Source organism: Candidatus Nitrotoga sp. BS (assembly GCF_927797785.1).
In the GTDB taxonomy this organism is placed as follows: domain Bacteria; phylum Pseudomonadota; class Gammaproteobacteria; order Burkholderiales; family Gallionellaceae; genus Nitrotoga.
Window position 1 is genome coordinate 1 of sequence record NZ_CAKMLL010000058.1, and the last position, 47,191, is coordinate 47,191.

42 protein-coding genes are annotated in these 47,191 nt (G+C 47.8%); 29 read left to right on the top strand and 13 right to left on the bottom strand.

Annotated elements, in window-relative coordinates:
* Positions 1 to 289: 289 nt before the first annotated feature.
* Genes MJ769_RS06495 through MJ769_RS06505 form a run of 3 tightly spaced genes read left to right on the top strand, consistent with a single transcriptional unit; the run spans position 290 to position 6,182 of the window.
* Positions 290 to 1,888 (top strand): efflux transporter outer membrane subunit, encoded by a 1,599-nt coding sequence (locus MJ769_RS06495; RefSeq protein ID WP_239235424.1) that lies wholly within the window; start codon positions 290 to 292, stop codon positions 1,886 to 1,888.
* Positions 1,885 to 3,060, top strand: coding sequence for an efflux RND transporter periplasmic adaptor subunit (locus MJ769_RS06500; RefSeq protein ID WP_239235426.1), 1,176 nt, complete (start codon positions 1,885 to 1,887; stop codon positions 3,058 to 3,060). Before MJ769_RS06495 ends, MJ769_RS06500 begins: the two co-directional genes overlap by 4 nt.
* 17 nt (positions 3,061 to 3,077) lie before the next feature.
* Positions 3,078 to 6,182 carry an efflux RND transporter permease subunit gene (locus MJ769_RS06505; RefSeq protein WP_239235428.1) on the top strand — a complete coding sequence of 1,035 codons (3,105 nt, stop codon included), beginning with the start codon at positions 3,078 to 3,080 and terminating at the stop codon, positions 6,180 to 6,182.
* Positions 6,183 to 6,350: 168 nt separating this feature from the next.
* On the opposite strand, the gene MJ769_RS06510 is transcribed toward MJ769_RS06505, so the two are convergent.
* From MJ769_RS06510 to glnE, 12 genes are all read right to left on the bottom strand, one after another.
* Entirely contained in the window at positions 6,351 to 6,962 is a 612-nt protein-coding gene (locus MJ769_RS06510) for a MarC family protein (RefSeq protein WP_239235430.1), read from the bottom strand.
* Positions 6,963 to 7,001: 39 nt separating this feature from the next.
* Positions 7,002 to 8,417, bottom strand: a complete 1,416-nt coding sequence (locus MJ769_RS06515) for a sodium/proline symporter (RefSeq protein WP_239235431.1) — start codon at positions 8,415 to 8,417, stop codon at positions 7,002 to 7,004.
* A 50-nt stretch (positions 8,418 to 8,467) separates the two neighbouring features.
* Positions 8,468 to 9,415 carry an ectoine hydroxylase gene (gene thpD, locus MJ769_RS06520; RefSeq protein ID WP_239235433.1) on the bottom strand — a complete coding sequence of 316 codons (948 nt, stop codon included), beginning with the start codon at positions 9,413 to 9,415 and terminating at the stop codon, positions 8,468 to 8,470.
* A 51-nt stretch (positions 9,416 to 9,466) separates the two neighbouring features.
* On the bottom strand, positions 9,467 to 9,862 hold the full coding sequence (locus tag MJ769_RS06525; protein WP_239235434.1) for an ectoine synthase: 396 nt from the start codon (positions 9,860 to 9,862) through the stop codon (positions 9,467 to 9,469).
* Positions 9,859 to 11,205, bottom strand: coding sequence for a diaminobutyrate--2-oxoglutarate transaminase (gene ectB, locus MJ769_RS06530; RefSeq protein ID WP_239235435.1), 1,347 nt, complete (start codon positions 11,203 to 11,205; stop codon positions 9,859 to 9,861). Before ectB ends, MJ769_RS06525 begins: the two co-directional genes overlap by 4 nt.
* 12 nt (positions 11,206 to 11,217) lie before the next feature.
* On the bottom strand, positions 11,218 to 11,772 hold the full coding sequence (gene ectA, locus MJ769_RS06535; protein WP_239235436.1) for a diaminobutyrate acetyltransferase: 555 nt from the start codon (positions 11,770 to 11,772) through the stop codon (positions 11,218 to 11,220).
* A gap of 250 nt (positions 11,773 to 12,022) precedes the next feature.
* Positions 12,023 to 12,475: an iron chaperone gene (locus MJ769_RS06540; protein WP_305854693.1), complete on the bottom strand. Its 453-nt coding sequence runs from the start codon at positions 12,473 to 12,475 to the stop codon at positions 12,023 to 12,025.
* Positions 12,476 to 12,609: 134 nt separating this feature from the next.
* Positions 12,610 to 12,996, bottom strand: a complete 387-nt coding sequence (locus MJ769_RS06550) for an REP-associated tyrosine transposase (RefSeq protein WP_445083078.1) — start codon at positions 12,994 to 12,996, stop codon at positions 12,610 to 12,612.
* A gap of 193 nt (positions 12,997 to 13,189) precedes the next feature.
* The gene (locus MJ769_RS06555; protein WP_239235440.1) at positions 13,190 to 13,684 is read right to left on the bottom strand and encodes a GNAT family N-acetyltransferase; all 495 of its coding nucleotides are present in this window, start codon (positions 13,682 to 13,684) and stop codon (positions 13,190 to 13,192) included.
* A complete protein-coding gene (locus MJ769_RS06560) occupies positions 13,681 to 13,953 on the bottom strand; it encodes a type II toxin-antitoxin system TacA family antitoxin (RefSeq protein WP_239235442.1) in 273 nt (90 codons plus the stop codon). Before MJ769_RS06560 ends, MJ769_RS06555 begins: the two co-directional genes overlap by 4 nt.
* Positions 13,954 to 14,247: 294 nt before the next feature.
* Complete coding sequence (locus MJ769_RS06565) at positions 14,248 to 15,318, bottom strand: hypothetical protein (protein ID WP_239235450.1); 1,071 nt, start codon at positions 15,316 to 15,318, stop codon at positions 14,248 to 14,250.
* A gap of 256 nt (positions 15,319 to 15,574) precedes the next feature.
* The gene (gene glnE / locus MJ769_RS06570; RefSeq protein WP_239235452.1) at positions 15,575 to 18,289 is read right to left on the bottom strand and encodes a bifunctional [glutamate--ammonia ligase]-adenylyl-L-tyrosine phosphorylase/[glutamate--ammonia-ligase] adenylyltransferase; all 2,715 of its coding nucleotides are present in this window, start codon (positions 18,287 to 18,289) and stop codon (positions 15,575 to 15,577) included.
* A 104-nt stretch (positions 18,290 to 18,393) separates the two neighbouring features.
* Here glnE and MJ769_RS06575 point away from each other — a divergent pair, with 104 nt between their 5' ends.
* From MJ769_RS06575 to tldD, 3 genes are all read left to right on the top strand, one after another.
* The gene (locus tag MJ769_RS06575) at positions 18,394 to 22,251 is read left to right on the top strand and encodes a YhdP family protein (RefSeq protein WP_239235454.1); all 3,858 of its coding nucleotides are present in this window, start codon (positions 18,394 to 18,396) and stop codon (positions 22,249 to 22,251) included.
* Between the two features lie 25 nt (positions 22,252 to 22,276).
* Positions 22,277 to 23,143, top strand: coding sequence for a carbon-nitrogen hydrolase family protein (locus MJ769_RS06580; RefSeq protein WP_239235511.1), 867 nt, complete (start codon positions 22,277 to 22,279; stop codon positions 23,141 to 23,143).
* A gap of 228 nt (positions 23,144 to 23,371) precedes the next feature.
* The gene (gene tldD / locus MJ769_RS06585) at positions 23,372 to 24,817 is read left to right on the top strand and encodes a metalloprotease TldD (RefSeq protein ID WP_239235456.1); all 1,446 of its coding nucleotides are present in this window, start codon (positions 23,372 to 23,374) and stop codon (positions 24,815 to 24,817) included.
* Between the two features lie 144 nt (positions 24,818 to 24,961).
* Here tldD and ilvD read toward each other — a convergent pair whose 3' ends face one another.
* Positions 24,962 to 26,644, bottom strand: a complete 1,683-nt coding sequence (ilvD, locus tag MJ769_RS06590; protein WP_239235458.1) for a dihydroxy-acid dehydratase — start codon at positions 26,642 to 26,644, stop codon at positions 24,962 to 24,964.
* Between the two features lie 340 nt (positions 26,645 to 26,984).
* Between ilvD and MJ769_RS06595 the strand changes: the two genes are divergently transcribed.
* The 23 genes from MJ769_RS06595 to dnaB all read left to right on the top strand — a co-directional run bounded on the left by MJ769_RS06595 (position 26,985) and on the right by dnaB (position 47,106).
* A complete protein-coding gene (locus MJ769_RS06595) occupies positions 26,985 to 27,470 on the top strand; it encodes a hypothetical protein (protein WP_239235460.1) in 486 nt (161 codons plus the stop codon).
* Between the two features lie 256 nt (positions 27,471 to 27,726).
* Positions 27,727 to 28,833 carry an S-(hydroxymethyl)glutathione dehydrogenase/class III alcohol dehydrogenase gene (locus tag MJ769_RS06600; protein ID WP_239235462.1) on the top strand — a complete coding sequence of 369 codons (1,107 nt, stop codon included), beginning with the start codon at positions 27,727 to 27,729 and terminating at the stop codon, positions 28,831 to 28,833.
* 12 nt (positions 28,834 to 28,845) lie between these two features.
* Complete coding sequence (fghA, locus tag MJ769_RS06605) at positions 28,846 to 29,697, top strand: S-formylglutathione hydrolase (protein ID WP_239235464.1); 852 nt, start codon at positions 28,846 to 28,848, stop codon at positions 29,695 to 29,697.
* Between the two features lie 242 nt (positions 29,698 to 29,939).
* Positions 29,940 to 30,233 (top strand): HU family DNA-binding protein, encoded by a 294-nt coding sequence (locus MJ769_RS06610; RefSeq protein ID WP_239235466.1) that lies wholly within the window; start codon positions 29,940 to 29,942, stop codon positions 30,231 to 30,233.
* A 493-nt stretch (positions 30,234 to 30,726) separates the two neighbouring features.
* Positions 30,727 to 32,520, top strand: a complete 1,794-nt coding sequence (gene lepA / locus MJ769_RS06615; protein WP_239235467.1) for a translation elongation factor 4 — start codon at positions 30,727 to 30,729, stop codon at positions 32,518 to 32,520.
* A 19-nt stretch (positions 32,521 to 32,539) separates the two neighbouring features.
* On the top strand, positions 32,540 to 33,343 hold the full coding sequence (gene lepB / locus MJ769_RS06620) for a signal peptidase I (RefSeq protein ID WP_239235469.1): 804 nt from the start codon (positions 32,540 to 32,542) through the stop codon (positions 33,341 to 33,343).
* Between the two features lie 21 nt (positions 33,344 to 33,364).
* Positions 33,365 to 33,742, top strand: a complete 378-nt coding sequence (locus tag MJ769_RS06625; protein ID WP_239235471.1) for a DUF4845 domain-containing protein — start codon at positions 33,365 to 33,367, stop codon at positions 33,740 to 33,742.
* Positions 33,742 to 34,416, top strand: a complete 675-nt coding sequence (gene rnc / locus MJ769_RS06630) for a ribonuclease III (protein ID WP_239235477.1) — start codon at positions 33,742 to 33,744, stop codon at positions 34,414 to 34,416. The genes MJ769_RS06625 and rnc overlap by 1 nt, the downstream gene beginning before the upstream one ends.
* Positions 34,413 to 35,306 (top strand): GTPase Era, encoded by an 894-nt coding sequence (gene era, locus MJ769_RS06635; protein ID WP_239235479.1) that lies wholly within the window; start codon positions 34,413 to 34,415, stop codon positions 35,304 to 35,306. Before rnc ends, era begins: the two co-directional genes overlap by 4 nt.
* A gap of 156 nt (positions 35,307 to 35,462) precedes the next feature.
* A complete protein-coding gene (gene recO, locus MJ769_RS06640) occupies positions 35,463 to 36,197 on the top strand; it encodes a DNA repair protein RecO (RefSeq protein ID WP_239235481.1) in 735 nt (244 codons plus the stop codon).
* The gene (gene pdxJ, locus MJ769_RS06645; protein ID WP_239235483.1) at positions 36,194 to 36,919 is read left to right on the top strand and encodes a pyridoxine 5'-phosphate synthase; all 726 of its coding nucleotides are present in this window, start codon (positions 36,194 to 36,196) and stop codon (positions 36,917 to 36,919) included. Before recO ends, pdxJ begins: the two co-directional genes overlap by 4 nt.
* A gap of 20 nt (positions 36,920 to 36,939) precedes the next feature.
* Positions 36,940 to 37,323 carry a holo-ACP synthase gene (gene acpS, locus MJ769_RS06650; protein ID WP_239235484.1) on the top strand — a complete coding sequence of 128 codons (384 nt, stop codon included), beginning with the start codon at positions 36,940 to 36,942 and terminating at the stop codon, positions 37,321 to 37,323.
* A 141-nt stretch (positions 37,324 to 37,464) separates the two neighbouring features.
* The gene (gene nagZ / locus MJ769_RS06655) at positions 37,465 to 38,514 is read left to right on the top strand and encodes a beta-N-acetylhexosaminidase (RefSeq protein WP_239235486.1); all 1,050 of its coding nucleotides are present in this window, start codon (positions 37,465 to 37,467) and stop codon (positions 38,512 to 38,514) included.
* A 150-nt stretch (positions 38,515 to 38,664) separates the two neighbouring features.
* Positions 38,665 to 39,393 (top strand): LuxR family transcriptional regulator, encoded by a 729-nt coding sequence (locus MJ769_RS06660; protein ID WP_239235488.1) that lies wholly within the window; start codon positions 38,665 to 38,667, stop codon positions 39,391 to 39,393.
* Positions 39,394 to 39,685: 292 nt separating this feature from the next.
* Complete coding sequence (locus MJ769_RS06665) at positions 39,686 to 40,300, top strand: acyl-homoserine-lactone synthase (protein WP_239235490.1); 615 nt, start codon at positions 39,686 to 39,688, stop codon at positions 40,298 to 40,300.
* Positions 40,297 to 40,746 (top strand): hypothetical protein, encoded by a 450-nt coding sequence (locus MJ769_RS06670; protein WP_239235491.1) that lies wholly within the window; start codon positions 40,297 to 40,299, stop codon positions 40,744 to 40,746. Before MJ769_RS06665 ends, MJ769_RS06670 begins: the two co-directional genes overlap by 4 nt.
* A gap of 252 nt (positions 40,747 to 40,998) precedes the next feature.
* Entirely contained in the window at positions 40,999 to 42,807 is a 1,809-nt protein-coding gene (locus tag MJ769_RS06675) for a putative bifunctional diguanylate cyclase/phosphodiesterase (RefSeq protein ID WP_239235498.1), read from the top strand.
* 228 nt (positions 42,808 to 43,035) lie between these two features.
* Positions 43,036 to 43,857, top strand: a complete 822-nt coding sequence (locus MJ769_RS06680) for a class I SAM-dependent methyltransferase (RefSeq protein ID WP_239235500.1) — start codon at positions 43,036 to 43,038, stop codon at positions 43,855 to 43,857.
* Positions 43,858 to 44,136: 279 nt separating this feature from the next.
* A complete protein-coding gene (gene rpsF, locus MJ769_RS06685) occupies positions 44,137 to 44,547 on the top strand; it encodes a 30S ribosomal protein S6 (RefSeq protein ID WP_239235502.1) in 411 nt (136 codons plus the stop codon).
* Positions 44,548 to 44,850: a primosomal replication protein N gene (gene priB / locus MJ769_RS06690; RefSeq protein WP_239235503.1), complete on the top strand. Its 303-nt coding sequence runs from the start codon at positions 44,548 to 44,550 to the stop codon at positions 44,848 to 44,850. It begins immediately after the preceding gene.
* A 10-nt stretch (positions 44,851 to 44,860) separates the two neighbouring features.
* On the top strand, positions 44,861 to 45,130 hold the full coding sequence (gene rpsR, locus MJ769_RS06695; protein ID WP_239235505.1) for a 30S ribosomal protein S18: 270 nt from the start codon (positions 44,861 to 44,863) through the stop codon (positions 45,128 to 45,130).
* A gap of 10 nt (positions 45,131 to 45,140) precedes the next feature.
* Complete coding sequence (gene rplI, locus MJ769_RS06700) at positions 45,141 to 45,596, top strand: 50S ribosomal protein L9 (RefSeq protein ID WP_239235506.1); 456 nt, start codon at positions 45,141 to 45,143, stop codon at positions 45,594 to 45,596.
* A gap of 121 nt (positions 45,597 to 45,717) precedes the next feature.
* Entirely contained in the window at positions 45,718 to 47,106 is a 1,389-nt protein-coding gene (gene dnaB / locus MJ769_RS06705) for a replicative DNA helicase (RefSeq protein WP_239235508.1), read from the top strand.
* Positions 47,107 to 47,191 lie beyond the last annotated feature (85 nt).

Sequence of the window (47,191 nt, forward strand, 5' to 3'; positions counted from 1 at the left end):
ATCTCGCCCCATCATTCTGTTAGAAAAAGTTGCACTTCGTTGTTGAATCCGCGATTCATTAAGATTGACAGCCTCTTCCAGTATCAAATGGAGGGTTCAATTTGCTATGAATTTGGAAAAACGAAAAATGTACTGATGGTCTATAGTATTTGAGTTAAAATTAACGATTAAATAAATTTTGCTTGATCTGGTTTTCTTTCGGAAATGGTTAGAGTGCACAGATTATCGTTAGCCATCACATTCCACTTCGTTTATTTTAGTTCGGCCTTGGCAATTTAAGCAGCACAGAATGATTAAGCTAGCAACCAGAAAACTTTTAACGAAAAGCTCGTCTTTCTGGGTTACGTTATCGTTTTCGGCACTCTTAAATGGCTGTGCTATAGGCCCTGATTTCAAAAAACCTGAAGCTCCTCTGGCTACCGGTTATACCCCTCAATCCCTGCATCAAGGAACTGCTGTGGCAGCGGGAGAGTTGCAAAAATATAATGCAACAGCGGTTATTCCTTTTGACTGGTGGACGATGTTTCATTCACCGCAAATCAATTCATTAATTGAACGGGCTTTCAAGACTAATCCGTCGATTCAATCTGCTCAAGCAGCGTTGCGTCAGTTGCAGCAGAACGTTATTGCGCAAAAGGGATTTTTCTACCCCACCCTAGGTGCCAGTTATTCGCCATCTCGTAACAAACTTAGTGGTAACAATGGGGGAAACTCATTGGGCTTACAAGGGAATGGTCGGGACATCCAAACCGTTTCAAACCCTGCGGGACCAATATTTGTTGCACCAGTTTATTACAATTATCATATCGCGCAATTAACGGTTGGTTATGTGCCGGACGTGTTTGGTCTCAACCGGCGGCAGGTCGAGTCTCTTCAAGCCCAATTAAATGCACAGCATTTTCAATTGGAAGCGACCTACATCACCCTTGCTTCGAATGTCGTGGCAGCTGCTTTGCAGGAAGCGTCGCTACGCAGTCAAATTGCGGTGATGCAAAAAATTATAAGTTTTCACAATGAAAATCTTGAGGTTATGCGCAAACAGCTCAAGCTCGGATTTATTGCTGAGCTTGAAGTGGCGTCTCAAGAGTCAGTGAAGGCACAGGCAGAACAAGCGCTTATTCCAATGAGGAAGCAGCTTGAACAAACCCGCGATTTGATTCGTGCCCTTGCGGGAAATTTACCTAATGAAGATGTACCAGAAAAGTTTGAGCTTGCGTCGCTCCGTTTACCGCAAGAGCTTCCATTAAGCCTTCCATCACAGCTCGTTGAACAGCGTCCCGATATTAGAGCCGCACAAGAACAATTACACTCAGCCAGCGCGGAAGTTGGTGTGGCCATAGCTAGTCGGCTTCCGCAGTTTGCAATTACCGGTGCGATTGGTGGAATGGCATCAACTCCAAATTGGATGTTCCAGACAGGTGGTCCCTTTTTTTCGTTGCTCGGAAGCATCTCTCAAACGCTGTTTGATGGCGGGACATTAAAAGCTAAGGAGCGCGCCGCAAGAGAGCATTTGGTTCAGGCCAGTGCAGATTATCGAAATGTGGTGATTACTGCTTTCCAAAATGTGGCGGATACGCTGCATGCTATTCAATCAGATGCGGATTTCCTGAAAGCTGCTGAGCGTTCTGAACAAGCCCTTAAAGTAAATTCTGAAATTACCCGCAAGCAATACAAGCTGGGCTATGTAAGTTATCAAACAGTGGTGCTAGCCGAACAAAGCCACCAGCAATCATTAATTAATTTGATTCAGGCTCAAACCAATCGCTTTGGCGATGCGGCAGCGTTATACCAAGCGCTTGGGGGAGGGTGGTGGAATCGCTCCGATGCACAAGTAGGCACTAATTTAACCACGTCGCTTGCTTCATCAAATGAAACACTCGCTCCATGATCAAATTAAATAAAAAATTTTTGCTACCTATTGTTGTCATAGTCTTGGCGGCTGTTGCAGGCTATTGGGGATGGAATAAATTTAGCTCTCCCAACCTGGCTTCTAGCCCAGAAAAACCTTCCATCCCTACGACCTCTGACCAGCTGCGGTTTGCTGCGAACGCGCCACAGTTGTCATTTTTGAAAATAAAAACAGTTGAAGCATTCCCCGAGCCTTTGGTAGAGCCGCTGAACGGGCGTATTTCTTACAATGACAATAATACAGCCCGTGTTTTTTCCCCGCTTGCCGGCCGAGTCGTCAAAATACCTGTCGAAGTAGGGATGCAAATAAAAAAAGGCGATCATCTATTAGTGCTGGATTCACCTGATTTCGCTATTGCAATAGCTGATAATGCAAAGGCAAATGCAGACGTATTACGTAAACAAGAAGTTTACGAGCGTACTAAACAGTTATATCAAATTAAGGGAATTGCTCGCAAAGAGGTTGAGGCAGCCGCAGCCGACTGGCAACAAGCGCAAGCAGAATTCCTTCGCGCCAAGGCACGGTTGAAAAACCTGAATGCCGATGTGCCTACGTTGGCGGGCCAATTCATATTACGTTCGCCTATAACTGGCACTGTCAGTGAGCGGCAGGTCAATGCCGGCAGTGAGGTAAGACCGGATGCAGTCAATCCACTGTTTGTAATCACCGATCCACTTCATCTTTGGGTGCAGATTGATCTGCCCGAAAGACAGCTCGACAAAATAAACTTTGGTGATTTGGTTTCTGTTGAAGTAGATGCTTATCCTGGCGAAATTTTTCAGGGTAAAGTGACTGTCATCGGTGGCGCATTGGATCCGTTAACGCGACGTATACAAGTGCGCTGCGAGCTGGACAATCCACACCTTAAACTAAAACCGGAAATGTTTGCACGCGTCACTCCAATTGCAAGTGATAAATCTAAATTACCCCGTGTACCAAATGCATCAATAGTCACTCAAGGCTTGTTCAGCTACCTATTTGTCGAGCAGTCTCCCGGCGTATTGCAACGTCGTCGGGTTACGCTAAGCCTGCAGGGAAGTGAATATGCCTATGTCAAAGAGGGCTTGCAAGCAGGCGAGCGCGTAGTCACAAGCGGAGCCTTGTTGCTGAATTCTGAACTCGGATCAACGAGTGATGCTGCTCATAACTAAATACCGGTTCTAGTTAAATGTTAGATAAGTTAATTACCTTCGCATTGCAGCAGCGTGTGTTTGTGCTCGCTGGTACATTGGTATTGATTATTGCCGGGTGGCAGGCCATTGAAAATCTACCGATAGAGGCATTCCCTGATGTGCAGGATGTCCAGGTGCAGATTGTTACCCAAGCTTTGGGTCAAGCTCCGGAAGAGGTCGAGCGCAGCATAACCTTACCAATTGAGCGTGAAATGAGCGGCGTTCCCCGCATGACACAATTGCGTTCTGTATCTATTACCGGTTTGTCTGTAGTCACTCTTACCTTTTCAGATCGTACTGACGATTATTTTGCACGTCATCAAGTGCTGGAAAAGTTACAGAACATCAGCTTGCCTCCAGGCATACAACCTAGTCTGGCACCACTCACGAATGCAGTCGGAGAAGTTTATCGTTATGTGCTGGAAGTACCGAATGATATGCACCCGAGGGAGGTGCGCGCATTGCAGGACTGGGTACTGAGACCCGCCCTACGCCAAGTTCGAGGTGTCGCAGATGTAGTCAGTTTCGGCGGCACGGTGAAGGAGTATCAAGTTCGTATCAATCCTTTCATGTTGCGTAAATTCAATGTAACCATTGACCAAGTAGCTCAAGCGCTCAACATCAATAGCAACAATGGTGGGGGTGGTGTACTAGTGCGAGGTGATGAGGCATTAGTATTACGCAGTATTGGATTATTTAAAACGTTAGGTGACATTGCGCGTGTAGTGATTATTGCCAAAGATGGCAAGACCGTTCTGGTTGGTGATGTCGGCGAGGTGGTTATCGGTGATCGGACACGCTCAGGCATGGTGGCCTTTAATGATTACGATAATGTGGTGCAAGGTATTGTACAGATGACCAAAGGGCAAAACGCTACCAGGGTTGTGGAGGCGTTAAAACTCCGTATTGAAGAAGTGTCATCCAAATTGCCGCAAGGTGTGAAAATTGTCCCCTACTATGATAGAACTGACTTGGTACGCCACGCAGTTCACACTGTGAGCGAGAACTTGATTGTTGGCGCGCTATTAGTTATAGCCATCCTTATTTTATTTCTGCGCAACTGGTATGCGGCGCTCTCCGTCGCGGTGATTATTCCGCTGGCAATGCTGTTTGCATTTATCCTGCTTGATCAGGGTGGCGTGTCAGCCAATCTGATCTCACTCGGTGCTGTGGACTTCGGAATCATCATCGATAGTGCAGTAGTTTTGATCGAAGCGTTGATGGTCAAGCTCGCTTTAGCAAAGGCGGATGGATTGCCGCAGCATCAAACTTACGGCTGGCGCTTACATCTCATAAAGCAAACAAGTATTGAGATGGGGTCTCCCATATTATTCTCCAAGGCTATAATTATATTGGCTTTTTTGCCTATTTTTACTTTTCAGCGGGTGGAAGGAAAGATTTTTACACCCGTCGCGCTTACCCTAACTTTCGCATTGATAGGTGCAATTTTGTTGACACTGACATTATTGCCAACCTTATTGAGCTATGCAGTGAAAAGTAAAGATCTTGCCGAAAAACACAGTGACTGGATGCACAAATTGCAAGAGCACTATCGCAACTTGCTGCTGTGGGCAGGCAATCGGCGCAAAAGCATCGTAGCAGCTTCTATCGGTGCGCTTGCTATCACACTCATGGTCGTACCCTTTCTGGGTAGCGAATTTCTACCCAAGCTGGATGAAGGCAACATCTGGCTAACTATCAGCTTGCCACCCGCGACCGCATTAGATAAAACCAAGGATGTCGAACGACAGGTGCGGGCTATCATGAATTCCTATCCAGAGGTGAACAATGTCGCCACTCAAGTTGGACGCCCCGATGATGGTACTGATCCGAAAGGGCCAAATAATCTGGAAATTATGGCTGATCTCAACCCGCATGACACATGGCATTTCGTAGACAAGGAAGCATTAATTGCGGATATGACCAAAAAAATTCGCTCTATACCTGGCGTACCTACAAATTTTTCGCAAGTTATTCAAGATAACGTGGAAGAAGCGCTGTCTGGTGTAAAGGGCGAAATTTCGGTTAAGATTTTTGGTCCTGATCTGGAAATTCTTGAAGATAAATCTGAACAAGTCGCCCATATACTTAATGGTATTCGTGGGGCGGCTGACGTAGCCGCAATTAAGGTCGGCGGGCAAACTGAATTAAACATTACGCTCGATCGTAATCGAATGGTGCGTTATGGCATCAATGTCAATGATGTGAATAACATTATAAACATCGCTATGGCGGGCAGCGCAGTCAACGTTTTTTACGAAGAAAGCCGGCGTTTCGATGTGACACTGCGTCTGGATAAGAAATACCGGGACGCGGTAGATGACCTTGCTGATTTGCCGATTACATTGCCTGCTGGCGGAACTTTGCCATTGGGTTCAATTGCAGAAATTGCAGTGCGTCAGGGAGCTGCTCGTGTCGGGCGTGAAGCAGGTGGAAGATTAGTAGCAGTAAAAGCTAATTTACTCGGCCGCGACCAGGGCAGCTTTGTGGCCGAAGCAATGGAAAAAGTGAATGCACAGGTGAAGCTTCCACCTGGCTACAGCATGACTTGGGGCGGGCAATTTGAAAATCAGCAACGCGCCATCAAACGTCTCAAAATTATTGTACCGTTGTCAGTACTGATGATTTTTATACTGCTATTCTGGGCGTTTCGTTCCATGCGTAAAGCGCTACTGGTAATTTTGATGGTGCCCTTCACACTGATCGGCGGCATTGCCGGACTTGGTTTCGCCGGGTTGCACCTGTCCGTTTCGGCTGCCGTCGGATTCATTGCCGTAGCAGGCATCTCGGTGCAGAACGGCGTGATCATGGTAGAGCAATTTATGGAAGGCTTACGAAATGGCAAAGAGATATCTGAGAGCGTTCTGGAAGGTGCGGTTGCACGCCTACGCCCGATCCTGATGACCGCGCTGATGGCCGGTATCGGTCTATTACCCGCAGCTCTTTCCCACGGGATAGGCTCGGAAACACAACGCCCTTTCGCCGTGGTCATCGTTGGCGGGATTGTTTCCGCTACCCTGTTCACCTTGCTATTACTGCCGTTGCTGTTCACTGTATTTGCTGAAGAAACTAACTCTCCCCAACAAATCCCTGCTTCGTAGCTCATGGGCAGAATTCAGTACGAATGACAAGCAACACTTAATCAAAAAAGTACATACGCACGATGTTCAGGCATGTCAAAAGCAAAGCCGGATATCTGATTTAATAAATACCCGGACTTTGTTTCAATTCGATTTTGCCATGTATCCCGACTTTCAGCAGTTGCATGGTCAGAATTTTTCCGCCCATGTCCGTATCCCCTTCATAATCATTTCCACGGCGATAGTTCCAACATACAGTGCCGTAATGCGCCCGGCGATCTCAATGTATTTTTTAATGATCGGTTCATGGCGTGGCCGTACGAAGTCGTGTATTGCCTTGAGGGCGAGCATGATACCCACAGAGATGACTGTAGCAACAACGATCGTGGCACTAGCATACAGTGCTTCATGCCTCTTGCCGATGACCATGCTGGCGCTGATAGTGCCGGGGCCGATCAATACAGGCATCGCAATTGCAGCCGCAAGACCCGGTGAATCTCCTCTTAACGCAGTGATCGCCTTCGGTCCGTAAAAAACGAACTGTAACCCGATGAGGAGAAAGATTACGCCGCCGAATATCTGGAACGAGGCGAATTGCGCCTGAACTATGTTGGAGAATATGACATCGCCGAGTATCGCGAAGCTGCAAAACACCGCCGAGGCGATGAGGCTGCCATGGATCAACACCTTAGCGAATTGCCTTTGATCCAGCTTCTCGACCAGATCAACAAGGTAAATGATAACCAGAAATGGATTGAGCAAAGCCAGCATCAGCAATGAAGATTGTATAAGTTCGCTCATGTTTTTACCGTTTAATGATAGCCTTGCTCGACCGTGGAGTCATCCAGCTGTCACTGCCCGTTTTGGCAGACTGCTGAACAGGGTGGGGGATAACACAAGCAATCCCGCCAGAATTCCCGGCATCCCCTCGTAAACAGCGTTATGCCATCCGATATAACGCCACAATATCGCAGTTGCCAGTCCGGTGAATATTGCAATGATACTTGCTCTGGTGCCCGGTTTGCCACCCAGTGCCAGCACGATCAGCAACGGGGCAAATGCACTCGCAAGGCCGGACCATGCCATGATGACCAGGCTGAATACACTCTGATGGTTGAGCAATGCCCATAATAATGCGGCCAGGGTGATTGCGGCTGTCCCGGCTTTCAATATTTTTGTATTTTCAATCTTGTGGGGGAGCAGATCATGGGTTAGCGCGGAAGAGCAACTGAGTATCAGTGAATCCGCAGTTGAAATGGTAGCGGCAAAAATCCCTGCGAAAATCACGCCAACCAGGGCAGGCGGCAGTATTTGCATGGCCATCGTCGGCAGTGCCAGTTCCGCATCGAACGAACCAGGGTCAACCAAATAAATCCGGGACAACATGCCAACACTTGTAGCCATCAAATAGAACACAGTAAACCACAGGTAATACCAGAACCGCGCCGTATTCATTTTCGCAGAATCATTCAGTGCCATGAATCGGACCATGATGTGTGGCTGCCCGACAACTGAAAATCCTGCGAATCCCCAACTGACGGCAAATATCACCCCGCCGACAAAACCCGGCACCACCAGATCCTTGGGAAACCAGTCCATGAAACCCGGCACGCCGTTCATCTGCATAATGGCCGACCCCACACCACCAAGATTGGATACCGCGGTAAACAGCAATAATCCCATCGCAAGCATCATGACTACCGACTGGGCTGCATCCGTCCAGATGGATGCGCGAATGCCGCCTGAAAAACAGTACGCCATCACCAGAACCGCGCCTATAACAGCTCCCGACCATGCCGGCCAATCGAGCAGCACATAAAGCGCTTTGCCGCCGGCGACCAATTGCGCGCTGGCATAAGCCAGCATGAAGAGCAGCGATATACCGCCGATCACGCGCTGTAGCATGCGCCCCTCTCCGCCATTCCAGCGGCTCAGCACCCCCGCGAAACTTGCTTCTCCGGTTTGTTGTGTTGTCAATCTCAAACGGGAATGGATGAAAGTGGATGACAGAAAATCACCCGCGATCCATCCCAGCATCAGCCATATGGAGGCTAGTCCGGTCACATAGGTATAGCCGATCACGCCGATAAACATAAAGCCACTGTTGTTGGTGGCGACTGCCGACAAACCAACCAGTGAGGGAGCCACAGACTTGCTGGCCAGATAATAATCCTGCTTGGTGTTACGGCTGCTGAAAATCGATGCAATGCCGATCAGCAGGAACAAGCCCATAAACAATATGAAGGTCAATATCATGTGCGCTTACTAATCTGCAGCTCGGAATACATTTGGATGCCTGCAGGAAACTAGACGGCCTGCAATTCGCAGCGATAACTTTCCGAATCAGAGCGTTGCAGTTTTATTGTCTCCACATGCTCGCGGGTAGTGATGTATTCTGGCCGGGGTGATTGATCGCAAAACGGTTGCACTACCCGGTTGCTGATCGCGTTGTAGACAAAGAACGCATTGGAGCGCGGGTCTGGCGTGATGTTACTGTTGGAACCGTGCATGGTATTGCAATCAAAAATGATCACCGAGCCTGGTTTGGCCGCTGCACTTACTATCCCGTTGTGCTTGGCCAATTGCTCAAGCAGCCCATCCTCCGGTACGCCATATTCCTGTTTTTTCAGTGATGCCCTGAAGTGGTTGGCGGGCGTTTCGCCGGTACAGACTGCATAAGCTTTATGCGATCCGGGTATCAGCATCAACGAACCGTTATTATGAGTATTCTCGGTCAGTGTGATGGACATGCTCAGTGCGCGCATGGCAGGCATACCATCCTCTACATGCCATGTCTCGAAATCCGAGTGCCAAAAGAATTCCTTGCCGCGAAAACCGGGCTTGTAGTTCAGTCTGGACTGGTGGATATAAACTTCGTCATCCAGCAGACCCTGCGCGATTCCGGCAAGGCGAACGTCTGATGCCAGACGCTTGAAAACCGGGCTGATACGGTGCACGCGAAATATCGAGCGGATGTCGCCGCTTCCAGGTTCAGAGATTACCTCGTCGTTTCCGGCCAAGCTTGCATCCTTGCGCAGGCGCTCCAGCTCATCCTTGAAACATTGAACCTCCTCGCCGCTGAAAACATCGTGAAGTACCAGATAGCCATCGCGTTCATATTGCGCTACCTGTTCGGGCGACAAATACGGCAACAGCTGCTGTGGTGCTGAGGCATAAACCACCGGGTCCAGACGCGGCTCCAGGCACGGTGCACGTCCGGCGCGTGAAGGATATTTATCTACCGCTTCACTCATTTTTATATTCTCCTGTTTCAATTCGGTTCCTCTCATATATTACGGGACCGATCACTGTACCGCCTCAGCATCCAACTCATAAGCGCCCTGGGCGTTGTGGACTTCTTTACCATGCAACGGGGGGTTAAACACACAAGCCATCTTCATCTCGGTTGTGGCCAGCAATTTGTGCTTGTCATGATTGTTCAACGCATAGATCGTGCCGGGTTTGATGGGATAGACTTTTCCGTCAGCCAGGTCTTTGATCTCGCCTTCGCCGCTAATACAATAAACCGACTCCAGATGATTTTGATAGTGCATGTCCAAGTCGGCGCCGGCAAAGATCGTGGTGATATGAAAAGAGAAACCCATCGCATCGCTTTTAAGGAGCAAACGCGTGCTCTCCCAGCCATTGCTAACCACGCGCCGATTACTTTGCTCCGCTTCCTCCAATGTCCTGACTATCATTTCATCTCCATTTCTTTTTTTATGTGCCCCAGCCTATTCCGCGCGCGCAACGCCGACTGAAAAAAATCTTTCTCGCGCGGTATTCTCCTGAAATGATTGCATGATTCGTTGATGCTCTCCTCAATCATGTCGAGTCCCTTGCCGAGTGCCTCATCAGAGATCGTCAATGGACACAGCAACTTGATCACCTGGTCTTCGGCACCGCTGGTCTCTATCATCAGCCCCTTTTTGAAGGCACGTAGCGAAATGTCGCTGGCCAATTCTCCGCTCACGCAGTTGATTCCCTGGAACATCCCCCGACCTTTGGCATTGAAATTCCCGTCGCCATATTGCGCCACAAAATGATTGAGACGCTCCGTTATCACTCGCCCTTTTGACTCGATACTTTTGGAAAACGTGCTGTCCGACCAATAGTGGTTGATCGCCGCAGTTGCAGTAATGAAGGCATGATTGTTGCCCCGGAATGTGCCGTTGTGTTCGCCTGGCTTCCACAGATCAAGTTTTGATTTCATCAGCACTACCGCCATTGGCAATCCGTACCCGCTCAGTGATTTGGACATGGTGACGATATCCGGCTGAATGCCGATCGGCTCGAAGCTGAAGAACGTGCCGGTTCTGCCGCAACCTGCCTGGATATCATCGATGATCAACAGGACTTCATGGCGCTGGCAAACTTCTTGCAAGGATCTCAGCCAACCGAAACTCGCCACATTAATCCCGCCTTCGCCTTGCACCGTCTCAACGATGGCCGCAGCCGGTTTATCCACACCGCTGCTGGCGTCGGACAGCACCTTGTCCAGATACTCGGTGGTATCGAAACCTTCGCCCAGGTAGCCGTCATAGGGTATGCGCGTGACGCCGCCCATATTAATCCCGGCCGCACCGCGATGGTGTGAATTCCCGGTCGCCGCCAATGCACCCAGCGTGACACCGTGAAATCCGTTGGTGAAAGCAATGATGTTGTGGCGTCCCGTGATATTACGCGCCAATTTCATCGCGGCCTCGACGGCATTCGTTCCGGTCGGCCCGGTGAACTGCACCTGGTAATCCAGCCCCCTGGGTCTGAGTATCTTGGCCTGAAACGTTTCCAGAAACTGTTGCTTGGCCACGGTATGCAGGTCCAGCCCATGGGTGATTCCGTCCGCCTCGATGTAATCCAGCAGTGCCTGTTTGAACAGCGGATTATTGTGCCCGTAATTCAGCGTCCCCGCACCGACGAGGAAATCCAGAAACTCTGTTCCATCGCTGTCATACAAATACTCGCCGCGTGCGCGGTTGAACACTCTGGGGAAAGCCCGTGCATAGCTGCGCACTTCCGATTCCAACTCGTCAAAAATCTTCATTCTGTTTTCTCCTTAATCTTGAATATGTGAGCCACTTGCTGCTGCAAACGGGCCGATCCGAAACAGGTATTCTGTTTCGTGCGCGCCTGCAAAATGCAACGCCTGCTCGAACATGACTGAGCGAACCATGTCTGCGTTTTGCTCAGTCGCAAATCCCGTAAACAATTTCAATGAAGCGTCGTTTCCGGGGGTGATTGATGTCTCGATGTAGCAGATACCTTGCGTTGCCGTCCGTTTCAGCAAATTGCGCAGCATCGTGCGTGCCAGACCCTGTCCGCGCGCCGAGGGGTGCACCGCCACTTGCCAGACGAACAAAGTGTCAGGCCGATCCGGGATGCAATAGCCGGTTACGCTGCCGACCAGATCGCCGTTTCTGATGGCGGCTATGGAAGTATTCTGGAAATGACTGCACTGCAACAGGTTGCAGTATGTGGAATTGGGATCGAGTGGGGGACAGTCATGCACCAGCCGGTGCAGCGCCATACCATCGGTCGGCGCAAGGGGACGAAATTCAAATGGGATGGGTTCGTGAACCGCTAAATTTTCTCTATCTGTTTGATTGGCCAAAAAATAATGCGGTATGGAAAGACAACATGTCCTCCAACACCTTTGTGGGTCGGGTTAATAAATTCTTTTTTACCTTAACACATTGAAAAGCATGTGGCCAGTAGTTATCTGAAGATTAAAGAATGGGGAACTCAACCGCACAAGTTGAAATAAACTTCTTTCCACATCCCCTCACCAATCCCATTTTTATCGTCATAACCATGCTTCAAATCGCAAGGAGATACCGTCTTGTAATCATTCATTGCGCACTTTACTGGGATGCAAGCGCTGCGATGACCCTTCCGATGAGAGCCAAAGGTAGCTCTTCGCTGTGCGGGAAAGACAGGTTGCCCTTGGGGCCTCGATAGGCTTCAGTCTCTGAGATTAGCGCGAAATCGTCTGTCACTGGGGGATAGATACCGATGTGCGTCTTGAAAGCGGCGAAGTAGATGAAGGTGTTTTGCTTCTTGAACGCCGGCATGTTGTAGCTGATAGTCCTTGTTGCTCCAGGAATCTGTGATTCGACCACCTTTTGAATGAGTTCAAGTCGTCTGCGTGCTTCAGCTGTCTGACTGATGAAGTACTCCTCGTGCGATAGAAATGGCATGTCGGTTTCTCCTGGGCGCTGCGAGCCATGTAGTGCCCATGTGAATTCTAAGTCGATTACATTCATTTCAACCCGGTTAAACACGGGCATGTGCAACGTGCGGTTGATTGGCCTCATTCAACATTTCATCGCTATGTGCGCATGAATGGGCTGTTGCGATGGAGAATGGTGTGCTGGGGTATGATAGACGCTGCCTGGGCGGTCACAAAGACGTGCCCACCCTACTTGACTTCATCACCTATTTGAACACTCTAATTCGATGCTGCCATTCCCGGGTCAATGAAGCCATGCAATGTTGAATGAGGCCAATCAACAGGGTGAGTGACCCGCCCATGTTTTACAGGATTGTAATGAATGTAATCGACGTGCCGCACAAGATCAATCTCATCCCGGATTTGATGTTCCCAATACCGCCGCTGCCAGATGCCAAGCTCACGCTTGGTTTGGTGGCTGGCACGAATATGCTCGCTTTTTGTCAGCCACCTGGAAAATCCGGCCTTGATGAGCGACCAGCGAAGTGGATAGTCGGCATCGTCCGGCGGCAAGCGCCATATCGCATGCAGGTGTTCGGGTAACACATCCATCGCCAGAATAGCAAATGGATGCGCGTCTTTCACCATTTTCATGGCTGCGCACAAGTCATCAATATGTCAGACCAACAAATCAGAGCGCCGTTCAGCCAAGTTAACTGTGAAGAAGTATGTACCTCCCGCTGCATTGGCTCGTCGGTAACGCATCTTTTTATCTACCTTCTGTGATGTTGGGCTTCATTTCTTTCAGCCCAGCCTACCGAGCTCGCGCGTCAAGCCAAGAAGTGCTGAATTCATTTGTTCATGACTTGCCGATATTCAATCTCAACATCAGCGTCATCGGTTGCAACGGCGATGACTGAAAACCGTAGTGTTCGTAGAACTTCTTGGCGCGGTCGTGAAGTGCATTTACCAGCAGAGCTCGAACACCGGCATTCTGAGAAACTACAAGCGCCCGGTTGACGGCGTCTTGCAATAGGGATGCGCCAAGCTTAATGCCTTGGGCATGGCGGTCAACCGCGAGCCGAGCCAGAACCATCACCGGAACGGGATTGGGCATGATCCGACGTACAGAACTGGTTGCAATCTGGTGCGAGACAGCACCTGCAGCCATGGCATAGTACCCGTAAACACGACTATCCTGATCCGCCACTACAAACGTGCGGCTGGCTCCACTTACTTGGTTGACTATTGCGCGGCGCTTGAGCCACTCGTCGAGAACGCCCTCACTGCACTCAAATTGATCCAGAATGTGGATGGTCGCGAGTGGCTGAGGTGCGTTGAGTTGTAAACTCATGCCTTGATTGCGGCCCAGGGAGCTGTCACCGTCATAAGGCGCTCAAGTCCTGGATTTGGGCTAGGCGGGGCGTCGAGCATTGCCGTGAACTGCTGAAACTTGTCGGTATTCAGGCTGAAAAAAACCTGGTCAAGTATTACCGCCTGGGCGGCTGAGCAGGCAGCCTCGAGCATAAAGTCCGAACGATTCTTGCCTAGCAGAGTTGCAGCGTGATCAATTAAATCTCGTTGCTCGGGCAATGCCCGTAGGTTGATGGCGGCGTCGCGCATGGACTTTTCCTCTCAATGTATTGACAATAGCTATACGAATAATGACTATGCGTGTATCTATTGTCAATACATTGATTGAAACATTCCAGATTTGATGTTCTAGATACCGTCGCCGCAAGATGCTGCGCTCACGTTTGCTTGGCGGCTGGCACGAATATGCTAAACAGGCCACAGATTAGGACAGTAGGAAATTAAAAACCGGCGCGGAAAATTTCAGCACCGGCGTTTTAAAAATGTTGGGCTTCGCAAGCTTAGCACCAGCCTACGGTAGCCCAGCTTACCGTGTTTCGTTCTCTAGCTTAGATTTAGCGATAGTCGTCGCGTATACTCGCTAATGAGTTTCGAGCAAGTCAAATCGTTCCGTATTTGTATGAATTGTGCTTTATCACTGAAACCGTCTTTGATTTGATCGGAATTACTCTGTGATAGGCCAAAAGCAGTTGCGAATACGGATGTTGTTCTAGACGTTAGGCCAGAAAATAACAAATCTAAATTCAGCCGATGAAAAGCAAATCCGAGAAAGAGTAACCGTTCGGCGTTAGCAACGGTGGCTCTTATAGATTCGATGTCACTCACTGAAGGATCCGTGCCCTCAGTAAACGTCCTGAGTAACTTGGAGATTGTGATCAATTGGTGAGTATTTGGTGTAGCTCCATATTCAATTTTTTCCTTCTTGGATTGAGTCATCCAAGGAAGTGCGCCAACACTACCATAGGGGTGATGTACTTCTAAAAGTGCAACAATGCTCGCAGCTTCGTCCTTTGATATGCCATAGTATTGTTGGAGCCAGAAGTACAAACAATGTTCGAAGCAACGGTCGTAATTAAAACTAACGACGGCAACCTTTTGAAGTCGCTCAGGTAGATTCTCTTTCTGACAATTCTCTGTGAGTAGTTGGAAAAATGCGTTAAACCACGTGTTTTGGATGCCGCCGAAATTAAGTTTATTATTGATATTGCTAGGATTGATGAATAGCTTGCTTCGAGCCTCCTCCTCTAATATGCATCGTGTGATCGCCAATTTGCCACAAAACGCAACTAACTCATCATTTCGATGAGAGTCGATGAAGTTGTCAATTGATATGGCCATAGGCATTGCGTCTCGAATCAGGCACGAAGCTTTGATGAGCGACTGCTTGTTCGCTGGATACACATCAGGACCAGTATTGGCAACTTGAAAGGCTCGCATAATTTCATCGTCACCACTGTTTTCTGGTCTGCCAACATCATCAAACTTAAAATCTAGCTTTTTTGCGATTTGATGCTTTAGATCAGCGCCAACTGGAAGACCGACTTCATTACTAGCGCCGGCACCAAGTACAAGTAAAAGGGATTTGTTTAGCATAGGAAGCTCTTTGAAAATCATGTGGTAGATTGCTAATCATGAACCGCAACACCCAACATGTTAGATCATACAATGACCGTCGGCTTATGAGAGACCTCAGGGTTGGATTCGATTTAATTACCCCATTTATTCCTTATTCCATTCCTATGGTTCATAGAAGCATCTTACGAATAGATTACGATAACGTACGAGCTTGGTCGTGAGTGTCGCTATTTCTAAAATCTAATTTGGAGCTGAATTGTTGCCATGTTTGGTCTTTATCACGCGAGTGCCACTTTTATTCCTGACATCGTGGCCCCAATAATTCTTCCCATAGCGTAATTACCGATGCAGTGTCAATTTCATTCCTGTCAATGCGGCAGGGTGATTGGTTATTCAGACGCATCTTGTGTTGCATTGCGCGCAGGGTGCGGTAGCAATTGCTTGCCGCTTCCGCTAATTCCACTTTTATTAATCCTAGTTTACTGGCGAGCATTAGCAGTGCCAAATTGCCACTGTTAGCAGTTAATTTGGGCTCGGTGTGAGCATGTGCCAGTACTAAAAATTGCACTATGAATTCGATATCCACCATGCCGCCGGGATCATGTTTGATATCGAACAAGTCGCCGTCATTGGGATGAGAGTCCAGCATTTTCTGACGCATTGCCACAATCTCTTGACGCAGCTCATTGAGGTCACGCGATTTGCACAACACGTTATTGCGTATGGTTTCAAATTGTTTGCCTACATGTGGATTTCCGGTACAGAAGCGCGCTCGTGTCAGCGCTTGATGCTCCCACACCCAGGCGTGCTGCTGCTGGTATTCAGCGAATGCGGGAATGGAGCTAACCATCAGGCCACTGGCGCCATTCGGGCGCAGGCGCAAATCTATTTCATACAAACGACCCGCTGAGGTATAGCTGCTTAACAGGGTGTTGATGCGTTGAGCCAGTCGGGCATAAATTTCTGCTACGTCGGGATGCTGATCATCGTATAAAAAAATCAGGTCGAGATCGGCAGCATAGCCGAGTTCGCGACCACCCAGTTTGCCATAGGCGATAATGGCAAATTGCGCTTGCTCTTGATGCCTTTTGCGCGCATCACGCCAGCACAGTTGCAACACATGGCGCAAAATCAGGTCGGCCAGGTTGCTGAGATGATCGCTAAGCGTTTCTAACGGCAGCAGCCCTTGCAAATCCATTGCCAATAAATGGAATGTTTGGCCATGCTGGAACTGGCGAAGCACATCCATCTGGCGTTCTGTATCCGTATTGCATTGATCAAGTTGCGTCAGTAGTTCTGCGTCAAGAGCATTCCAATCGGGTGCACGGTAGATTTCACGTGCATCGAGCAATTCATCCAGCAAAATGGGATGTTTAATCAGGTATTCGCACGCCCACTCGCTGGCGCTGGCGAGTCCGATTAAACGTGGTAAAACCACGGGATATTCGGCCAGAAAGGCCAGATAGGAGGCGCGCCGACTAATACTTTCCAACAGATTCAGTATGCGTGGCAGGGTTTGGTCACGGTTGTTCGGCTCTGCACATAGTGTGATGAACTGCGGAATCAGTTTGTCTATACGTTGGCGGCTTGTGTCCGGCAGTTGACGGTAACGGCCACTGTCACGGATATGCAACAGCCGTTCAGCCAAGGTTGTTGTGTCTGTATATCCTAATTTGACAAGGTCATTTTGCAACTCTTCCGTATTTAAATTTTCGTTCCAAAGCGCACTTGCTACTGTGCTGTCTTCTTGCGTGTTGAAAATCAGAGCGAATTGTCCGCTTACCAACGAGCGGTGGTGCTTTAATTGTTTCAACATGGCACCGTAATCCGGGTAACCCATACCTTCGGCTATTACTGCCTGTTCTTCACTGTTCTTCGGTAAATCATGAGTCTGCTGGTCATCCAGATATTGCAGGCGATGCTCCAGATTACGTAAAAATACATAAGCTTCACTCAACTCTTTTACGGTGCCTGGTGGAAGTTGGCCGTTTTCGCTTAGAAGTTGCAACACTTGTAAAGTGGGACGGATGCGCAGGCTGTCATCGCGCCCACCCCGTATCAATTGAAAAACTTGAGCTATGAATTCGATTTCGCGGATGCCGCCTGATCCCAGTTTGATATTATCAATTCGATCGCGGCGCTGAACTTCCTGGCTAATTTGTGCATGCAGTTTGCGCATGGATTCGAATGCGCCGAAATCGAGATATTTGCGGAATATGAATGGCTGTACGAGCTGCATGAGTTCTTGCGTAGCGGGATAATCTGCCGGAGAGATTACGCGAGCTTTAATCCAGGCATATCGTTCCCATTCTCGACCTTGTTCTACCAGATATTCCTCTACCGCTGCAAAACTCATCACCAGTGGTCCGCTGTCACCATATGGCCGTAAACGCATGTCCACGCGGAATACATAGCCATCCTGGGTTAGTTCGCTAATCAGGTTAATGAGGCGACGACCCAGGCGGGAAAAAAAATCGTGGTTACTGATATTGCGAGAGCCATTGCTGTTTCCGTCTTCCGGGTAGACAAAAATAAGATCAATATCAGAGGAAACATTGAGCTCCATGCCGCCCAGCTTGCCCATGCCTACAACCAGCAATTGCTGCGGCGTGCCGCACAGTTCACCTATCGGCTGGCCATACTGCTGCTCCAGTGTTTCCATAATGAAGTGTTGCGCACGCTGTACGGTCAGTTCTGCTAGTGCTGACATGCAGGTCGTAACTTCTTTTAGATTGGCCAGTCCGCCCAAATCGCGCGCTAATAGCTTGAGCATGACGCGCTTGCGTAAGCAGCGCAGCGCGCATGACAGCGAATCTTCGTCTGTGACTGGCATGGTGGCTAGCCATGCCGTCATTTCATCCATATTGCAGGGTTGAGCATAGTTCGCGCGCAGCCACGGCAGTAATTCGACTTCGCTGTCGAGCAGGCGCTGTGCGTATCGACTGCAGCGCCGGACGCGCTGTAAAGTAATGTCGAAATTATCGGAGATGGGTGTGATGACGGTATTCATAGAGGGGGCTTAAGGTTAAACTGTTTATACTTAATTGTTCATTATAAATCTGCTATGCGTGCCTCGGTTTATTTGTTTACATGGTTATGTGGTAATCCCCTTATATGTTGAGAGCTTGTGCGTGGTTTTGTTGGCGCTGCTGTAGTCAATTAACGCGATTCGCGCTGTTTGGTGCAGTGTTGTTGTTGTTTATTGGCGGGGGATTGATGTTGGCATTGCGGTACTGGATATTGCCTGATATCCAACGCTATCACGAGAATATTAGCGCTATGGTCAGTCACGCTGTCGGTCAGACAGTGACTATTGGCAAGATTGAGGCAGACTGGCAGGGCATGCGCCCGCATTTGTTGTTTACCGATGTACTAATTCTGGATAAACAGGGAAAAACTTTGCTTGCATTGCAGCAAGTGGACAATGTGGTGTCGTGGATGACCGCTCTGACGGGGCAGTTACGTCTATATAGCCTGGAGATTAACCAGCCGGACTTGCTGATTCAGCGGGACGCGCAGGGCGCGTTGCATATTGCTGGCATGGCGATGTCGAGTAATATTCCTGGACAGCCTGCGGATCACGGCCTGTCGGATTGGTTACTGCACCAAAAATATATTGTAGTTCGTAACGCGCGCATTACTTGGCAGGATGAGCAGCGCGCTGCGCCCCCGTTGATATTAAATCAAGTAAACATGCTCATTAAGAACAGTGGGCATCGTCACATGTTTTCGCTGTTAGCGAAACCGCCAGCGGAATTGTCAGCGCAACTGGATCTGCGCGGTGATTTTGTCGGTGCCAGCTTTGATAACTTCAATGCTTGGCGCGGAGAGGTGTATACCGAGCTTGATTATGTTGATGTTGCTGCCTGGAATACATGGTTGCCGTTGCCCATTTCTCCCAAACGAGGCAGAGGTGCGCTACGTGGTTGGTTGGGTGTAGACAAGGGGAAGATCAGTCAGTTTACTGCTGATCTGGCGCTGGCTGGTATACAGACACAATTGGCCGATGATTTGCCGCCACTCAATATGATTAAGCTGCGTGGTCGTGTTGAATGGCATGACGTAGCTCGGGGTTTTGAGATCTCTACGCGAAAATTATCATTGCAAATGAATGATGGTCTTGTGATACAGCCAATTGATTTGTATATTAATTTTTCAGATTCTACAAGTAAGAAAGCTGCTGTCGGTGAGGTGCGTGTCAATACGCTGGATATGAACAGCTTCACCAGATTGATGCATTTTCTGCCGTTGACGTCTAGCCTGAAGCAGCAGCTTGCTAAATTTTCGCCACAAGGACGGATAGCAGATGTACAAACAAAATGGCAGGGTAATTTTGACAAGTTATTAAATTACGAGATTAAAGCGCGTTTCGACGGACTATCAATACTGCGTGCGGGCAATATTCCAGGATTTACTCGACTGAGCGGCCAAGTGAACGGTAACGATGTCAACGGCACGCTGTCTCTCAATACGCGCAATTCGACGGTGGATGCGCCACTGATCATGCCGGAACCTTTGGCCTTTGATTCGCTCGTAGCACAGTTGAGTTGGCAAAAACATGACCATGGCATGGAAGTCAATTTTAAAAAGGTTTCCGTTGCGAATGCCGACCTAGCCGGGAATTTTTTTGGTAGCTATCAGTCACTACCTCAAAGCCCTGGCTTGATTGACTTGACAGTTCATTTGACGCGCGCCGCAGTGCGTCATACAGCTCGCTATATTCCATTGGTTGCGTTGAATAGCGAAGCCCATGATTGGGTACGCAATGCGCTGGTCGACGGTCAGGCAGATAGTTTTAATCTGCGCCTGAAGGGTAATTTAAATGATTTTCCATTTGATGGGAATCGTAATGGTTTGTTCCAGATCCGGGCGCGTGCAACTGGGGTGGTGGTGGAATACGCGAAAGAATGGCCTCGTGTGGAAAATGCCGTTGCGGAATTGGTGATGCAGGGCAAACGGCTTGAGGTGACTGCTCCGACTGCTATGACTGTGGGTGGGTCTCTGGAAAATATTAGCGTGGTTCTACCGGATATAGTAAGCCCTGACTTACTATTGCAAGTGAGCGGTGAGTCAGTGGGGAATACGCAGTATGGTCTGAATTTTATAAAGCTAAGTCCGGTGCGTGGGTATATCGATGGACTCACCGACAACATTACGTCGAGTGGTAATGGCAATCTGAAGCTACATGTAGATATTCCATTGCGCGGTAGTAAGTCAGCAAGAGTTTCCGGTCGTTATCATTTTCTCGATAATGAAGTGAGCTTAGGTAAGAGTTTGCCAGTATTACATAAAGTTAGTGGTGATCTGTTGTTCAGTGAATCATCGATACGCACGCAGGGCGTCATTATGCAAGTGCTTGGAGGACCTGCTACCCTGACAGTGCAGAGCTTTAAAGGCGGCGCTATAAATGCCAAGGTGGCTGGTCGCGCAAATATTGACGTCCTACGTGGGGTAGCGCCGAATTCGTTGCTGAATCATCTGCATGGTAGCAGCGATTGGAAGTCAGAAATTTCAGTGATGAATAAACAGATCCGTATGCAACTTTCATCCAATTTGATCGGGCTGACATCTGACCTGCCTGCACCATTTGCAAAGCGCGCTAACGAGACTATTCCGCTGCGCTTAGATATGAATAGCTTGACTGCGGATCAGGACGTGTTATCGATGCAATATGGCAAGCTCTTCAGCGCGAAATTTTTGCGTAGGGACGACGAGGGGGGTGAGCGGCTCGTGAAGCGCGGCACGGTAGACTTTGGCAATACGGGTAAATGGGTGGAACAAGATGGCGTGTGGCTAGTCGGCGCGGTGCCGCAGATATCGTTGGAAGGTTGGGGAGCATTGGCTAGCGCATCGGATGGATCGACACCGGTCAGTATCGCAGGTGCCGACTTGCTGATCCAGAAAGTCAGTGGATATGGTTATATGGCAAATGATCTTCGTATCAATGCACGTAATGTTAATGGTACGGTGGTTGCCCTACTAGCAGCCAAGTCAATTAATGGTGAAGTGAGCTGGCATCCGCAAGGTAACGGCAAATTTGTTGCTCGCTTGAGAAATGTGTCTCTCGAGTTGGATCGAGATGAAAGTGGAAAAAAGAAAAATGCTGTAGCTCAATCTAATTTTTTAAAAAAAAATATTGCTAGCATAAATCATCCTGCGCTCGATTTGGCCGTGGATAGCATCACACTAAATGGCAAGAATCTGGGCAAGCTTGATTTACTTGCGCAACAACACGAGCGCGACTGGCTATTGGAGCGCTTAATTATCACGAATCCAGATGGTGAGTTGACTGCGGATGGAAAATGGCAGATGACCCCTAGTGGAGAGCAGGCTCAAGTCAACCTCAAGCTGGAAATCAGTGATTCAGGGAAAATGCTTGGTCGTTTCGGTTACCCAAATAGTGTGAAGGATGGCAGCGGAAAACTGGAAGGGACGTTTTCCTGGCCCGGTGCGCCAGCCGAATTCAGCTATGCCACGCTGGATGGTACGCTCAAGCTGAACACTGACAAAGGACAGTTCCTGAAAATCGATCCGGGCGTGGGTAAGTTGCTCAGTATTTTGAGCTTGCAAGCTCTGCCTCAACGCATTGCGCTGGATTTTACGGATGTGTTCAGTGCAGGTTTTAAGTTTGATCATATCAAAGGAGTGGCACAAGTCAGGAAAGGGGTTTTGTTTACCGATGATTTTAAAATTGAAGGTTCGGCCGCCAAAGTGACGATGAGAGGGCAGGTGGATCTAAACCACGAAACGCAAAACTTACGAGTGCGCGTTCTGCCTACTGTTGGGAACACTGCAGCCTTACTGAGCGCGTTTGCCGGTGGTCCGGTAGTGGGTATTGGAGTCTTCATTGCCAGCAAGATATTGCGCGAACCACTCGATAAGTTGGCGTCGTTTGAATACAATGTTACGGGTGCATGGGCTAACCCAAATGTAGAAAAGGTGGGTGTGAACAAGTCTGTTACGCCACCGTAGACGTAACACTATGAAAGATTTAAAGATGCAAAATAGTAATGCCACCCAACGATATGCCAAGGCTCAAGATCAAGTTAAGACTTTCAAGGTTGCTGCCGTACAGATGGCTTCGGGGCCAAACGTCTCGGCTAACCTGGGCGAGGCACGCCGCCTGATCGAAAAAGCTGTGGATCAGGGTGCACGCTTGGTTGTATTGCCGGAATACTTTCCCATCATGGGACTAAAGGATACGGATAAATTGGCAGTGCGCGAGCAACCGGGTAGCGGCATGATCCAGACTTTTCTGAGTAAGATTGCGCGCGAGCTTAAAATATGGCTGGTTGGCGGTTCCATTCCTCTGGTGGCGGATGAGCCAGACAAAATGCGTAATGCCTGCCTGGTGTATGACGATAATGGAGAGCAGGTAGCGCGCTATGACAAAATTCATTTGTTTAATCTCGAACTCGGCAACGAACATTACGACGAGGGTCGGACTATTGAGCCAGGTAAGCAGGTAGTGGTGGTGGATAGTCCGTTCGGCCGCCTTGGTTTGGCGGTTTGTTACGATTTGCGTTTTCCTGAGTTGTTTCGCGCTATGCACAATGTAAATATTATTGTGCTACCTTCCGCCTTTACTGAGACCACTGGGAAAATGCATTGGGAGGTGTTGGTGCGCGCGCGTGCTATCGAAAATCTGGCTTATATAGTGGCCGCAGGGCAGGGCGGTTACCACATCAATGGTCGCGAAACACACGGCAATAGCATGATTGTTGATCCGTGGGGTAAAGTGCTGGATCGATTGCCACGCGGTTCAGGCGTCGTGGTTGCGGAAATTAATCCATCCTATCTCGCTAGCTTGCGCGCGAGCTTGCCAGCGCTATCACACCGTACGATTACCTCATCTCTTAGGTGAACGACAGGCCAGTGAGATCACTGACTCCTCTATGGGGCAGTGAGGAACGGTTTTACGCACAGCTTGTCTCATCGAAACGTTATGCTAATAAAGGGGGGTTCCCCTTATGTGTATCCCTACATGACTCAGGATAAAAAAGTCCGAGTAATTTTTTACAGCTTTAAATACGCACCTCATGAATGAGCTTGATTTTTTGTAACGATCTTTTAAATTTCTATAGGTTTGACAATGCAAAATAACGATACTGTATTTGCCCTTGCCCAGCAGTCACTACTGGTACCGCATGCGCTTGAATCTCGCCATCTGGAGCAAACGTTTTCCAAAATGCTGGCGAACAAAGTGGATTACGCTGACCTGTACTTTCAGTACAGTCGTGCCGAAAGCTGGTCGCTTGAAGAAGGTATAGTCAAGTCTGGCAGCTTTGGTATAGATCAAGGTGTAGGCGTGCGGGCGGTGAGCGGTGAAAAGACTGCTTTCGCGTATTCCGATGACATCAGTTTGGCCGCCTTGGAAAGTGCAGCACTGGCGACGCGCGCGATTGCCCGGCAGGGCGGGACGCAAACTGTGCCGCTGTTACGCGCGAATAGCAACAAACATTTCTATCTACCACATGACCCTATCGCCAGTTTGAAAGATGCTGACAAGGTTGCGATGCTGGAACGCCTGGAGCGTCATGCGCGCGCCTTGGATCCGCGTGTTACCCAAGTAATAGCCGGGCTGGCAGGCGAATATGAGGTGGTGTTGGTGGCGCGTAGCGATGGCTTGATGAATGCTGACATTCGCCCACTGGTGCGTCTTTCGGTGCAAGTTATTGTAGAAAGCAACGGTAAGCGAGAGCAGGGTGCATCTGGAGGAGGCGGACGTTACGATTATGCCTATTTTACGGACGAAGTTTTATACGATTATGCCGCCAAAGCGGTACATCAGGCAGTTATTAATCTGGATGCCAAGCCAGCCCCGGCGGGAAATATGACCGTTGTACTTGGTTCCGGCTGGCCTGGTATTCTGCTCCATGAAGCTGTAGGGCACGGTCTGGAAGGCGATTTTAACCGTAAAGGCAGCTCCACTTTTGCCGGCCGCATCGGTGAACGGGTAGCAGCCAAGGGTGTGACGGTAGTGGACGATGGTACGATTGCTAACAGGCGCGGTTCGCTACAAATGGATGATGAAGGCAACCCTACGCAGAGCACGGTTTTGATCGAGGACGGTATTCTCATGGGCTATTTGCAGGACACTTTGAATGCGCGCCTGATGGGCGTGCCAACTACCGGTAATGCTAGGCGCGAATCTTTTGCGCATCTGCCGATGCCGCGCATGACCAACACTTATATGCTGAATGGCGATAAAGACCCACAGGATATTATTGCTTCAGTCAAACGTGGGCTGTATGCCGTGAACTTTGGCGGGGGGCAAGTGGATATTACCAGCGGAAAGTTTGTGTTTTCCACCGCTGAGGCATACATGATTGAAGACGGTAAGATTACCTATCCAGTGAAAGGTGCAACTTTGATCGGCAATGGCCCTGAGGCATTAACCCGTGTTTCCATGGTAGGCAATGACATGGCGCTTGATCCTGGTGTTGGTGTTTGTGGCAAAGAGGGTCAGAGCGTGCCGGTAGGCGTAGGTCAGCCAACAGTAAGAATAGATGGGCTGACAGTGGGCGGTACTGCGTAAGAGGTAAAAGCAGTGTGATGTGCGGTGTATATAAATCGCTTCCCACATCACGCCACATTTTTTCTTGATTACACTTTCGAAGATCGGCACTCTTCACAAAAATACTTCATCTGTTGAGCAAAAGTTGAATTTGTATTCGCATATTTATGCGTCTGCATCTGTCACTGCACCTAAACTTGCGCTGGACACCAGTCGTGCATATTTTGCCAATACACCGCGTTTATAGTGTGGTGCCGGTGGCTGCCACAGGTCACGTCGCCGCGCAAGTTCTTGGTCGTTTACGTTTAGCTGTATCAGGCGGGCTTCAGCATCAATGGTAATAGAATCTCCTTCTTCTACTAGTGCTATGGTACCGCCCACTGCTGCTTCGGGCGCAACGTGCCCAACTACAAAACCGTATGTGCCACCTGAAAAGCGGCCGTCGGTAATCAGCGCGACGCTTTCGCCCATTCCGGCGCCCACCAATGCTGCAGTGGGTGATAGCATTTCACGCATTCCTGGTCCTCCTTTTGGACCTTCGTAACGAATGACGAGTACTTCCCCGGGATTAATCTTTTCTGCAAGAATCGCTTCCATGCAAGCTTCCTCTGAATCGAACACGCGCGCAGGGCCAGTGATTTTAGGGTTTTTAATGCCACTTATTTTGGCCACTGAACCCTCCGTCGCCAGATTGCCTTTAAGAATTGCTAAATGTCCTTGCGAATAAATTGGGTTACTCCAAGCGCGAATCACGTCTTGGTTAGAACGTGGTTTTTCAGGAACGTCTTTCAGTACCTCCGCAATAGTTTCGCCGGTGATAGTCATGCAGTCGCCGTGCAACAAGCCATGTACCAAGAGCATCTTCATTATTTGCGGAATGCCACCGGCTTTGTGAAGATCGGTTACCACGTAGCGTCCAGATGGTTTCATATCGGCGAAAACAGGGACGCGTTTTCGGATCGTTTCAAAATCATCAATGCTTAAGTCAACACCCATCGCATGTGCGATAGCCAGCAAATGCAAGACCGCATTAGTTGTTCCACCTACCGCCATAACTACGGAAATTGCGTTCTCGAAAGCTTTTTTCGTTAAAATTTGAGATGGTAGTATTTGCTTCTGGATGGCTTGTACCAAAACTTCTGCTGACCGTGCCGTACTGTCCGATTTCTCCGCGTCTTCTGCCGCCATGGTGGACGAATATGGCAGGCTCATGCCCATCGCTTCAAATGTTGAGGACATGGTGTTAGCGGTAAACATTCCACCACACGAACCCACTCCGGGGCAGGCTTTGCGCTCGACGGCTAGAAGCTCTGCGGCATCGATTCGATGTGCGATAAATTGTCCTACTGCCTCAAAGCTGCTGACAATGGTCAAATCACGCCCGTTGAGGTGACCCGGTTTGATGGTGCCACCATAAACGAAAATAGCTGGAATATTCAAACGTGCGAAGGCGATCATGGCGCCCGGCATATTTTTATCACAACCACCGATGGCGAGTATGCCGTCCATGCTTTGACCACGGCAGACCGTCTCGATTGAATCAGCAATCACCTCACGGCTGACCAACGAGCATTTCATCCCTTCGGTCCCCATCGAAATGCCGTCAGATATCGTGATAGTCCCAAATACTTGCGGCATTGCACCAGCGGCGTGAGCCGCTTGCTCAGCCCTTGTTGCTAGAATACCCAACCCCGCATTGCAAGGAGTAATTGTGCTATACGCATTGGCGATGCCTACAATAGGTTTGTTGAAATCATCATCGCCAAAACCTACGGCGCGCAACATGGCGCGGTTAGGTGAACGCTGCACCCCTTGTGTGATGGCTTTACTATTGGTGTTGCTAGGCATGATGCTTCCTTTTAATTAATTAAGTTAATGCTTGTTCTGCGCTGAGCACTTGGTGTTGTTATTGAGGTCAAGAAGTGCATTTATCTTGTGGCGCAGCCAATGACTAATGTTAGCAGAAATCAAACTACATCATAGGCAGCAAGTAGCGCTGATGCAGTTCTTAAACTATCACTCTGAATTAATTCTACGGGATTCTGAGTGTATATATTAGTCTCGAATTATATTTTTAACCCCCCAGATTACGCTTGACTTGCTTACTATTATAAAACCAGATTGGTCATAGTAGGTTTGGAAATAGCGGCGCATAATCTCCACTTGTTAATGCAAATTGGAGAATTAAATGATCAACAACCTCACAAGTATAAAAGCTGGCCTTGCGTTAGTAATGCTTTGTTTGCTCTTCGGTATTGGTCTTGGCGTAACCTTCGGAGTCAACGAGGCTTTTTTCGAAACGTATGTAGCTCAAGGGATTGCTGCGCACCCAGAACTTCATGATGCGAACAGCCCTAAAAAGATTTGGCGCTATGCCCAACGAGCACATTTTCACGCGACAGGAATAGCCGCTTTCTCTATTGGTTTATTGCTGCTTGTTGCAGCGTCTAGTCTCAAGCAACAACTCAAGAAGATCGTCGCTTTACTCATAGGCCTTGGCGGCTGTTATCCGCTCGCTTGGTTTACAATGTTCGTCGTTGCACCATCTATAGGAACAGGCGCGGCACATACTCACCCGGTGACAGAAATGCTTACCTATGTTGGAGTTGGTGGATTACTGCTTGGTTTAGTACTTTTGATAGCCAATCTTTTTCTTGGATTGTTCAGTGAATGAAGCGATACATAACAGTTTATTTCAAGGATGAAAACGAGTTGCCCCTGAGTATTAATGGTAGATGTCAGTAGTGTCCGGCAATTTAGTTAACTATATTCAATTGGTTGCTGTTTTGAGGTGTAGTCATTCCAACTCCATATTTTTTAATAAGTGATTGATCATTGTTTACCCAAAAATTTCAGGTTTAGGCTGGCTGAAAATTTGCTAATTGTTAGAGCGCAGTTAATACTGCACAGCTATATTATGGAGCTCACTGATGAAAACAAAAGCTGCAGTTGCATGGAAGGCTGGTGCGCCGCTGACGATAGAAGAAGTTGACTTGGCAGGGCCAAGGGAGGGTGAAGTGCTGGTCGAGATCAAAGCGACCGGGATTTGTCACACCGATTATTACACGCTGTCTGGTTCCGATCCGGAAGGTATTTTTCCCTCGATCCTGGGGCATGAGGGCGCGGGCATCGTAGTAGATGTCGGTTCGGGCGTTTCCTCTCTTAAGAAATACGACCATGTCATTCCGCTATATACCCCTGAATGTCGTCAATGCAAATACTGCCTGTCGCGCAAGACCAATCTTTGTCAAGCCATCCGCTCGACTCAGGGGCGCGGCTTGATGCCGGATGCTACTTCACGTTTCTCGATCGACGGCAAGCCCATCTATCACTATATGGGAACTTCAACTTTCTCCAACTACATCATAGTTCCTGAAATCGCTTTGGCCAAAATTCGTGAGGATGCGCCATTTGACAAAGCATGTTACATCGGCTGTGGTGTGACGACTGGTGTTGGTGCCGTAGTTTTTTCAGCTAAAGTCGAAGCCGGCGCGAATGTAGTAGTGTTCGGACTGGGTGGCATTGGTTTGAACGTAATTCAAGGCGCAAAGATGGTGGGTGCCAACAAGATTATCGGAGTTGACATCAATCCCGATCGAATCGAGATGGCGCGCAAGTTCGGCATGACCGATTTCGTGAATCCGAAAGAAGTTGGAGATGTTGTTGATTACGTAATCCAACTGACCGACGGTGGTGCTGATTACTCCTTTGAATGCATTGGTAATGTCACTACCATGCGGCAGGCACTTGAGTGTTGCCATAAAGGCTGGGGTCAGTCGTTCATCATTGGCGTTGCCGCAGCTGGACAGGAAATCAGCACTCGCCCATTTCAGTTGGTCACCGGTCGCGAATGGAAAGGATCCGCTTTTGGCGGGGCACGCGGCCGTACCGATGTTCCTAAAATTGTTGACTGGTACATGGAAGGTAAATTGAATATCGATGATTTAATTACCCATACATTGCCGCTGGAGCGCATCAACGAGGGTTTTGATTTGATGAAAAGCGGCGAATCGATTCGTTCCGTCGTTCTGTATTGAACGGACTGCGTCATGCTTGAACTGACCAGTGAAAACGCATGTTTCGGAGGAGTGCAGAAATCCTATACACATCATTCCGAAGAAATTGGCTTGCCGATGCGGTTTTCGGTATTTCTGCCGCCACAGGCGCAGGAAGGCAATGTTCCCGCCCTGTTCTGCCTGGCCGGCCTGACCTGTACGGAAGAAACATTCATGATCAAGGCAGGTGCTCAGCGTATTGCTGCGCAGCAGGGGCTGATGCTGATTGCGCCTGATACCAGCCCACGCGATGCCAAACTTCCAGGCGAAGCAGATAGCTGGGATTTCGGGGTCGGCGCAGGTTTTTATCTTGATGCAACTGAAGCACCATGGAACAAGCATTACCGTATGTACAGCTACGTGCTGGAGCTATATGACTTGATTGTGCGGAAATTCCCAGTGCTGCCTTACGGTATTGGCATTACCGGACATTCAATGGGTGGGCATGGGGCGCTTGTCCTGGCGTTGCGCAACCCTGCTCTTTTTAAAACAGTATCAGCATTTGCACCGATCTGCGCACCGAGTCAATGTCCTTGGGGCGTAAAGGCATTTTCTGCGTATCTGGGCAGCGAGAAGGAGAGCTGGCAGCAATATGATGCCAGTGCACTCATGGAGCAAAGGCACGCGCCATTTCCAAGCGGGATACTGATTGACCAGGGTTTGAGCGATAAATTTCTTCTGGATCAACTGTTTCCGCAAGCGTTCGAAGCGGCCTGCAAAAAAGCGCAACAGCCCTTGGAGCTACGCAGGCATGCCGACTACGACCATGGGTATTACTTTATTTCAACATTCGTCGAAGAGCATATTCGATTTCACCATCGAAATTTAGGTGGGATCGCTCGGTAGAGATAATTGAATATTAGGTCAGTGTTTGCAGATTTATTCATGTGGTTTCACACAATGTCTGAAGTCGGCGGTAGCATTGTTCTCATGTGACAGTGCGCATTTACATTAGAGCAAAGCTGTCCATGAACCAAGATTGAGGATTAAAATTTTTTAAGTATATCTATTAATTTGTGACGCTATGATTGCCATTGACACAATGGCTTGATACAGTACAGTGTTTTTCAACTAAAGGGAGTTACACTATGAATAAAGCGGAGCTGATCGATGTAGTAGCTAAATCCACAAAAAATACAAAGGTAAATGTTGAGGAGATACTGAATGCTTTGATGGCTGCTATACAAGCATCATTGGTAAAAAACGATAATGTACAGTTGATTGGCTTTGGTACCTTTGCAGTCGAACAGCGTGCTGCTCGGATAGGTCGGAACCCGGCTACTGGAAAAGAGTTGAAAATACCTGCCAAAAAAGTTGCGAAATTTAAAGTAGGCAGCAAGTTGAAAGACGCAGTTGCTGGCGCAAAAGCTAAGAAGAAATAATCAATGCAATTAAGCGTGTCCCTCACTAAATCGGGGGTGGGGGCACGTCGTTTCATCATTTCTGAATAAATACTCATGCCTCAGTTTTCGATATTATGCTCTAAACCCTGAAGTTCACGCTTCCCATCTTCACTATTTTTAGTCATCTGCTTAATGCTATTTTCAGAAATGCTGCGTGATTACGCTGAAATGTAATTAGCTAGTGTTTACCGCTGGATGACGTATCTACAAGGTATAATTACGCCCTGAATGTTAATTACGAGCATGGTCTTGCTATGCTCGTAATTTGTTATATTAACGTTGATATTGCCTATTATAATAAATATTATATTATATTCAATATGTTATAATTATAATACCGAAGTAAGGCAGCCTGTTAGTTAAACTTATTGCAAGATGCAAGAGATATGCGCAGATAAGTTAAAAGTTTTAATAAACGTACGCATGTTGTAGCACATGAAACATAATATTTAGATAATCTGAGATTGTAAAAATGCAACATATTCGTAATTTTTCCATTATCGCCCACATTGACCATGGCAAGTCTACTTTAGCCGACCGCATTATTCAGTTGTGCGGAGGACTTTCAGATCGCGAAATGGAAGCGCAGGTGCTCGATTCCATGGACTTGGAACGTGAGCGCGGTATCACCATCAAAGCTCAGACAGCTGCGTTGCAATATAAAGCTCGTGATGGCCAGATATATAATCTCAACTTGATTGATACGCCGGGACACGTGGATTTTTCTTACGAGGTCTCACGCTCATTGTCTGCCTGCGAAGGTGCGTTGCTAGTCGTAGATGCATCTCAGGGGGTGGAAGCGCAGACAGTAGCGAACTGCTATACCGCTCTCGATCTGGGGGTAGAAGTAGTGCCGGTGTTGAACAAAATTGACTTGCCGTCTGCCAACCCGGAAAACGCTATTGAAGAAATTGAGGAAGTAATCGGTATCGACGCGCACGATGCAGTACGCTGTTCGGCCAAAACAGGCGAGGGCATACAGGACGTACTGGAAGCTTTGCTTGTTAAAGTGCCGCCGCCTACAGGTGACCCGACTGCGCCGTTGTGTGCTCTGATTATAGATGCATGGTTCGATAATTATGTTGGTGTAGTGATGCTAGTTCGGGTTTTTAACGGTACTTTAAAACCCAAGGACAAAATTTTATTGATGGCTACTGGTTCGCAGCATTTGGCTGAGCATATCGGTGTATTTACGCCTAAATCACAGCCTCGTGATGTATTGTCTGCCGGTCAGGTCGGTTTTGTCATTGCGGGTATCAAGGAGCTGACGGCAGCCAAGGTTGGTGACACCATCACGTCGGCAAACAGGCCCACAACCACAGCCTTGCCAGGTTTCAAGGAAGTGCAGCCACAAGTATTTGCTGGATTATTTCCAGTAGAGTCAAATCAATATGATGCTCTAAGAAATTCGCTGGAAAAGCTCAGACTAAATGACGCTTCCTTGCAGTATGAACCGGAGGTTTCGCAGGCATTGGGGTTTGGTTTTCGCTGTGGATTCCTGGGATTGCTGCATATGGAAATTGTGCAGGAACGACTGGAGCGCGAGTTTGATATGGATTTGATTACTACTGCACCTACCGTTATTTACGAGGTGGTGCAGCGGGATGGAACTATGCTGATAGTAGATAACCCATCCAAGATGCCGGATCCGTCCAAAATCGAGGAAATCCGTGAACCCATTGTGACAGTCAATTTGTATATGCCGCAGGAGTACGTTGGTGCGGTAATTACATTGTGTACTCAAAAGCGCGGTATTCAGCTAGACATGAGTTATCACGGTAAGCAGGTGTTGCTGGTGTATGAGATACCTATGGCGGAAATCGTACTCGATTTCTTTGACAGGCTGAAATCGATATCACGTGGCTATGCCTCGATGGATTACGAATTTAAGGAATATCGTGCGGCCGATGTGACCAAGGTAGATATACTTATCAACGGTGAAAAGGTAGATGCGCTGGCGATTATCCTACACCGTAGCAACAGCCAGTTCCGCGGCCGTGAAGTCGTAGCCAAGATGCGAGAGTTGATTCCGCGTCAGATGTTCGATGTGGCGATCCAAGCTGCTGTCGGTTCAAACATAATCTCGCGTGAAAATGTCAAAGCGCTACGAAAAAATGTACTAGCCAAATGTTATGGTGGTGATATTTCACGGAAGCGTAAATTACTGGAAAAACAGAAGGCTGGCAAAAAACGTATGAAGCAAGTAGGTAACGTGGAAATTCCGCAGGCGGCTTTTTTAGCAATTTTGCAGGTTGGCGATAAATAACGTAGAGGCGGAAACTGAGATGGACTTTGCTTTAATTATGTTTGTATTGCTACTGATCACCGGTAGCGTGTGGTTACTGGATCGCTGTGTGCTGCAATCGAAACGCACATCGTCCACAAAAGAACCTTGGTGGGTGGAATATTCCAAGAGTTTCTTCCCTGTTATCTTGGCGGTATTCTTGCTGCGCTCATTTCTGGTTGAGCCGTTCAAAATACCGTCTGGGTCGATGATTCCGACTTTACAGGTAGGTGATTTTATTTTGGTTAATAAGTTTACTTATGGTATTCGTTTGCCCATCATCAGCAAGAAGCTAGTAGAAATCAACTCCCCAAGTCGAGGTGATGTGATGGTATTCCACTATCCAGAAAATCCATCATTAGATTATATTAAGCGGGTGGTTGGATTGCCTGGTGACCACGTTGCATATCGCAATAAGAAGGTGTTTGTGAACGATGTACTGCAAGAACAACAGCCAGAGGGTGACTATAACTATGTGGAAACTGCATTGAACTTTGTGCATACAGAGCGTTATACAGAAAATTTGACTGGTCATAGCCATGCAATGTTGGTAAACCCCGAAGTGCCCAACATGCATATTGGTGCAGTGGCGGAATTCCCTTACCGGGAGAATTGTGCATACAGCGAAATGGAAATGCACTGTACAGTTCCAGCTGGACATTATTTTATGCTTGGTGATAATCGCGATAACAGCCGAGATAGTCGTTACTGGGGTTTCGTGCCAGATAATATGATCGTTGGTAAGGCGTTCATGATATGGATGAATTTTAATGATTTAAAACGTATAGGCTTATCCATTGACTGAGGTTGCAAACGAAGGAGGCGCATGATTAAAACAATAGCAAGCAGGCAGCGTGGCGTAAGTTTGTCTGGTCTTTTGATATGGTCAACTCTATTAATACTAGCGGCGATTGTCGGCATGAAGGTTATTCCGGCTTATGTTCAGGATGCCGAAATTAAAAGCATTCTTTCCACCATAGTGAACGATTCTGAAATGCAAGGGGCTCAATCTAAAAGTGTTCGCGAGTCGTTCAGTAAACGCGTCATGATGAACAATATTAATGTAGTTACGGCGGACGATATTGAGATAGTCAAGGATGAGCGTGGCTTATCGCTGAGCATTAGTTATCAAGTCAAAATACCACTGATCGGGAATTCCAGCTTGTTACTTGAGTTCAATCCAAAAGGTTTAAAAAATAGCTGATGAATCGTGATGCGCTGTGCAATCAGATTGGCCATGTTTTCACGCAATCGCAATTATTACAGCGTGCTCTGACGCATCGCAGTTATAGTGCAGCACACAACGAGCGTTTGGAATTCCTAGGTGATAGCATACTCAATTGTGTCATAGCTAAACATCTGTATGACATTAATCCCGATTTGCCGGAAGGTGATTTATCTCGCCTACGTTCCAATCTGGTTAATCAGCAAACTTTGTTCATCTTGGCGCAGCAATTACATTTGGGCGAGTTATTATTGTTGGGCGATGGTGAGCGCAAAAGCGCTGGCTTTCGTCGCCCATCTATCCTTGCCGATACCATGGAAGCATTATTTGGCGCAGTTTTTCTGGATGCTGGTTTTGCGGCAGCAGAGAAAGTTGTACTCCGTTTGTATGTACCCTTTATCGCGCAAGCAGACGCGCAGACGATGGGTAAGGATTTTAAAACCTTGTTGCAGGAATATCTGCAAAGCAAACGTCTGGCGTTACCCAAATATACCGTGATTGCCACTCAGGGCGAGGCGCACGCGCAGCTTTTTCAAGTTGAGTGCCAAATTGAACAATTGAAATTAATCACGTGTGGTGAGGGTAGCAGTCGTCGCACCGCAGAACAGGTAGCAGCAGAAGTTGCTTACCGTCAAATTGTGAGCCAGTTATGAATGCAACAAGCAATTTCCACAGCGGCTTTATTGCCATTGTCGGTCGCCCGAATGTGGGCAAATCCACTTTGCTTAATCATCTGGTTGGCCAAAAAATAAGCATCACCTCACGTAAGGCACAGACCACACGCCATCGTATTACCGGAATATTGACCGAAGAGCACGCGCAATTTGTATTCGTAGATACCCCAGGATTTCAGATGAAGCACCTTAATACTCTGAATCGAGGTATGAATCGTGTAGTGACGAGTAGCTTGCGAAACGTGAATGTCGTGCTGTTCGTGATTGAAGCTCGGAATTTTGACGAGCGAGATCGCCAAGTAATGAGTCTATTGCCAAAAAATATGCCAGTGCTACTTGTAATCAATAAAGTAGATAACATGGAGAATAAATCAGAATTATTGCCATTTATTCAGGAGATAGCCCAGGAGTTTGAATTTACTGCTATCGTGCCAGTTAGCGCGAAGCAGAACAAGCAACTTGACACCCTGTTGAATGCAATTCGACCCTACCTGGGCGAAGGTGAAAAAATTTACCCCGAAGATGAAATCACAGATCGAAATGAACGCTTTCTCGCGGCCGAATTGGTGCGTGAAAAAGTCTTTCGTTTCACCGGTGAGGAGTTACCATATTCAGTCAGTGTAGTGATTGAACAGTTTAAAATAGAAGGAAAGCTGCGCCGAATTCATGCTGCGATTCTCGTCGATAAAGATGCACATAAGGCGATGCTGATCGGTAAGAATGGTGAGAAGCTGAAAGAAATTGCCACTCAAGCTCGATTAGATATGGAGACACTATTTGACGGAAAAGTCTATCTCGAAGTTTGGATTAAAGTGCGCAGTGGTTGGGCAGACAACGCGCAGGTGCTGAAAAGTTTGGGATATGAATAATTTTAATCTTAAGCTCTCTTTGCTTCTTCCTGCACCAACAAGAGATTTTCTGGTGTTGTCCTCACGGCTACGCAACGATTCTTCCTTAGCTGGGTGGTCAAAGCTGCTCAACTTGCGTTTGTTCTTCTGTAACAAGGAGAGGTAGGGAGGAGCAGATTGCAACCGCACAAACACAGATTAGAAGACGAATCCGCTTTCGTCCTGCATAGTTATCCGTATCGTGAAACTAGTCTAGTTCTGGAAGTGTTAAGCCGGGAGCATGGTCGTGTGGCACTGGTGGCGCGCGGTGCACGGCGTCCGAGATCGGCGTTACGCGGATTACTGATGGGTTTTCAGCCATTACTGTTAAGCTGGTTTGGCAAACATGAGTTGCGTACCTTGCACCGTGCCGAGTGGCAGGGTGGTCAGCCGCAATTACAGGGAACGGCTTTGTTGTGCGGTTTCTATTTGAATGAATTGCTGCTCAACCTGATGGTGCGTGATGATCCGCACGAACAGTTGTTTGATTACTACCAGCACACTCTGCAACGGCTAGCAAATGAAGCGAACTATGCTGCCATCTTGCGTTGTTTTGAAAAACATTTGCTGCAAGAGTTAGGCTATGCACTGTTATTGGCACAAGAAGCGGACAGCGGCGAGCCGATTAATTCTTTTGCGCCCTATCGGTACTTGCTTGAACGGGGTGCGGTTCGAGCCACACCAAATGATTCAAATATATCAGAGGGCATATTGATGTTGGGCAAAACCTTGCAAGATATGGCTGCTGATGATTACCGCGATGCAGTTAGCGCGCAGCAGAGCAAGCAGTTGATGCGTATGTTACTGAATCATCATCTTGCGGGTAAGACATTGCATACGCGCGAATTGATAAGGGATCTACAAAAAATATGATCAAGCTTGGACTCAACATCGACCACGTTGCCACGTTGCGCCAAGTTCGGGGCACACGTTATCCCAATGTGATTCAGGCGGCGTTAATCGGCGAGGCTGCAGGTGCCGACGTTATTACGCTTCATTTACGCGAAGACCGCCGCCATATCCAGGATCGGGACGTAGAAATTCTGCGCGATATGCTGCAAACGCGTATGAACCTTGAAAGCGCCATTACCGACGAAATGTTGGCCATTGCCTTGCGTATTAAGCCGCACGATATTTGCTTTGTGCCAGAACGGCGCGAGGAATTGACCACTGAGGGAGGGCTGGATGTGGTGGGGCATTTTGATAGCGTGAAGCGCGCTTGTGAGTGCTGTGCGGCGGCGGGCATACGTGTTTCATTATTTGTGGACGCAGATGAAAAACAATTGGATGCAGCGCGGTCTGCAGGTGCTCCGGTGGTAGAGATACACACGGGAAAATATGCTGATGCAGCCAACGTATCGCATCAAACGCAAGAATTGGCGCGCATTCAGCGCACAGTAGTGTATGCCCATGCTCTCGGTTTGCAAGTTAATGCTGGACACGGCCTAAACTATCACAATGTACAACCTATCGTCGCTATCCCTAATATATGCGAACTTAACATCGGTCATGCCATTATCGCCGAGGCACTTTTCATCGGCCTGGAGCAAGCTGTGAAAAAAATGAAAGCGCTGTTGATCGGTATTCATTCTTAAAGCATGGAAGCTCAGTCACCGTGATTTTGGGTATAGGAACTGATATTGTGGCTTATTCGCGCATTGAGGCAGTACATGCTAGTTATGGCGAGCGCTTCGCACAGCGTGTGTTGAGTCAGCAGGAATTATCGGAGTATCGCGTTCATACCTACCCTGTACGCCTACTGATGAAACGCTTCGCCGCCAAGGAAGCACTAGCCAAGGCGATAGGCAGTGGCCTGCGTTATCCCGTGAACTTGCATAAAATTAGCGTGATACACGATGCTTTTGGCAAACCAATATTTGAATTTGATGTGGAATTGGCTGCACACCTGATGCAATTGGGATTGACACGCCACCATCTAACTATCAGTGATGACCATGATCTTGCTGTGGCATTCGTGATTTTAGAAAAAGATGATTAAGCGTTAAATTGTGAAGGCAAGTGCTCCAATTCGATATTTCCACCAAGGGAAAAGGTCAGCCATTTAAAGATTTTTGGTTCAGACCTTCCGGATTCTACCTTCGCAGAAATGACATACGTAAATTTCATTAGGAGACATTGAATGGGAATCGGCCCGTGCATGCTGGATATCGCAGGACTTACTCTTACTGCGGAAGATGAGGCACGTTTACGTCATCCACTAGTGGGTGGTGTGATTTTGTTTGCGCGTAATTACGCATCTTCGCGCCAGCTTGCCCAGCTGTCAGCCAGCATTCATGCCCTGCGTTCTCCACCGCTATTGATTGCTGTAGATCATGAGGGTGGGCGAGTACAACGTTTTGTCGATGGTTTTACGCGCATCCCGGCGATGCGCGAGCTGGGCAATATTTGGGATGAACATCCGCGCCGTGCCAAGCATCTGGCGCAGCAGGTAGGCTATGTGCTGGCAGCAGAACTGCGTGCTTGTGGCGTGGATTTCAGCTTTACCCCAGTATTAGACATAGATTTTGGCCTCAGCAAAGTGATTGGTGACCGAGCCTTTCATTCCGAGCCGCAAGCAGTAGCCGAACTGGCGCATAGCCTGTTGCTGGGACTTAAGCAGGGTGGCATGTCTACCGTGGGCAAGCATTTTCCTGGACACGGCTATGTGCATGCTGATTCGCATCTGGAAATTCCGATAGATGAGCGCAGCTATACCGACATTGAATTGTGCGATCTGATTCCATTTCGTCAAATGGTGAATTACGGTCTGACTGCGGTCATGCCCGCACACGTGATTTATCCCAAGGTGGACAAACATCCAGCGGGATTTTCAAAAATATGGTTGAAAGATATTCTGCGCGGTGAGTTGGGCTTCAGCGGATGTATCTTTAGTGACGACCTTAGTATGGAAGGTGCCACGGTAGCAGGCGGCATCCTGCAACGTGCAGAGGCGGCGTTGCAGGCCGGTTGTGATATGGTGCTGGTATGCAACCAGCCGTCTTTGGCAGATGAATTGCTGGTTGGACTAAAGTGGGACATGCCAGTGACCAGCAAAGCGCGCCTCCTGCAGATGCGAGGCCACTATCATTCCGATACGTTGGTGCAATTGCATGAGCAAGCAGGATTTATGAAGGCCGTCCATGAGATCGCTGCTATAGGCCCTGGCACCGCAGAACTACCGTTTGCCTAGTTGAGATTTATCCGAACATATGGGTACAGTAATCTACAGGGTGTGAGGTTTAAAATAATAACCCGTCATTATGCATACCATGTTGTAACGGTGGATTAAATGAGTAAAAAGTATGCACCTACTGAGTAGTAATAAGCGAGGAGAAAAAGCATGTCTGATTTGGATTTGTTTGAACCATTGCTCAATTGTGGCACAGTCGAAGAATTGCATACCACAACAGCTAGCATTGCTGGCCAGCTAGGCTTCGACCATTTTATTTACGGGGTGCAGGTGAACACTTCACTTACTCGACCTTACCAATTCATTCTAAATGGATATCCTAAGGAATGGCGCGCTCGTTACGTTGAACATAATTATCAAGAAGTAGATCCTACATACAGTCATTGTATAACTAGAAGACGGGCTATTCCCGTTATTTGGGACAGTCGAGTGTTTACTGGCGACAAAGCAGCTAAAATGAGAAACGAGTCAAAAGAGTTTGGTTTGCAGTGCGGTGCAAGCTTTGCTGTCCACGGCGGTCACGGTGAAGCTGCGATGTTGAGTCTTGCTTCTTCCCAAGATACCAGTAAAGCTGAACAGAATATCGTTTCTATCATAGGGAAGTCTCAATTATTGGCATGCTATTTACATGAGGCAACTCAGCGCATAGTCCTGAGTAAGGGGTCGCTTTTGTTGACAAAAATGGAGCTTACTCTTCGGGAAAAAGAGTGTCTTCTGTGGGCGGCTGAAGGAAAAACTGGGGGTGAAATAGCCGACATACTGAAAATTACGGAGCGTACCGTGACTTTTCATCTACAAAATGCAGGCAACAAAATGGGAGCATCCAACCGTCAACATGCAATTGCCCGTGCTATTTCGATGGGACTTATCGCTCCCTGAATTTTGTTTGACAGCGGATTCACGTGGTAAGTGATCGTTGCTATACTCGAACCCAACAGAACTTACCCAATTTAATGGGTGTATCAAATTGTTCAACCTACTAGATGCCGTGAACGGCACATTTCTCCCTTTCTATTCCAAAGCAATACTCATCGCTTAACTCTAGAAGCTTTTCCAACTAAAGCTTGCAGCCACAAATCGCTATTTTACCCTGTAATATTTTACAGCTATCTAGCCGTTGAGATACGTAGTCTCATTGCTTCTGTCATCCACTAACGACAGAGGGAATAAAATGAGTCAAATAATGCTTGCGCAACATGGAGATGGGTCTTTAGACAATCAAGCGGCGCTGGGAATGTACCGTCTTAGGCACGAAGTCTTTCATGACCGACTGGGATGGGATGTTAATAGTGACAACGGAATGGAACACGACGAGTTTGACGAAGCAAACCCTGTATATGTACTGGCAAAAGATGAAGAGAACGAGGTACGGGGTTGCTGGCGATTACTGCCTACTACCGGTCCAAATATGTTAAGAGATACCTTTCCTCAGCTTTTGCATGGGCAGCCGGCCCCTCAACAAACTGCTGTGTGGGAATTAAGTCGATTTGCAATATCAAGTAGCAAATTGGATAGTAGTGGCTTTGGGCTCAGTAATACTCCTATCCAGATGATCCAGGCAGCTGTGAGGTTCGCTCAAAAAAATGGAATAGAGCGTTATGTTTCGGTTACTAGTGTGGCTGTTGAGCGTATGTTTCGCAAGCTGGGAGTCAGCATAATTAGACTAGGTGATCCCATAAAAATAGGTACTGTTTTAACAGTAGCTGTTGCGTTAGAAATTGACGAGATAACCGAATTTGCATTGTTCGGCACCTTGCCCGAGCATGCACATAGGCTAGCCGCATGAATATTCTGTTACTCGGTGAAGTATCAGGCACCCGTCGCGTTTTGAATAAGTTGCTGGAAAAATCGAAGCATCGGTTAGTCCAGCAAGCATGGGAAAATATGTCTGAGCCAGATTTGGAACAATACGACATGGTGTTGGTAGATGGTAATGTTTACGATTGCTCGCAGCAAGCGCGTTTGCTGGAATGGGTGCGTGAGGCTAGGCGCCTCTTTCCAGACCTGCCGATAGCGGCATTAAATTACGTGGGTACTCCTACAAAGCCTGAAAACGCAGAGTTTGGTATGGCCAACCATTCCTGCGGGGTTTCCGAATCTGGTGACGGGGTCTGGAGCATGCGCTGCCGCTTGAAGGAGCTTGCCTTAAGTGAAACCGCCGCTTTACTGCGCGATGCATGTGAGCGTCAGCCTCTGGAGCCATTTGTTTTTGAATACTCGGGGCAAGGTTGATATACGGAGAGTTTCAATGGACGCATAGCGGGTTGGTCAAGTAAACCCGCTTTACTTCAGTTACATAGCTGGAACTGGAAACAGCTTAGACTTTCTATTAAATATTTATAACTACCCCACCAGCAGCGTGCTTTGAATCACCTGACGCTCATCTGGTCATTGTATAAATGGTATATAGAAGAACATCTATATGTTAGGCGTATCTATAAGCAGGTGAGACTTGATAATTAACCAAGATAATGAGTGATATTAATGCAGGATTTACCTAACTCCGATCAAAAAAATTATCCAGATGCCTCAAACAACAAACCAATTCATTCAGTTTCCGAGCAAGAGAGCAATGGTGTGCGTGAAAAGGAGAGGCAACTCAGGTTATTCGCGCATATATTCGATAGCGTAAATGAAGGCATAATCGTCACCGATGGCGGCAAAAACATGTTGTTTATTAACCCAGCTTTTTCCACTATTACCGGTTACAGCGCTAATGATTTGATAGGCAAAAACCTGAACCTGTTACATCTTGACTTGATGGACGACGCGTTTAACCATGAGACATGGCGCAGCATTAACGAAATCGGAAGCTGGCAGGGTGAGGTTGTCGGCCGGCGAAAAAACAATGAAAATTACGCCGAGTTTTTGAGTATCAGCACAATGAAGAACGAACTCGGTGAGGTCAGCTATTATGTTGGCGTTTTTTCTGACATCAGTGAGCGTAAGGCGGCAGAAGAACGCGTGGCTTATGTTGTGCTGCATGATTTTCTCACCAATCTGCCCAATGCTTTGCTTTTACAAGATCGTTTAGTGCAGGCTATTTGCCATGCTGGCCGCGAGAATCACAAAGTGGCTGTCATGTGTCTTGATCTGGATCATTTCAAAGTTATTAACGACATGCTCGGTCACCTTGTCGGCGATAAGCTATTGCAAGAGGTTGCCCGACGAATTAGCAATGTGAGTCGCGTTAGCGATACAGTAAGCAGGCGGGGTGGGGACGAGTTCGTTATTTTACTGCCGGATTTGGAAGCTGTGGACGATGCCGCCGTTATTGCGGCTAAGCTGATAAATGCCATCTCTCATCCGTGCATAATAGATGGCAACGAAATCAAAATAACCACTAGCATCGGCATCAGTATATTTCCTGAAGATGGATGCGATGAAGATTGCTTGATTAAATATGCTGATGCTGCAATGTACCACGCTAAAAAAAATGGGCGCAACAATTATCAGTTTTTTACTAATGAAATGAATCAGCTTGCGCTTGAACGCATGTCGATCGAACGAAAACTGCGTCATGCATTAGAACGCCAGGAATTCTGTTTACATTACCAGCCTCAGGTGGAGTTGCGCAGTGGTCGTATCATTGGTGTAGAAGCATTGCTGCGATGGAATAACCCAGAGACTGGGATGATTCTACCAGGGCGTTTCATTGCCATCGCGGAAGAAAACGGTTTGATTATTCCGATCGGCGAGTGGGTATTGCGTGAGGCTTGTCGGCAGAACCGTGAATGGCGCATGTTAGGGTTGCCAGAAATTACTATGGCAGTGAACCTATCGACAGTGCAGTTTCGCCAAAATGACTTTGGCGAAATGATTAAGGCTATTTTATGTGAATATGGTCTCGATCCGTCTGCTCTTGAACTGGAAATTACCGAGGGCGCTGTCATGCACAATGCCGAAGCATCAATTGCACTGTTAGTGGAACTAAAGGCAATGGGACTGAAACTTTCAGTGGACGATTTCGGCACTGGCTATTCCAGCTTGAGTTATCTCAAGCGTTTTCCTATCGATAAGCTTAAAATTGATCAATCATTCGTGCGCGATATAGTCGTTGACTCGGACGATGCTGTGATTGTCAGTACGATCATTAATATGGCGCGTACCCTTAAGTTGAAGGTGATCGCTGAGGGAGTGGAAACTGCAGAGCAGCTGTCATTCCTAAAACGTCAGGAGTGCGATGAGGTGCAAGGCTATTATTTCAATAAACCGATGACTCCAGAAAAAATTAGCAAATTGCTGGCATCTGGGCATGAGGAGGATAGTCAGTGGTCATATGAATTGCGATAATAACGGTGTAGCTGGTGTCTTGCTTGTCTAGGCCATTTTTACTCAGTTAGCCAAGGTGGGAGGTGTCAGAAATCAACATTGTGCCAATTCTCGGGTACTCAACCCTTTTCCCGTTACTGGCTTGGCCGCCAGTTCTCGAAATTCTGCTGCATATCACTTTAGGTATTTTTTACTTCATTTGGCACATCCCTCTCTAGTTTAATGTTGACGGGATCTATTAGGAACGGTATGCATGAAATAAAACCTGGCCAATCAATTGATCTACTGAAAGAGCTGCATATTCTCACTCGAGATGGGAAAATGAATCAAGATTCCCGACGCAAGCTTAAGCAGGTTTATCACCTCTATCAATTCATTGAACCATTGCTGCAGGAAATCAGGCAAGATCACCATAACATTCAACTGGTGGATCACGGGGCAGGCAAGTCGTATCTGGGCTTTATCCTTTACGATCTATTTTTCAAGACGCTGAAAGATGCATCGCGTATTTACGGCATCGAAACACGTGATGATTTGATCAAATACTCTCAAGAGTTGGCGTCAAGGCTAAATTTTACAGGTATGTCATTCCTCAATCTATCGGTAGAGCAATCTATTGAATCAGAGCTTTTGCCCGTCAAGGTGAATGTGGTCACAGCGCTCCATGCGTGCAATACAGCTACTGACGACGCCATACGCTTTGCGTTGAAAAAAAATGCTAAATTTATCGTCTTGGTGCCATGCTGCCAAGCAGAAGTAGCAGCCGTTCTAAGAAAAAATAAAGGCAATAATCTGTCGAAAAATGTTTTGACAGAGCTTTGGCGTCATCCTATCCATACTCGAGAATTTGGCAGCCACATTACCAACGTACTGCGCTGTTTGCAATTGGAGGCTCACGGTTACCAGGTGACTGTGACTGAGCTAGTGGGTTGGGAACATTCGATGAAAAATGAACTTATCATCGCGAATTTTAAAAACTTGCCATGCAACCGTCCGACTGAGCGATTAAAGGAGGTGCTGCACACTCTGGGGTTGGAAGAAATGAATGGTCGTTTCTTTACGAGGGAATAGTAGTCATTGCTGAAATCTTTTATTTAACATGCATCAATCTTGTCCGATAATTCGCTCGATTTAACAGATTACGTTTCCAAAGATTACACTCCACTGATCTATTCCGGCAGATTAAATGGATAAATAATGCATTTTTTAAAAAATTTTAGATTGGTGCAGCAAGCTTATAAACAAGGCTTTTGCTTGACCTGACTGGTTATTTCGCTATAATCACGCTCCCTCAAACCCTTGCTCCACTGTTACGCATGACGGGGGGCTTTAAATCCAAAAGGAGAATCAATGCGACATTACGAAATTATATTCATTGTGCATCCCGACCAGAGCGAGCAGGTTCCCGCTATGATTGAGCGATACCGTGCTCTGGTTACGGCCAAGAATGGCTTGATCCATCGCTTGGAAGACTGGGGTCGCCGTCAGTTGGCCTACCCAATCCAAAAAATTCACAAAGCGCATTATGTGCTAATGAATATTGAATGCAGTCAGGAAGTTTTGGACGAAATGGAACATGCATTCAAGTTTAACGATGCTGTGCTACGCCACTTGACTATCAAAATTAAATCTGCTGTAACAAATCCTTCTGCGATGATGAGGGATGAAAAGTCGCGTTCGATAACCGGTCCGGCGTCAGGATCAGGTCAGGCTCCTCAGGTTGAAGTAGTTGTCCCAGCTGAAGTTGCTTCGGTTGCTTGATTGAATGGTGCTTGTAATCGGCTTTCCGTTGGTGGAGAACTTGTCGAAATAGATGGTTTGCGATACACCCCGGCTGGGGTAGCGCGGGTCGTATTAAAAATTCGTCATGCATCAACGCAACTAGAGGCTGGCATAGCGCGTCAGGTTCAGTGCGATATCCCGGCTTTGGCTCTTGGTGCAGCTGCCCAGCAAGCTAACAGTTTGCAACTTGGGCAGCGGGTAAGAGCAGAAGGTTTTTTGGCTCAGCGCAGTTTCCGCATCACACAACTTGTGCTGCACATTGATAACATTACATTAGAATAAGGGGCACAGTATGGCTCGTGTTTTTAAGAAAAAAGATGACAAGAAGAGTAACTCTTCGCGTCAATTGTTCAAACGCCGCAAATTTTGCCGCTTCACCGCAGACAAAATTGCAGAGGTAGATTACAAAGATTTGAATATACTCAAGGAATTTATTGCCGAGAACGGCAAGGTTATTCCGGCACGTATTACAGGCACTAAATCGCGTTTCCAGCGCCAATTGGGCGTTGCAATCAAGCGTGCAAGATTCTTGGCGTTGCTGCCTTACACAGATTTGCATTAAGGAGTAGAACATGCAAGTGATACTTATGGAAAAATTGGTAAACCTTGGACAATTGGGTGACATAGTCAATGTTAAAAATGGCTATGCACGTAACTTTCTGATTCCACAAGGCAAGGCCAAGCGTGCGACTGAGGGAAATAAGGCTGACTTTGCAGTTCGTCGTCTTGAACTGGAAGCTGCAGAGCAAGCCAAGGTGGCAGAAGCTCAGGCACGTGCTGAGAAGTATAGCGGACTGACTGTGCAAATCGTACAAAAAGCCGGGGTTGACGGTAAATTGTTCGGTTCCGTGACCAATGCCGATATCGTTGAGGCGTTGGCACTGCAAGGTTTTACTGTGGAAAAAACTCAAGTGCGCATGTCGGCGGGACATATAAAACAAGTTGGCGATTATCCAGTCAGCATCGCGTTGCACACTGATGTGATATCCAATATTACAGTCTCGGTGCTGGGCGAGCACAAGGCGTAGTCCTTTCCCGCATTGTTGTTAATAAAACAGAGCTGGCAACAGCTCTGTTTTATTTTTTGGTGGCAGTAATTTTCTCGGTGATAGAATGCCACAGCTAGTTTTTGACCAATAACTCGGCATTATGCACAACTTTAACAATACCCCCCCAGATCCACAGCTTGAGGCGTTAAAACTTCCGCCTCATTCGGTGGAAGCTGAACAGTCAGTATTGGGCGGCATATTTTTGGACGCCACCGCATGGGACAAAATTGCCGATCTGATTAGTGAACAAGATTTTTACCGCTTTGAGCACCGCCTGATTTATCGGCATATCGCGCGCCTGATCGAGCATGCAAAGCCGGTGGATGTTATCACCGTGGCAGAATCGCTGGAAAGCAATGCTGAGCTCGACAAAGCTGGGGGATTGGCTTATCTCGGCTCCTTGGCGCAAAACGTTCCATCCGCAGCCAATATTAGACGCTATGCAGAAATTGTGCGCGAACGTGCTGTCATGCGCAAACTAGCCGAAGTTGGCAGCGAAATTGCTACTAGCGCCTTCAACCCAGCTGGGCGCGATGCGAACCAATTGCTGGATGAAGCGGAAAGCCGTGTATTTGAAATCGCTGAGGCAGGTGAACGTGGCCGTCAGGGTTTTACCTCCCTTCCACCGCTACTGACGAAGGTGGTGGAGCGGATTGAGACACTCTACGGTCGCGATAACTCCAGCGATGTCACCGGCGTTGCGAGTGGTTTTACTGATTTGGATAGAATGACTTCTGGCCTGCAGCCAGGTGAATTAATCATTGTTGCCGGACGCCCGAGCATGGGCAAGACGGCTTTTGCCATCAATATCGCTGAGAATGTAGCGCTGGAAAGTTGTCAGCCAGTGGCAATCTTTAGCATGGAAATGGGCGGCATTCAATTGGCCATGCGTATGATAGGTTCAGTGGGTAAACTCAATCAGCATGATTTGCGCACGGGGCGTTTGCAGGAAGATGACTGGCCGCGCCTTACCCATGCGCTGGGACGTTTGAACGATGCGGCTATTTACATAGATGAAACCGCAGCGTTAAATTCGCTTGAATTACGTTCGCGTGCACGCAGACTCCATCGCCAAAATAATGGCCTAGGGTTGATTATCATTGATTACTTGCAATTGATGTCCTCCCCCTCGAGCAAGGCAAGTGAAAATCGTGCTACCGAAATTTCCGAAATTTCACGTTCACTAAAAGGGCTGGCAAAGGAGTTACAAGTGCCTGTGATGGCGCTTTCGCAGCTTAATCGTAGCTTGGAGCAACGCCCAAACAAACGCCCGATGATGTCTGATTTACGCGAATCCGGTGCCATCGAACAGGATGCCGATCTGATCCTGTTTATTTATCGTGATGAAGTATACAATCCCGATTCACCTGACAAGGGTAAGGCGGAAATCATTATTGGCAAACAACGTAACGGCCCGATAGGCAAGGTTGAGCTGACGTTCCGAGGTGAATATACACGTTTTGATAACTTCGCTCACGCTCAATACTAACCCACCTTAAATAAAAATTATAATTTATAATCGTAACTACTCACCCCATCCCTCAAGAGCCTTACCCGCCAAAGCGATTTGAATA

Coding starts and splice junctions, on each gene's coding strand:
- rpsR (WP_239235505.1), top strand. CDS start 44,861: ATGGCTCGTGTTTTTAAGAAAAAAGATGACAAGAAGAGTAACTCTTCG.
- MJ769_RS06595 (WP_239235460.1), top strand. CDS start 26,985: ATGATCAACAACCTCACAAGTATAAAAGCTGGCCTTGCGTTAGTAATG.
- MJ769_RS06675 (WP_239235498.1), top strand. CDS start 40,999: ATGCAGGATTTACCTAACTCCGATCAAAAAAATTATCCAGATGCCTCA.
- ectB (WP_239235435.1), bottom strand. CDS start 11,205: ATGAAGATTTTTGACGAGTTGGAATCGGAAGTGCGCAGCTATGCACGG.
- MJ769_RS06515 (WP_239235431.1), bottom strand. CDS start 8,417: ATGATATTGACCTTCATATTGTTTATGGGCTTGTTCCTGCTGATCGGC.
- MJ769_RS06670 (WP_239235491.1), top strand. CDS start 40,297: ATGAATATTCTGTTACTCGGTGAAGTATCAGGCACCCGTCGCGTTTTG.
- MJ769_RS06510 (WP_239235430.1), bottom strand. CDS start 6,962: ATGAGCGAACTTATACAATCTTCATTGCTGATGCTGGCTTTGCTCAAT.
- MJ769_RS06500 (WP_239235426.1), top strand. CDS start 1,885: ATGATCAAATTAAATAAAAAATTTTTGCTACCTATTGTTGTCATAGTC.
- rnc (WP_239235477.1), top strand. CDS start 33,742: ATGAATCGTGATGCGCTGTGCAATCAGATTGGCCATGTTTTCACGCAA.
- MJ769_RS06525 (WP_239235434.1), bottom strand. CDS start 9,862: ATGATAGTCAGGACATTGGAGGAAGCGGAGCAAAGTAATCGGCGCGTG.
- MJ769_RS06665 (WP_239235490.1), top strand. CDS start 39,686: ATGAGTCAAATAATGCTTGCGCAACATGGAGATGGGTCTTTAGACAAT.
- MJ769_RS06555 (WP_239235440.1), bottom strand. CDS start 13,684: ATGAGTTTACAACTCAACGCACCTCAGCCACTCGCGACCATCCACATT.
- ilvD (WP_239235458.1), bottom strand. CDS start 26,644: ATGCCTAGCAACACCAATAGTAAAGCCATCACACAAGGGGTGCAGCGT.
- MJ769_RS06660 (WP_239235488.1), top strand. CDS start 38,665: ATGTCTGATTTGGATTTGTTTGAACCATTGCTCAATTGTGGCACAGTC.
- MJ769_RS06565 (WP_239235450.1), bottom strand. CDS start 15,318: ATGATTTTCAAAGAGCTTCCTATGCTAAACAAATCCCTTTTACTTGTA.
- tldD (WP_239235456.1), top strand. CDS start 23,372: ATGCAAAATAACGATACTGTATTTGCCCTTGCCCAGCAGTCACTACTG.
- rpsF (WP_239235502.1), top strand. CDS start 44,137: ATGCGACATTACGAAATTATATTCATTGTGCATCCCGACCAGAGCGAG.
- MJ769_RS06580 (WP_239235511.1), top strand. CDS start 22,277: ATGCAAAATAGTAATGCCACCCAACGATATGCCAAGGCTCAAGATCAA.
- MJ769_RS06680 (WP_239235500.1), top strand. CDS start 43,036: ATGCATGAAATAAAACCTGGCCAATCAATTGATCTACTGAAAGAGCTG.
- fghA (WP_239235464.1), top strand. CDS start 28,846: ATGCTTGAACTGACCAGTGAAAACGCATGTTTCGGAGGAGTGCAGAAA.
- lepB (WP_239235469.1), top strand. CDS start 32,540: ATGGACTTTGCTTTAATTATGTTTGTATTGCTACTGATCACCGGTAGC.
- nagZ (WP_239235486.1), top strand. CDS start 37,465: ATGGGAATCGGCCCGTGCATGCTGGATATCGCAGGACTTACTCTTACT.
- lepA (WP_239235467.1), top strand. CDS start 30,727: ATGCAACATATTCGTAATTTTTCCATTATCGCCCACATTGACCATGGC.
- MJ769_RS06540 (WP_305854693.1), bottom strand. CDS start 12,475: ATGAGGCCAATCAACCGCACGTTGCACATGCCCGTGTTTAACCGGGTT.
- MJ769_RS06560 (WP_239235442.1), bottom strand. CDS start 13,953: ATGCGCGACGCCGCCATCAACCTACGGGCATTGCCCGAGCAACGAGAT.
- MJ769_RS06600 (WP_239235462.1), top strand. CDS start 27,727: ATGAAAACAAAAGCTGCAGTTGCATGGAAGGCTGGTGCGCCGCTGACG.
- rplI (WP_239235506.1), top strand. CDS start 45,141: ATGCAAGTGATACTTATGGAAAAATTGGTAAACCTTGGACAATTGGGT.
- MJ769_RS06610 (WP_239235466.1), top strand. CDS start 29,940: ATGAATAAAGCGGAGCTGATCGATGTAGTAGCTAAATCCACAAAAAAT.
- MJ769_RS06575 (WP_239235454.1), top strand. CDS start 18,394: ATGTTGAGAGCTTGTGCGTGGTTTTGTTGGCGCTGCTGTAGTCAATTA.
- MJ769_RS06625 (WP_239235471.1), top strand. CDS start 33,365: ATGATTAAAACAATAGCAAGCAGGCAGCGTGGCGTAAGTTTGTCTGGT.
- era (WP_239235479.1), top strand. CDS start 34,413: ATGAATGCAACAAGCAATTTCCACAGCGGCTTTATTGCCATTGTCGGT.
- MJ769_RS06505 (WP_239235428.1), top strand. CDS start 3,078: ATGTTAGATAAGTTAATTACCTTCGCATTGCAGCAGCGTGTGTTTGTG.
- thpD (WP_239235433.1), bottom strand. CDS start 9,415: ATGAGTGAAGCGGTAGATAAATATCCTTCACGCGCCGGACGTGCACCG.
- MJ769_RS06495 (WP_239235424.1), top strand. CDS start 290: ATGATTAAGCTAGCAACCAGAAAACTTTTAACGAAAAGCTCGTCTTTC.
- pdxJ (WP_239235483.1), top strand. CDS start 36,194: ATGATCAAGCTTGGACTCAACATCGACCACGTTGCCACGTTGCGCCAA.
- glnE (WP_239235452.1), bottom strand. CDS start 18,289: ATGAATACCGTCATCACACCCATCTCCGATAATTTCGACATTACTTTA.
- dnaB (WP_239235508.1), top strand. CDS start 45,718: ATGCACAACTTTAACAATACCCCCCCAGATCCACAGCTTGAGGCGTTA.